42 protein-coding genes and 1 rRNA gene are annotated in these 49351 nt (G+C 45.9%); 22 read left to right on the top strand and 21 right to left on the bottom strand.

Going from position 1 to position 49351, the window contains the following annotated elements:
* Together rrf and ACE3T3_RS13725 are read left to right on the top strand one after the other, a co-directional pair.
* A 5S ribosomal RNA gene (gene rrf / locus ACE3T3_RS13730) occupies nt 1-109 on the top strand; the annotation flags it as partial.
* A gap of 536 nt (nt 110-645) precedes the next feature.
* Nucleotides 646-2010, top strand: coding sequence for an MFS transporter (locus tag ACE3T3_RS13725; protein WP_374667856.1), 1365 nt, complete (start codon nt 646-648; stop codon nt 2008-2010).
* Nucleotides 2011-2347: 337 nt separating this feature from the next.
* Here the strand turns inward: ACE3T3_RS13725 and ACE3T3_RS13720 are convergent, their stop codons facing one another.
* The gene (locus ACE3T3_RS13720) at nt 2348-3040 is read right to left on the bottom strand and encodes a TIGR04219 family outer membrane beta-barrel protein (protein ID WP_374667854.1); all 693 of its coding nucleotides are present in this window, start codon (nt 3038-3040) and stop codon (nt 2348-2350) included.
* A 695-nt stretch (nt 3041-3735) separates the two neighbouring features.
* On the opposite strand from ACE3T3_RS13720, the gene ACE3T3_RS13715 reads away from it, so the two are divergent.
* Together ACE3T3_RS13715 and ACE3T3_RS13710 are read left to right on the top strand one after the other, a co-directional pair.
* Nucleotides 3736-5223 (top strand): sodium-dependent transporter, encoded by a 1488-nt coding sequence (locus ACE3T3_RS13715; RefSeq protein ID WP_374667852.1) that lies wholly within the window; start codon nt 3736-3738, stop codon nt 5221-5223.
* A gap of 1 nt (nt 5224) precedes the next feature.
* Nucleotides 5225-5335, top strand: coding sequence for a methionine/alanine import family NSS transporter small subunit (locus ACE3T3_RS13710; protein WP_374667850.1), 111 nt, complete (start codon nt 5225-5227; stop codon nt 5333-5335).
* Nucleotides 5336-5425: 90 nt separating this feature from the next.
* Here ACE3T3_RS13710 and rsmB read toward each other — a convergent pair whose 3' ends face one another.
* Together rsmB and fmt are read right to left on the bottom strand one after the other, a co-directional pair.
* Nucleotides 5426-6733, bottom strand: coding sequence for a 16S rRNA (cytosine(967)-C(5))-methyltransferase RsmB (gene rsmB, locus ACE3T3_RS13705; RefSeq protein ID WP_374667848.1), 1308 nt, complete (start codon nt 6731-6733; stop codon nt 5426-5428).
* Nucleotides 6730-7692 carry a methionyl-tRNA formyltransferase gene (fmt, locus tag ACE3T3_RS13700; RefSeq protein ID WP_374667846.1) on the bottom strand — a complete coding sequence of 321 codons (963 nt, stop codon included), beginning with the start codon at nt 7690-7692 and terminating at the stop codon, nt 6730-6732. The genes rsmB and fmt overlap by 4 nt, the downstream gene beginning before the upstream one ends.
* Before the next feature lie 452 nt (nt 7693-8144).
* Here fmt and ilvD (ACE3T3_RS13695) point away from each other — a divergent pair, with 452 nt between their 5' ends.
* From ilvD (ACE3T3_RS13695) to ACE3T3_RS13665, 7 genes are all read left to right on the top strand, one after another.
* On the top strand, nt 8145-9974 hold the full coding sequence (ilvD, locus tag ACE3T3_RS13695; RefSeq protein ID WP_374667844.1) for a dihydroxy-acid dehydratase: 1830 nt from the start codon (nt 8145-8147) through the stop codon (nt 9972-9974).
* Between the two features lie 719 nt (nt 9975-10693).
* The gene (gene ilvD, locus ACE3T3_RS13690; protein ID WP_374667842.1) at nt 10694-12379 is read left to right on the top strand and encodes a dihydroxy-acid dehydratase; all 1686 of its coding nucleotides are present in this window, start codon (nt 10694-10696) and stop codon (nt 12377-12379) included.
* A 72-nt stretch (nt 12380-12451) separates the two neighbouring features.
* Complete coding sequence (locus ACE3T3_RS13685) at nt 12452-13774, top strand: hypothetical protein (protein ID WP_374667841.1); 1323 nt, start codon at nt 12452-12454, stop codon at nt 13772-13774.
* Nucleotides 13755-14042, top strand: coding sequence for a chorismate mutase (locus tag ACE3T3_RS13680; RefSeq protein ID WP_374667839.1), 288 nt, complete (start codon nt 13755-13757; stop codon nt 14040-14042). Before ACE3T3_RS13685 ends, ACE3T3_RS13680 begins: the two co-directional genes overlap by 20 nt.
* A gap of 63 nt (nt 14043-14105) precedes the next feature.
* The gene (locus tag ACE3T3_RS13675; RefSeq protein WP_374667837.1) at nt 14106-14441 is read left to right on the top strand and encodes a hypothetical protein; all 336 of its coding nucleotides are present in this window, start codon (nt 14106-14108) and stop codon (nt 14439-14441) included.
* Nucleotides 14442-14489: 48 nt separating this feature from the next.
* Nucleotides 14490-15134 carry a hypothetical protein gene (locus ACE3T3_RS13670; protein ID WP_374667835.1) on the top strand — a complete coding sequence of 215 codons (645 nt, stop codon included), beginning with the start codon at nt 14490-14492 and terminating at the stop codon, nt 15132-15134.
* Nucleotides 15135-15413: 279 nt separating this feature from the next.
* A complete protein-coding gene (locus tag ACE3T3_RS13665; protein WP_374667833.1) occupies nt 15414-16151 on the top strand; it encodes a sulfite exporter TauE/SafE family protein in 738 nt (245 codons plus the stop codon).
* Here ACE3T3_RS13665 and ACE3T3_RS13660 read toward each other — a convergent pair.
* From ACE3T3_RS13660 to ACE3T3_RS13645, 4 genes are all read right to left on the bottom strand, one after another.
* Nucleotides 16148-17062 (bottom strand): LysR family transcriptional regulator, encoded by a 915-nt coding sequence (locus ACE3T3_RS13660; protein WP_374667831.1) that lies wholly within the window; start codon nt 17060-17062, stop codon nt 16148-16150. The two genes, ACE3T3_RS13665 and ACE3T3_RS13660, sit on opposite strands and share 4 nt — an antisense overlap.
* A gap of 103 nt (nt 17063-17165) precedes the next feature.
* Nucleotides 17166-18470: a solute carrier family 23 protein gene (locus ACE3T3_RS13655; protein ID WP_374667829.1), complete on the bottom strand. Its 1305-nt coding sequence runs from the start codon at nt 18468-18470 to the stop codon at nt 17166-17168.
* A gap of 291 nt (nt 18471-18761) precedes the next feature.
* On the bottom strand, nt 18762-21446 hold the full coding sequence (ppc, locus tag ACE3T3_RS13650) for a phosphoenolpyruvate carboxylase (protein ID WP_374667827.1): 2685 nt from the start codon (nt 21444-21446) through the stop codon (nt 18762-18764).
* A 140-nt stretch (nt 21447-21586) separates the two neighbouring features.
* Complete coding sequence (locus ACE3T3_RS13645) at nt 21587-22258, bottom strand: TetR/AcrR family transcriptional regulator (RefSeq protein ID WP_374667825.1); 672 nt, start codon at nt 22256-22258, stop codon at nt 21587-21589.
* A 115-nt stretch (nt 22259-22373) separates the two neighbouring features.
* Between ACE3T3_RS13645 and ACE3T3_RS13640 the strand changes: the two genes are divergently transcribed.
* The 4 genes from ACE3T3_RS13640 to dnaJ all read left to right on the top strand — a co-directional run bounded on the left by ACE3T3_RS13640 (nt 22374) and on the right by dnaJ (nt 28336).
* Nucleotides 22374-23483 carry an efflux RND transporter periplasmic adaptor subunit gene (locus ACE3T3_RS13640; RefSeq protein WP_374667823.1) on the top strand — a complete coding sequence of 370 codons (1110 nt, stop codon included), beginning with the start codon at nt 22374-22376 and terminating at the stop codon, nt 23481-23483.
* Nucleotides 23480-26617 carry an efflux RND transporter permease subunit gene (locus ACE3T3_RS13635; protein ID WP_374667820.1) on the top strand — a complete coding sequence of 1046 codons (3138 nt, stop codon included), beginning with the start codon at nt 23480-23482 and terminating at the stop codon, nt 26615-26617. The genes ACE3T3_RS13640 and ACE3T3_RS13635 overlap by 4 nt, the downstream gene beginning before the upstream one ends.
* Nucleotides 26618-26738: 121 nt before the next feature.
* Nucleotides 26739-27116 carry a hypothetical protein gene (locus ACE3T3_RS13630; RefSeq protein ID WP_374667818.1) on the top strand — a complete coding sequence of 126 codons (378 nt, stop codon included), beginning with the start codon at nt 26739-26741 and terminating at the stop codon, nt 27114-27116.
* A gap of 104 nt (nt 27117-27220) precedes the next feature.
* Nucleotides 27221-28336 carry a molecular chaperone DnaJ gene (dnaJ, locus tag ACE3T3_RS13625; protein WP_374667816.1) on the top strand — a complete coding sequence of 372 codons (1116 nt, stop codon included), beginning with the start codon at nt 27221-27223 and terminating at the stop codon, nt 28334-28336.
* Nucleotides 28337-28450: 114 nt separating this feature from the next.
* Here dnaJ and ACE3T3_RS13620 read toward each other — a convergent pair whose 3' ends face one another.
* A complete protein-coding gene (locus tag ACE3T3_RS13620; protein WP_374667814.1) occupies nt 28451-30091 on the bottom strand; it encodes a Wzy polymerase domain-containing protein in 1641 nt (546 codons plus the stop codon).
* Between the two features lie 211 nt (nt 30092-30302).
* Between ACE3T3_RS13620 and dapB the strand changes: the two genes are divergently transcribed.
* Both dapB and ACE3T3_RS13610 read left to right on the top strand, forming a co-directional pair.
* Entirely contained in the window at nt 30303-31124 is an 822-nt protein-coding gene (dapB, locus tag ACE3T3_RS13615) for a 4-hydroxy-tetrahydrodipicolinate reductase (protein ID WP_374667812.1), read from the top strand.
* Nucleotides 31125-31183: 59 nt separating this feature from the next.
* Nucleotides 31184-31822 carry an START domain-containing protein gene (locus ACE3T3_RS13610; RefSeq protein WP_374667810.1) on the top strand — a complete coding sequence of 213 codons (639 nt, stop codon included), beginning with the start codon at nt 31184-31186 and terminating at the stop codon, nt 31820-31822.
* 16 nt (nt 31823-31838) lie between these two features.
* Here ACE3T3_RS13610 and ACE3T3_RS13605 read toward each other — a convergent pair whose 3' ends face one another.
* Nucleotides 31839-32276 carry a hypothetical protein gene (locus tag ACE3T3_RS13605; RefSeq protein ID WP_374667809.1) on the bottom strand — a complete coding sequence of 146 codons (438 nt, stop codon included), beginning with the start codon at nt 32274-32276 and terminating at the stop codon, nt 31839-31841.
* A gap of 97 nt (nt 32277-32373) precedes the next feature.
* Here ACE3T3_RS13605 and ACE3T3_RS13600 point away from each other — a divergent pair, with 97 nt between their 5' ends.
* Nucleotides 32374-33804 carry a PLP-dependent aminotransferase family protein gene (locus ACE3T3_RS13600; RefSeq protein ID WP_374667807.1) on the top strand — a complete coding sequence of 477 codons (1431 nt, stop codon included), beginning with the start codon at nt 32374-32376 and terminating at the stop codon, nt 33802-33804.
* Nucleotides 33805-33900: 96 nt separating this feature from the next.
* On the opposite strand, the gene ACE3T3_RS13595 is transcribed toward ACE3T3_RS13600, so the two are convergent.
* From ACE3T3_RS13595 to ACE3T3_RS13540, 12 genes are all read right to left on the bottom strand, one after another.
* Nucleotides 33901-34923 (bottom strand): NAD(P)-dependent alcohol dehydrogenase, encoded by a 1023-nt coding sequence (locus ACE3T3_RS13595; RefSeq protein WP_374667805.1) that lies wholly within the window; start codon nt 34921-34923, stop codon nt 33901-33903.
* 13 nt (nt 34924-34936) lie between these two features.
* Entirely contained in the window at nt 34937-35506 is a 570-nt protein-coding gene (locus ACE3T3_RS13590; protein ID WP_374667803.1) for a DNA-3-methyladenine glycosylase I, read from the bottom strand.
* A 24-nt stretch (nt 35507-35530) separates the two neighbouring features.
* On the bottom strand, nt 35531-35776 hold the full coding sequence (locus ACE3T3_RS13585) for a hypothetical protein (RefSeq protein ID WP_374667801.1): 246 nt from the start codon (nt 35774-35776) through the stop codon (nt 35531-35533).
* Between the two features lie 16 nt (nt 35777-35792).
* Nucleotides 35793-36350: a M23 family metallopeptidase gene (locus ACE3T3_RS13580; protein WP_374667799.1), complete on the bottom strand. Its 558-nt coding sequence runs from the start codon at nt 36348-36350 to the stop codon at nt 35793-35795.
* Between the two features lie 45 nt (nt 36351-36395).
* Entirely contained in the window at nt 36396-37424 is a 1029-nt protein-coding gene (mutY, locus tag ACE3T3_RS13575; protein WP_374667797.1) for an A/G-specific adenine glycosylase, read from the bottom strand.
* Nucleotides 37425-37561: 137 nt separating this feature from the next.
* Nucleotides 37562-37921 carry an HIT family protein gene (locus ACE3T3_RS13570; RefSeq protein WP_374667795.1) on the bottom strand — a complete coding sequence of 120 codons (360 nt, stop codon included), beginning with the start codon at nt 37919-37921 and terminating at the stop codon, nt 37562-37564.
* Nucleotides 37922-37975: 54 nt separating this feature from the next.
* The gene (locus ACE3T3_RS13565; RefSeq protein ID WP_374667793.1) at nt 37976-38713 is read right to left on the bottom strand and encodes a dienelactone hydrolase family protein; all 738 of its coding nucleotides are present in this window, start codon (nt 38711-38713) and stop codon (nt 37976-37978) included.
* A gap of 177 nt (nt 38714-38890) precedes the next feature.
* Nucleotides 38891-39583: an FKBP-type peptidyl-prolyl cis-trans isomerase gene (locus ACE3T3_RS13560; RefSeq protein ID WP_374667791.1), complete on the bottom strand. Its 693-nt coding sequence runs from the start codon at nt 39581-39583 to the stop codon at nt 38891-38893.
* 57 nt (nt 39584-39640) lie between these two features.
* A complete protein-coding gene (locus tag ACE3T3_RS13555) occupies nt 39641-40354 on the bottom strand; it encodes an FKBP-type peptidyl-prolyl cis-trans isomerase (protein WP_374667789.1) in 714 nt (237 codons plus the stop codon).
* A gap of 245 nt (nt 40355-40599) precedes the next feature.
* Nucleotides 40600-42792 (bottom strand): polysaccharide biosynthesis tyrosine autokinase, encoded by a 2193-nt coding sequence (locus ACE3T3_RS13550; protein WP_374667787.1) that lies wholly within the window; start codon nt 42790-42792, stop codon nt 40600-40602.
* A 19-nt stretch (nt 42793-42811) separates the two neighbouring features.
* On the bottom strand, nt 42812-43240 hold the full coding sequence (locus ACE3T3_RS13545) for a low molecular weight protein-tyrosine-phosphatase (RefSeq protein ID WP_374667785.1): 429 nt from the start codon (nt 43238-43240) through the stop codon (nt 42812-42814).
* Nucleotides 43240-44316 (bottom strand): polysaccharide biosynthesis/export family protein, encoded by a 1077-nt coding sequence (locus ACE3T3_RS13540; RefSeq protein ID WP_374667861.1) that lies wholly within the window; start codon nt 44314-44316, stop codon nt 43240-43242. Before ACE3T3_RS13540 ends, ACE3T3_RS13545 begins: the two co-directional genes overlap by 1 nt.
* 431 nt (nt 44317-44747) lie before the next feature.
* Between ACE3T3_RS13540 and tviB the strand changes: the two genes are divergently transcribed.
* The 4 genes from tviB to ACE3T3_RS13520 all read left to right on the top strand — a co-directional run.
* Nucleotides 44748-46025: a Vi polysaccharide biosynthesis UDP-N-acetylglucosamine C-6 dehydrogenase TviB gene (tviB, locus tag ACE3T3_RS13535; protein WP_374667782.1), complete on the top strand. Its 1278-nt coding sequence runs from the start codon at nt 44748-44750 to the stop codon at nt 46023-46025.
* 27 nt (nt 46026-46052) lie between these two features.
* On the top strand, nt 46053-47075 hold the full coding sequence (locus ACE3T3_RS13530) for an NAD-dependent epimerase/dehydratase family protein (RefSeq protein WP_374667859.1): 1023 nt from the start codon (nt 46053-46055) through the stop codon (nt 47073-47075).
* Nucleotides 47051-48304: an oligosaccharide flippase family protein gene (locus tag ACE3T3_RS13525; protein ID WP_374667780.1), complete on the top strand. Its 1254-nt coding sequence runs from the start codon at nt 47051-47053 to the stop codon at nt 48302-48304. Before ACE3T3_RS13530 ends, ACE3T3_RS13525 begins: the two co-directional genes overlap by 25 nt.
* A partial coding sequence (locus tag ACE3T3_RS13520; RefSeq protein ID WP_374667778.1) for a glycosyltransferase family 1 protein occupies nt 48297-49351 on the top strand: 1055 nt, incomplete at its 3' end. The genes ACE3T3_RS13525 and ACE3T3_RS13520, both read left to right, overlap by 8 nt.

Raw genomic sequence — 49351 nt, 5'->3', positions numbered from 1 at the left:
GACAATAGCAAGAGTGAACCACCTGATCCCTTCCCGAACTCAGAAGTGAAACCTCTTAGCGCTGATGGTAGTGTGGGGTTACCCATGTGAGAGTAAGTCATCGCCAGCTCATTATTCAAATCCCCCTGACTCAAAAGAGCAGGGGGATTTTTTTATGCGCGATAGAAAAGAAAAAAATAAAAAAGAAGATTCAGGCCGTGCGCTGTGCTGAAAAAACAGCGGAATACCGTGAATCAGCAGTTTTAAAAGCAGGAAATGCTGGAATTGTGCCGGAAAGCATAGGGTTTTAGTCGAATAGAATTGCTGCGAGTGCTGATTTTTTAGACGGAAATTGGATGCATTTCAAATTTTGCGCTAAAAGGATGGTGAAAGCTGACAATCTTTATATCAAATCATCTATTGTCTGATTGCTCATGGCTGATTTTTAATCCATTGATATGTATATAAAATAAAACTGGACCGCAGGTTCATCATTTAATTATTAAGCAAATATTTCTCTTTTCTATAGCTTTTTCTGACATTTTATTACCAATTAATATTCTGATATTTCAAAGGTATAGGTTGATACCTTTGAAATTTTGGACAAAAACCATCCCAAACCGCATTGTAATCCAAAATTAATCTCACAATTGGAGGTGAGTTCTAATGCCGGCAAACACAATGAATGTGAATGATGTCGTTGACCATGCAAAATTTTCAAAATCACACTTAAGCATCATGCTGTGGTGCCTGATTTTAATTTTATTCGATGGCTATGATTTGGCGATTAACGGGGTGGCTTTGCCTTTGCTGATGAAGGATTGGGGACTGACCACCGTTCAGGCGGGAATGCTGGCCAGTACGGCATTGGCGGGCATGATGTTCGGCGCCATGCTGTTTGGTACTTTGGCGGATAAAATTGGACGTAAAAAAGTCATTATGATCTGTGTATTTTTATTTAGCGGCTTTACCTTTGCTGGCGGATTTGCATCCAATCCGACAGAGTTTGGCGCATTGCGCTTTTTGGCCGGTCTTGGCATTGGCGGCGTATTGCCCAATCTTGTGGCTTTAACCTCGGAATATGCGCCTAAAAAGCTGCGCAGCACGCTGGTGACAACGATGTTCAGCGGCTATGCCATGGGCGGCATTATGGCGGCGCTGTTCGGCGCTTGGTTTACCCCAAGTTTCGGCTGGCAGATCATGTTTTTTATTGCAGGGGTTCCGCTGCTGCTGCTGCCATTTGTTTGGAAATTCTTGCCTGAATCTTTGACGTTCTTGGTTAAAGTGAAGCGTGATGATGAAGCGCGTCAAATGCTGAAAAAAATATCTCCAGAACAATCCATCTCTGATCATACTCAACTGGAGTTGTCTGAGATTGCGGTGCCAGGCGGCACAACAGTCAAAGCGCTGTATCAGCAGGGACGCGGTGTAGGGACTGCATTATTTTGGCTATGTTTTTTCATGTGCTTATTAACGCTGTACGCTTTGGGCAGCTGGCTGCCAAAATTGATGATGGCGGCAGGCTATTCTATGGGCAGCAGCTTGATGTTCTTGATGGCAATGAATATCGGCGCTGTGATCGGCACAGTGGGCGGCGGCATTTTGGCGGATAAGTTCCATTTGAAGCCGGTGATCATTATTTTATGTTTAGCGGGCGCAGTTGCGCTGTCATTGCTGGGCTTTAAGTCACCGCAGCCGGTAATATACTTCCTGGTTGCCGTGGCCGGCGCCTCTGCCATTGGTTCGCAAATTTTGCTGTATAGCTATGTAGCGCAGTACTATCCGCTTTCTGTGCGCTCGACAGGCATTGGCTGGGCGTCTGCGGTTGGCCGTACTGGCGCGATTGTGGGGCCTATTTTAATCGGCATGCTGTTGGCGAAAGAATTGCCGCATCAAATCAACTTTATGGCAGTGGGCATTCCGGTCATTATTGCAGCCATTGCGGTTTTCTTTATCCGCAAGAGTGAAGCTGAAGTGCAGGAAGCAGCGCCTGCTGAGAAAGCGTTAAAAGCGCAGCGTTCCTACAGCTGATTTTCAGCGTATGTTTTAAAAGGCTCATCCTGTATGGGCCTTTTTTATTTTCTAAGCAGAAATGCCTTGGCTGCTCTTATGGACTCAATGCTATTTTGATGAATGAGGCGCATAGAAAAAAGCCCCTAACATCCTGTTAAGGGCTTTTTCGTATCAGTTTTCGACTGGATTCCGATCCGGTCTAAGCGTCCTGCTTTCTTTAATTTTATTCTTTTAATTTTGCTCTTTAGAAACATCCTGTCTCTGTATGGTTTAACTATAGTTTGATCTTATCCTGCTGAATAGCACTGATTTCCGTCAGACTCTGTAAGTTTAAGCGTACAAAGGAACCGGCAGATTAAAAATGCGCATCAATGCCGAGGTAGGGCCCTTTAAATTTAAATTTGGTTTCGGTATCTGCATCTCTATCAATTTGCATCTCTAAAATGCGGTAACCGGCTTTTGCGCCAATATCCACCAGTGCCGTCTCTACAAAATTGTATTTTAAATCGATTTGCGCATCTGTGATTCGATCATCAGATAAGGCAGCTACACTGACTTCAGCATTGGCGCTTAAGCCCGTAAATGGCAATTTTACTCCGCCTTGCGCATAGAACATTGGCAGATTTCCGCTTAAATCCTGCACGGCCATATAGTTTCTACGGATATTGCCATCCAGGCGCTTAAGTCCAAATCCGGCATCCAAATTGACAAGATTGTCCAAAATTTCGTAATACAAAATAAAGTCAGTGTAATCCAGATCAAGCTGATTTCTGTGTATACCATCACTGCTTTCCTGACTGTCTGCTTTCAGGTTCGTGTGCTTGATTTTAGCGTTGGGTAAAAATGGAATAGGATGCTCGAAGGCGGCTGAAAAGGCCAAACTGTGATCATCATCTAATTCTGAATTTGTTGGAATCTGCTGAGGATGGTTCATATCCGCATTGTATTGCCAATAATCAATATTTGCTTTTAAAGCAATGACATCTGCATGTCCTTGATTCAAAGCCGCTAAACCTAAAACAGCCCCAATCAGCGTGATTTTTTTCATTTTTTCGTTCCATCGATAGCATTTTTTTTGCATAAAACTTCTTCAGCTTGCTTAAAATATCAGCAGCATCGCGCGCATGATAGCTTGAAAGTGAGCTGATGCAAAACGTTTTTGACTGAGGGAATAGGCGGATATTTCAGACGGTTTTAAACCGCTTGATCATCGTTCAAAAAATCAAATCAAAAGAGGATAAGCATTGGCCTATCGATGTCCGCAGCTGTTTCAGGCAAGACTGCTATCGCCATGTCCAGCGTAAATGAAGTGCCATCAGTGGGGCAGCGGCTGGATTGATCTTTGGACGGCCAGCGCTCAGCATTTTGATTGATAAAACCCAAGGGATTGGCAGTTTAAAAACATTCCTAAAAGTTTGTTAATTTATAAAAAATAATGTATAAAAAATAAGCTGATAATTTGTGCAATTGAATAGAAATATATTATGAATCGTGAATATTTCAGCCATAAATTACAGAAAAATGAATTAAAAAACGGTATTGTTGAACTCATATAAGGGCGAATATCTGGCTAAAACTTTAAGCAAGAATTAGCAGAATTTTCCTGTTTGCAATTGGCCGATATTGCTCAAAAGGCAGTGTGCTCGTTCCAGACATTCAGAATTATTTTTAAGGGTACTTTTTTTGACTGCGAGATAACCCAATAAAAAGCAGCATCTAAAGATGCCTATATCTAGGTGTTCTATGTCAGATAATCGTGAAAGCTGGTCGGCGCGATCAGGATTTATTATTGCAGCTGTTGGTTCAGCTGTAGGTCTCGGAAACATTTGGCGTTTCCCCTATGTTGCCTATGAAAATGGCGGCGGCGCATTTTTAGTGCCGTATTTAATCGCTATTTTTGCTGCCGGTTTACCATTGCTGTATTTAGATTATGCTGTGGGCCATAAGTTCCGTAAGGCGCCGCCTACGGCCTATAAACGGCTCATGAACTCTGAAGCCTTAGGCTGGTGGCAAGTGATGGTGACCTTGGTCATCGGGATCTATTATGCCAGCGTCTTGTCCTGGGCTGGCAGCTACATGTTCTACTCGATTGGCCAGCAATGGGGCACAGATACGCAAAGCTTCTTTTTTTCCACCTATTTGCAAAATGGTGAAGGCTTAGCGCTTGGTTTTGTTCCAACCTTATTTTTTGGATTGGTGATCGTCTGGGCCGTGGTGATGTTCATTTTATATGGCGGCGTACGCCGCGGTGTTGAACTGGCCAATAAAATCTTTATGCCATTGCTGGTGGTGCTGTTTACCATTTTGGTGATTCAGGCCTTGCGTTTGCCTGGCGCATCAGCCGGCTTGAATGCCTTCTTTACCCCAAACTGGGAAGCGATGACCAACTATAAAGTGTGGTTAGCGGCCTTTGGACATATTTTCTTCTCACTGTCGGTGGGCTTCGGGATTATGTTGACCTACGCTTCTTATTTGAAGAAAAAAACCAATTTAACCGGTTCAGGCTTGGTGGTGGCATTGGCCAACTCATCTTTTGAAATCTTGGCGGGGATCGGGGTGTTTGCTGCGCTTGGCTTTATGGCTTACAGCTCAGGTTCTTCAGTACAAGAGGTGGTTTCAGGCGGGATTGGCTTGGCCTTTATTGCTTTCCCTAAAATTATTTCCAGTATGGGAACGGGCGGTGATCTTTTTGGCTTCTTATTCTTTGCGTCATTAACTGTTGCCGGGATCACCTCAATGGTGAGCATCCTGCAGGTGCCGATCGCCGCGTTCCAAGATAAATTGAACTGGTCGCGCAAGAAAGCCGTGACGCTGATTGCAGGCAGTTCAGCAGTGGTTTCGACTCTTATTTTCTCAACTCATAGCGCGATTACCTTTGTCGATATTATTGATTACTTTGCTAATAATATTGGGATTGTCGGCGGCGGCTTGCTGTCGATTATTTTGGTGTCTTGGTTCCGCCGTCCGCTGATGAAGCAGCTGCAAGCGCATGTGAATCAATATTCAAGCTTGAAATTAGGCAAGGGCTGGAACTTCCTGCTCACGGTGATTACGCCTTTATCTTTATCGATTGCTCTGGGTTTAACCATCAAATCGATTATTGCAGAAGGCTACGGCGGTTACGCTGCGCAAATTTTATGGATCGTGGGCGGCAGTACGGTGGCGCTGTTTATTTTGGGCGCAATTGTATTTAGCTGTTTAAAAGACAGCAGCACTGGGGAGGACAACTAAGATGAACACTTCCGCAATGATTATGATGGCGATTTCGATTATTCTGCTCTGGGGCGGCCTGATTTTAGCCATGCTGCATTTGGCGAAACACCCGGATGAGGAAGAAGATTAATCATCAAAAATGAAATAAAAAAGGAACCTTATCGGTTCCTTTTTTATGCGTGATTCTTTAAAGAATCACTGACTAAAAATAAACAATGTTTTAAGCCGTTTTTTCAATACGGCAGTAATAGAAGCCATCGCCAAAATGCGTTTCAGGCAACAGCTGGCGGCCATGAACTTGTTTCAGGCCCCATTTTTCTTCAATGTTAATTTCTTTCGCATCGGTATGATCCGCAAAGAATTGCATCATTTGCTGCTCATTTTCCGCTTTCAGAATCGAGCAGGTGATATACAGCAGCGTGCCGCCCACTTTAAGCTGCTGCCACATGTTGTCCAGAATCTGTTTTTGCAGTTCGACGGTTTGCTGAATGTCGGAAGACTGGCGCAGCAGTCGGATATCCGGATGGCGGCGCATCACGCCAATCGCTGAACAAGGCGCATCCAGCACGATGCAGTCTACAGGCTCATTGGCAGTCCATGACGTGGCGTCTGCAGTAATGATTTCTACATCTGCATGCGCATTGAGTTCAAGCCGCTCTAAATTTTCCGACACCCGCAGCAAACGTTTTGCGTCATGATCCAGCGCAATCAGCTTTTTAGGATCAAAGCGCTCTAGAATATGCGCAGTCTTACCGCCCGGCGCCGCGCAAGCATCCAGCACGACTTTGCCGTTTAAATTCGGCAGCAGCAGGGCGCAGAGCTGCGCATGTTCATCCTGAACCGAAAAACCGCCTTCTTCAAAACCTGGCAGCTGGGTAATATTGGCGGTCTGTTCCAGCACGATGCCAGCCGCAGAAAGATCGCATGGGCGGGCATCAATCTGTTCTTCATCTAAAATTTCAAGATATTCATCGCGGCTGATTTGGCGTTCGTTGACACGCAGCGTCAGCGGAGCGGTCTGCTTCAGATTTTGGCAAAGCTCCGCCAGCTGTTCCGGCCAATCTTTTTTCAGGCGCTTGAACAGCCAGCTTGGCAGGCCATGGCTGGCGTTTAATGCCGCTTGAAATTCTTCAGTTTCACGTGAAACACGGCGCAGGATCGCATTGACCAATCCGCTCATCGGCTCAAAGCCCATTTGCTTCACCGCATTCACTGTTTCAGAAATGGCCGCGTGGGCCGGGATGCGCGTGCATAACAGCTGATACAAGCCCAAATACAGGCAGCTTTCCAGCGCCTCATTGTTCAAAGGCTTGGTCAGCAGCGGCAATGTAATGGCTTTTAATGAATACCACTGGCGCAGGCAGCCCAATGTCAGCTCATGATATAAAGCGCGGTCCCGCTCGGAAACGATGTTGATATGCTGGTTTAAAACCGAGGCCAGAGATTGGCCATTTTGCACCGCCAATAATGTTTTGACGACTTGCGCGCGCAAATTCAAATTTTTTGATGATGATTGAATTTGACTCATGCGAATGTATTTCCTGCTGCTAATTTTTGAGTTTGGTTAACTTGAACGGGGTTGAGGGCTTTGCCGCCTGGCCATTGCAAGCTGGTCAGGCAGATGGCTTTTTCATCGCCGCAAGCGACATGCACGCCGTGCTTATCCAGCAGCAAAATCGTGCCGGCGGCTTTGCCAAAGGCATCTTGTTCGGAAAGCTGTGAATTCCAAACGCGCAAATTATTTTGTTCATCGAGGGCAATAAATGCCACCGGCCATGGATTAAATGCACGAATATTGCGGTCAATCTGTGCCGCATCCAAAGTCCAGTCAATTTTTGCTTCCGCTTTGGACAATTTATGCGCATACACGGTGAAGGCTTCGTCTTGAACTTCACGGCCGTCTAAATAGTGTTTTAGGCTGTCTTCAGATTCGAGCACTTTGACGGTCGCTTCTGCACCTTGTACAGCCAGTTTGTCATGCAAGCTTGCTGAGGTATCTGTGGCTTCAATCGGGCAGATGGTTTTATACATCATGTCGCCTGTATCCAAACCGGCCGCCATTTTCATGATGGTGACACCAGTCTCGGCATCACCGCTAGCAATCGCGCGTTGAATCGGCGCTGCACCACGCCAGCGCGGCAGCAATGAACCATGAATATTCAGACAGCCATATTTCGGGGTGTCGAGCACGGCTTGCGGCAAGATTAAACCATAGGCTGCAACCACCATTACATCGGCATTGAATGCTGCCAGTTCAGCTTGCGCCGCCAAACCTTCTTCAGTTGAAGATTTGAAATGCAGCGGCTGATACACCGGAATGCCGTGTTCTAAGGCCAATTGCTTTACAGCAGAGGCAGTGAGTTTTTGTCCACGTCCAGCTTTGCGGTCAGGTTGAGTATATACCGCAACGATGTCATGTTGAGTGTTCAGCAAGGCAGCGAGTGCTGTTGCGGCAAATTCTGGTGTACCGGCAAAGATGATTTTCAATTCGTAACGCCCGTTTGGTTCAATTCTGTGAGCATTATAACAAAGGATGAAAAAGGAATTTGAGGCATTGGAGAATTGATTTTAAAAATGGATCTTTCCTCTGAATAAATAGCATAAACAGCACTATTTCATAACCCAATTTTGTAAATTTTTAAATTTTAAATAAATTATATTTATATAAAATTTAAAAATTATTCATGAAAGTTTTGTATTGTCCGCTTGGCGATGGCGGTATAGTAGCTTCAGTTCAAAGATTCTTGTCGTCAAATCGTCGCATTTAATCTATCGCCTGATCAGTCCACTGCAAAGAGCAAAAAGCCAGCTTTAAAAACAATGGCTTGGTGTATGATAAGGTTGAAAATTCGACTGATTTCACTGACATGGTCAGTATGATTTAGCCAGAGTGAATCTTCAGGATTCATTTCAAGCTCAAACTTTGTTGGAAATAAAAAATGCCTGACTATCGTTCAAAAACATCGACACACGGAAGAAATATGGCGGGTGCGCGCGGCTTATGGCGTGCAACCGGGATGAAAGATGAAGACTTCGGCAAGCCGATTATTGCGGTTGTGAACTCTTTTACCCAATTTGTCCCGGGTCACGTACATCTCAAAGACTTAGGTCAACTGGTGGCGCGTCAAATTGAACAAGCAGGCGGTGTAGCCAAAGAATTCAATACCATTGCGGTCGATGACGGGATTGCGATGGGGCATGACGGCATGCTGTATTCATTGCCATCACGTGACTTGATTGCGGACTCGGTGGAATACATGGTGAATGCGCACTGCGCTGATGCGATGGTGTGTATTTCCAACTGTGACAAAATCACCCCGGGAATGCTGATGGCGGCAATGCGCTTGAACATTCCAGTGGTGTTTGTATCTGGCGGCCCGATGGAAGCAGGTAAAGTCAAAATCCGCGGCAACGACAAAGCCATCGACTTAATTGATGCGATGATTGTTGCGGCAGATGACAATTTTACCGATGAAGAAGTGGCAGAATACGAACGCTCGGCTTGTCCAACTTGTGGTTCATGTTCAGGCATGTTCACAGCCAACTCCATGAACTGTTTAACCGAAGCTTTAGGGCTGTCACTGCCGGGCAATGGTTCAACCTTGGCAACCCATGCCAACCGTAAAAAATTATTTGAAAAAGCAGGTCAATTGATCGTAGAGATTACCAAGCGTCACTACGAACAAGATGATTACAGCGTATTGCCGCGCTCAATGGTGACCAAAGCATCGTATGAAAATGCCATGACTTTGGACATCGCGATGGGCGGTTCAACCAATACAGTATTGCATTTATTAGCTTCTGCCAATGAAGCAGGCGTTGATTTCACTATGGATGATATCGACCGTTTGTCTCGTAAAGTGCCTGTGCTGTGTAAAGTTGCACCTGCGAAAAATGACGTACATATGGAAGACGTACATCGTGCCGGTGGCATCATGTCAATTTTGGGTGAACTTGATCGTGCAGGCTTGCTCGATACCTCAGTCGGCACTGTACATGAAACCACTTTAAAAGATGCCTTAGACAAATGGGACATCATCCGCACTGAAAGTGAAGAGGTCTATCAATTCTTCCGTTCAGCACCGGGCGGTGTGCCGACGCAAACCGCATTCTCACAAGACCGTTATTATTCACGTTTAGACGGTGACCGTGAAAATGGCGTGATCCGCAATGCTGAACATGCCTTCTCGAAAGACGGCGGTTTGGCGGTGCTTTACGGCAACATAGCATTGGATGGCTGTATTGTTAAAACAGCAGGTGTGGATGATTCCATCCTGAAATTTAACGGGACTGCACGCGTTTTTGAAAGCCAAGATTCTGCGGTAGATTCGATTTTAGGCAACGAAATCAAAGCCGGTGACGTGGTGGTAATTCGCTACGAAGGCCCACGCGGCGGTCCGGGCATGCAAGAAATGCTGTATCCAACCAGCTACCTTAAATCGAAAGGTTTAGGCAAGGAGTGTGCCTTGTTGACTGATGGCCGTTTCTCTGGCGGTTCATCAGGTCTTTCAATCGGTCACGTGTCTCCAGAAGCAGCGGAAGGCGGTGCGATTGGTTTGGTGGAGGATGGCGATTTAATCGAAATCGATATTCCTAACCGTACTATCAACTTGGCTGTTGATGAAGCGACGATGGCAGCGCGCCGTGCAGCACAGGAAGCCAAAGGCTGGCACCCAGTGGAAGAGCGTCCACGTAAGATTTCGAAAGCGCTGAAAGCTTATGCGATGCATACGACCAGTGCGGCGAAAGGTGCGGTACGTGAAATCTAAACTTTAGATTTTTAAATAAAAAGCACTCTAAATAGGGTGCTTTTTTAATTTACATCTACATAAATTGCATTTGATACGTGGAAACGTCATCCGCAACTGTTTGAGGCAACCAGTAATTTAAAAGTGAATGTTTCTGCGATTATTCTTCTAGTTGAAAACAGTTGCCGAGTTTTGTCGGTGAGGTGCATTGCACCGCAAGATGGTTTCCTTGCGAAGCTTCGCATCTCATTTTGCCAAAACAAAAGTAACATACGAGCTCCGAAAATTAGCTTTTATAGAGGTAAGACTCCGTTGTAATCAGCTTTTAAATGAAATAATGGGACAATAATTCTAAGTTATAGAATTCTTCATCTGATTAAAAATAATGTTTCTTGAAGCAACTAAATAAAATTTAATAATTCGTTGATGTCATTAAAATTCTAAAAAAATACAGCCTCGAATAGTAGCTATAATTTATATGCCTTTGTGTAGGCAATTCCTTACTTTTGAAAGATCAAAAGTAACAAAAATCTTTTGTTCTCCTGATATGGCATCCCTGCCATACAGGAAAACAGCGACATCCATGTCGCTTTGTCATGTGATCGAAAAGTGTTGAATACACTAAAATCTCTTTTGTTAGGATGTAATTTCTTTTACATACCGAGCGCTTTCTATACAATCAAATGAAAAGAATCCGCTAAAAGCTGAAGCTTAAAATCAGCCACCGCCAAGGAAAAACAATGAGCAAAGATAATTTAAGAGAACATTCAGCACCTGTTTATGAAGGGATTGAAAATGCACCCGCACGTTCCATGATGCGCGCGACGGGCTTTCAAGATGAAGATTTTACCCGTCCATTTATTGGCATTGCCTCGACTTGGGCCAATGTCACACCATGCAATATGCATATTGATGGCTTAGCGCGTGAAGCAGAAAATGGCGTCAATGCAGCAGGCGGTAAAGGGATTATTTTCAATACCATTACGATTTCTGATGGGATTTCCAACGGCACCGAAGGCATGAAATATTCACTGCTGTCGCGTGAAATCATTGCCGACTCGATTGAAACCGTGGTCGGCTGTCAGGCCTATGATGGCGTGATTGCCATTGGCGGCTGCGACAAAAACATGCCGGGCTGCATTATGGGCTTGGCGCGATTAAACCGTCCGGGGCTGTTTATTTATGGCGGCACCATCAAACCGGGTGCAGGGCATACCGACATGATTTCAGTATTTGAAGCCGTGGGCCAGTATGCCAAAGGTGAAATCAACGAAATTCAAGTCAAGCAAATCGAAGAAGTCTCGCTGCCGGGGCCGGGTTCTTGCGGCGGCATGTATACCGCGAACTCGATGGCTTCAGCGATTGAAGCACTGGGCATGAGCTTGCCGGGTTCTTCTGCGCAGGAAGCTGTTTCGGAAGATAAAATTGCCGACTGTCAGCGCGCGGGCGAAGCGGTGATGAATCTGCTGCGTCTGGACATTAAGCCACGGGATATTATGACCAAAGCGGCTTTTGAAAACTCAATTAAAGTGTTGATTGCTTTAGGCGGTTCGACCAATGGCGTGCTGCACCTGATTGCGATGGCGCATACCGCAGGGGTGGAACTGTCTTTGGATGATTTTGTCCGTATTGGCAAAGACATTCCTGTGGTGGCAGATGTACGCCCATCGGGTAAATATTTAATGTCGGAACTGATTGCGATTGGCGGGATTCAGCCGTTGATGAAGCGCATGCTGAATGCCGGCATGTTGGATGGTTCTTGCCTGACGGTGACTGGTAAAACTTTGGCGGAAAACTTGGCCGATGTTGAAGATTATCCAGAAGGTCAGCAGATTATTCTGCCGTTCGATGCACCGATCAAAAAAGATTCACATTTGGTAGTCCTCAAAGGCAACCTGTCACCGACAGGAGCAGTTGCGAAAATTACCGGTAAAGAAGGACTGTACTTTGAAGGGCTAGCACGGGTGTTTGAAGGCGAGCAGGGCGCGATGCGCGGTATTCTTGATGGCGAAGTGCAAGAAGGCGAAGTGGTGGTGATCCGCGGGGTAGGGCCGAAAGGCGGGCCGGGCATGCCGGAAATGCTGAAACCGACTTCTGCGATTATCGGTAAAGGTTTGGGCCAGTCTGTGGCGCTGTTGACCGATGGGCGTTTTTCAGGCGGCAGCCATGGCTTTGTGATCGGTCACGTGACGCCGGAAGCCTATGAGGGCGGGCCGATTGGTTTAGTGAAAGATGGCGATAAAATTTCCATTAATGCTGAAACCCGGGAAATGACCTGGCATGTATCGGAAGAAGAAATTGCCGCGCGCCGTGCAGTTTGGGTCAAGCCAAAGCCGAATTATACACATGGCGCCTTGGCTAAGTTCGCGAAATTGACTTCAGGGGCTGAGAAAGGAGCAGTTACCGATCTAAATTTAGATGTATAATTGATCATTCCCCAACAAATTGCTATAACCCCTTGTAGTCCCGCAAGGGTTTATTTTTTCGAGGCAAATCTCATGTCACTGTTGCGCCGTTGGTTTGATCCAATCCGATCGAGCTGGTTTTATCAGAAACCGTCTCGTCAAGCGGTGTTACCCACGGAACAAGGTTTAAGCATTTACCTGCGTTTAGATGATGTTTACAGTTACTTAACCGCCCAGCAGCTGCCTCAGCTGGAAGAAATCCTCAGTGATGAACTGAAACCCCTCAAAGTCTATATTTCCAATCAGAGCGGTGAACCGCCCAATCATATGTCTGCTGCAGAATGGCAGCAGTATTGCCTCAACGATGCGAAAATTCTCTCCAAACAGCACCGTTTCAGTTTCCATGACACGCCGGAGCAGCCGACGGCCGAAGCGCTGCATCAGGCGGAAATTATTCTGCGCAATACGCCGCTGCGCGGCCAGGACTTTTTATATTTGCTGGAAGATGTCTTCCACATGTTGTGGCAAAAGCAGTATGGGAAATTGCGCACGCTGTATGCCATGGCCAGCCGCCATCATAAAGCGCAAGATTTTCCGGAACGGATTTTTAATGAAACCCCCGTGCTGGCCAGCTATTTTGAACTTGGTGAACGCAAATATCATGCGGTGGATGATCTGCTGCGTCTAACCCGCCGCCTCAAACAGCAAAAACTGCTGACCGATAATCCGATTTTCTTGATTAATCATATTGAATGGCGCGAGCATTTAATCAGCGATGCAGAAGAGCTGAATGAGATTCAGGCTCTGGACCCTGAGCTGGATTTGTATATTGCGCTGGAAGATCCGATTTCATGGATGCTGCTGGCCTATATCCGTGAGGAACTGGCGGACTATTACAACATTCAGCTGAATGTCTATCCGCTCAGCTATCATGGCCGCGACTGGTTTGACTGGAGTTTGGCAACACGCTTATCCAAGCGTACTGAAGTTAAATTTACCCCGTTTTGCCGTCCGACTGAGGCGGCGACTAAACGGATGGCGCAGCTGTATTACAGCGTGCCGGAAGAGCAACGCATAGAAGCCATGCATCAAATTTTGCAGGCGGTGTGGACGCAGGGCAAAGATCTGTCGTTTAAAGCGCATTTTCAGCAGTTGCAGCAGGAACTGAACATTGAAGCGCTGACCGAAGATGATGTTGAAACGCTGCTGAAAGAAAATGATATGCACTGCGAGATGAAATCTCAGCCGGATTTTCCTGTGCTGGAGCTGCGTATAGAGGGTCAAAGCTATGTATTTAACAGCCTGTACCGCGTTTGGATGATTGAAAGTATTTTCAGTAATGTGTTAGAAGAGAAGTATAAAAGTGAAAATACTGCTGAAAGTGAATCCAGAGAAGATGAAGAAAGAAAAAGTTGAATCCTTAGAACAAGCTCGTGCCCAAATTGATTTGATTGATCAGGGTATTATTGAATTGATTGCAGCGCGTCAATTTTATGTCGATCAAGCTGTGCGCTTTAAGCGTTCCGTACAAGATGTCCAGTCTCCGGAGCGGGTTGAAGCGGTGATTGGTAAAATTCGTCAACAAGCAGACGAACATGGGGTTAATGCGGATATTGTGGAGCGCTTATACCGCGATATGATTCAGCATTTTATTCAGCGTGAATTGAAAGAAATTCGGCCTTAAATTTAAAACTGGTTTACCTCCATATGATGATGATAAAAAAGTTTAATTGGAGTAGTAATACAAGTGGTTTCAGGAGGATGTGATTTTATCGTCCACTATATTTTAAAAGATAGAAATCTTTTTATAACCGTTTCATATATTCCTCCAGTTGCAGCAAAGGATGCCAATAAAATTTTTCCTTTTGCTGATTTACACCTATATAAAGAAAATAATAATCAGTTTGAGTTATTAAGCAAACAAAGATTAAAAACTGATGGTGGTGTATGGGATACAGAACGAGGAAAAGAGCCAGTCGGCTTTTGCAGTATTACGTTGCCTAAACCTGATTTGTCTTTATTGAAGGTTAAATTAAATCTCGGTTATTCATTAGAGTTTGACGGTGGGGGGCTCAATACCTAGTTTTACAAGCCATACATTTACATTGAATTCAGCGGCACGAGAGGTCAAATGATTAGATCAGTTATTCTAGTAAGCATAATCACTTTTTCTAGTGTCGCATGTTCTCAAAATGAAATTCCTGCAAAGGAAAAAGATCAACAGAATTTAAAAGAGGCTTCAAGTGTAGAATTATCTGCTTATGATAAGAAAATCATTGAAAAATATGAGCAGCTTCAAAAAAGTTTCAGAACTCTTGTTCAAGAAGATTTTGTGATTAAACAAAAAGAATTCCTACCCGAAGTTTTGAAAATAAAGGACAAAAAAACACGTGAAAAGTTACAAATGCAAATTTATACAGCTACAGGAATGTATAAAGAAGCTTATGATTTAAATGAAAAATTATTGAAAGAGTCTTTTAGTACAGCACGTTTAGTGACAAAGTGTGAATTAAGCTATTACGCTCAAATACCAAAGCAAGAAATTGAAGCGTGTTATACCGAATTAGCTGCGATTGTACAAAAAAAATTAAAGACTACTCCCAAAAATGACCCTCAATATATTTATGGTGAATGGGGTTATTTATTATTTATGTATAAATCTGGCCATGATGAATATAAACAAAAAATGGAAAATTTTATTCGTTCTACTAAAGATGAAACTGATAAGTACCAATTCCAGAATTCTTATGAAATGGCCATTGAAACCCATAATTGACAGAATATAACTTATAAGAAATTATCAAATTTTCAACTCAGTATCAAAATCTTAATTAAATCTGTTCCAGTGTTTAGCGCATTGGAACAGCTTTTAAATAAATTTGCATACTAAACGCTAATTCTTGGATTAATTTTCCATAATTTTATACAGATTTATGAAAATTTATTTTCTTTCTCTAAAGCCTCAACCTTTCATTGAGACCCCATTCCAAAAACAGTGATTTGTCAAAACAGCTTAATTCAATAGCATAGGGCCAGTTCTTCCACGAGATACACCATGATTGGGTTTGTGATTAGCGTCTTTGCGCTTGCTGGTTTAATTAAAGGCACTATTGGACTGGGTTTGCCTGCGGTATCTATGGGCCTGCTGACGATGGTAATTAGCCCATTTCAAGCGGCAACCTTATTGATCATTCCGTCTATGGTGACCAATTTTTGGCAGCTGTTTGCCGAAGGGCAAGTGCTGCGTTTAATCAAACGCTTTTGGCCTTTGTTGCTGGGTATTATTGTGGGTTCAGTTTGGAGTATTTTCCCCACTTTAGGGCAAAGTGAATTTAACAGTGAAGCCTTGCTTGGCGGCATGCTGGCGCTGTATGGCCTGTATGGATTATTCGCCAAAAGCCTGCCAAATTTTGCGCCGCATGAAAAATGGCTATCGCCGATTATCGGCTATCTCGGCGGGGCGCTCACCGTGGCAACAGGCGTAGTAGTCATTCCCGTTGTGCCCTATTTGCAGGGTTTACAGCTAAAACGTGATGATCTGGTGCAGTCACTCGGATTGGCATTTACCATTTCGACGCTTTGCCTCGCGGTATTCCTCCAGCAAAATCCTGTAGAAGATACCCCAATCGATTATGCCATGTCGGCAATGGCGCTCATTCCTGCATTGATCGGCATGTGGGCAGGGAAAAAAATCCGTTACCGCATTCCTGAACAAAAATTCCGTCAAGTATTTTTTGTCGGACTGATCGCTTTAGGCAGCTATATGATGCTGCATCAATTTCATTTGCTTTAATCTGGATGAACATCCAGCAAGGCCGATTTTTGTGACATCAAAAATTGACTCAAATGCTGATAACTCGTCGGTAAATCATCAAAATTTCGCGCCGTGAGCAGCAATTTACGATTGGCCCATTCGCCCAACAGTTCAACTTGAGCGAAGGCATACAGCGCTTTAAATCGCTGTGCCGCACGTTTCGGCATAATCGCGATGCCGACGCCATTTGCCACCACTTGGGCAATTGCAGCAAAGTTGGGCAGCCGCAGCCGATACTGAATGTCACAGCCAAAATTTTTGGCTTGAGTTTCAATGGACTGCTGCAATGAATGGTATTGCATCAGGCCGACAAAGGGATAATTCAAAATATCAGCGGGCTGTACGGCCATCTGCTGGGCCAGTGGATGCGTAGCAGGGCAGATCAGCACCAAAGGATCATCAGCAAAATCTAAGGTCTGTAAATGTGCGGATTTGAAAAAACCTGAAATTAAGCCCAATTGCGCAGCGCCTTGCTCGATGGCCGCGACAATATCTTTCGACTCAGCTTCAAACAGTTCAATTTGCGTATTGGGATTTTCAACTAAATATTGTGGCAGTAAGAAGGGCAGATATTCACTTTGCGCAGAGGAATTGCACCACAACGTCATGCTGGAACTTAAGCCTTCGGCAAAGGGCTGCATGGCATATTCAAGCTGCTTTCCCTGCTTGAGCATATTTTGCGCATGTTCAACAAAAGTTTGACCGGCCAATGTCAGCTTGACCCCGGTGGCTTGGCGGGTAAACAGGCGTGTGCGGTAGTGCTGTTCAAGTTTTTTAATCCGCTCGCTGGCGGCTTGTAAGGAAATCGCCGAACGTGCCGCGCCTTTGGTCAAGCTACCCGTTTCTACGATATACAGCATCAGTTGGAGGTCAAATAAATCCAGACGCATTCTACAATTTCCTTAAATCATGCCTTATCTTACCGAATTCTGGTGAATAAAAAAAAGCAGCCTTAAGGCTGCTTAAAAGTTCAAAGACATTTGTGAATTCAAATTATTCTGATTTATCGCCGAAGCTGAAGAACCAGTTTAGAATCAATGCTGCGAAGGTTGCAGTACCAATACCGCCGAGGTTGAAGTTGCCAAATTGAAGCGCAAAGTCACCTGTCCCTAAAATAATCGTGACCGCAGCCACCATCAGGTTTTTATTTTTCGAGAAATCGACTTTGTTTTCAATCCAGATTTTCGCACCGGCAATGGTAATCAAACCAAAGACCACAATTGATGCACCAGTTAAAATGGCTTGCGGAATGGTGTGAATAATCGCACCAAACTTCGGTGAAAGACCGAGGAAAATTGCAAAGACCCCAGCAAAGACGAACACGATGGTTGAGTACACGCGAGTCACGGCCATCACGCCAATGTTTTCACCATAAGTAGTCATCCCCGGACCGCCAACACCGCCGGAAAGCGTGGTTGCAACGCCATCGGCTACAAAGGCTTTACCAATGTGCGGATCTAGATTTTCACCAGTCATCGCGCCCACGGCTTTAATGTGGCCTAGGTTTTCCGCAACCAAAATCAAGGCAATCGGTGCAATGATGAGGATGGCATTAAAGTCAAAAACAGGAGAGTGGAACTGTGGAATACCGAACCAAGCGGCTTGTTGTACTGGGACAAAGTTAATTGGTGTGCCATGTCCCATTACATTCGATACGATGTAATAGACTAAATAAGCCATTAATAGGCCGATTAACAGTAGTAAGCGCTGCAACAATCCTTTGGTGAATACTGCAATCGATCCCATGCACAGTACAGTGACCAAGGCCATCCACATATTAAAGTTATTGCCCGCAACACCTTTAATGGTAACTGGTGCAAGGTTTAGACCAATAATCATCACCACAGCGCCCGTGACGACAGGAGGCATCAGTTTTTCAATCCAGCGCGTGCCCGTTGCCATCACAATAAAACCGAAAATGGCATATAAAATACCGCAGGCCATAATCCCACCGGCGGCCATAGCAATATTGGCATTTGGCGCGCCAGTACCTGATGCAGCATAACCGGTTGCGGCAATCACCACCCCAATAAAGGCAAAACTTGAACCTAAATAACTCGGTACGCGGCCGCCTGTCATCAAGAAAAATAGGATGGTACAGATCCCGGACATGAGGATGGCCAGATTGGCATCAAAACCCATGAGGAAAGGCGCTAAAACAGTGGCACCAAACATCGCAAAGGCATGCTGTATCCCCAATACCACGCTTTGCACGGGAGGAAGGTATTCATTGGTACCGACAGGACGTGCATCAATATTGCCTTCATACGGGCGCCATTGGGGAAACCAGTTGGACATAAAATGAGCACTCAAAAGATAAATTGTGCACATCATACGCTTCTTTTTAGAAGATTTAATCGCTTTAAAAAATATTTAGGTTAAATTAATTGCATGAATTTACATATATTTTTACCAATTGGTAAAATTTTTAATCATAAAAATGATTGTTAAATCATGTAATTAATCTGGATGCTCATGCGCTAAAAACCACATAAGTTTTTCTTATTTTATATATTCCAAAAAATTAAAATGAGAAAGCAGCAGGCAAAAAAAGCACACCTAAAGGTGTGCTTTTCATCAGTTGGACATTTAGCCGGTATTACGCAAGCCTGCGGCAATCCCCGCGATACTGACCATTAAGGCATGGTCGACCGGAGTATTTTCTGCCTGACGTTCAGCCAAATAAGCGCGGCGGCGCTTCATTAACTCGGCTTGGAGTAAATGCAGCGGCAGTAAATACGGTTTCCGCACTTTCATCGATTGGTCCAGTACATCATTGCTGCTGAGCAGTTGTGATTCGCCTTTGAGCGCGAGCAAAGTTTGCACTGCATCACGCAGACGTTGACGCAATTCTTCGCCCAGCAGTTTCAGGTCCTCATCATCAGTGAGGTGTGATTCATAATACAGGGCAACATGGCCGTCGGCCTTCGACAGCACCATTTCCAGCATATCAATCAGGGTTTGGAAATATGGCCATTGCTGCAGCATTTCATCCAAAATCTGTTTTTGACCTTGATCAAGCACGTGGTTGATGGCTGCGCCTGTGCCGAGCCACGCTGGGAGCATCAAACGAATTTGCGTCCAAGCGAAGACCCAAGGAATAGCACGTAACGATTCAATCCCGCCACTGACTTTACGTTTGGCCGGACGTGAACCCAGCGGTAGCATTTGCAGTTCCAGTTCAGGTGTCACGGTACGTAAATATTTCACGAAATGTGGATTTTCACGGACGGTTTTTCGATACACCTGTACCGAGAGGTCGGTCATGCTGTGCATGAGCTGACGCCATTCTGGTTTCGGTTCAGGCGGCGGTAAAAGCGTTGCCTCTAACGTTGCTGCGGTATAAATTTCCAAGTTTTGCAGGGCGATGCCTTCCAAACCAAATTTAAAGCGGATCATTTCCCCTTGTTCAGTGACACGGATTGCACCGGAAATTGACCCCGGCGGCTGAGAGAACAGGGCTTGCTGGGTCGGCGCACCGCCACGGCTGATTGAGCCGCCACGGCCATGGAACAAGGTCAGTTGTACGCCATGCTGTTTCGCCACCGCGGTTAATTCTTCTTGCGCGCGGTACTGCGCCCAGTTGGCAGACATAAAGCCGGCATCTTTGGCAGAGTCGGAATAGCCAATCATTACTTCATGTTTGCCTTGAATATGCTGTTTGTACCAATGCATATTGAACAGGGTATTCATGGTGCGTGCTGCGCCATCCAAATCCTTTAAGGTTTCAAACAGCGGAACGACACGTAAAGGATGCTGAATACCAGCTTCTTTTTGCAGCAAAAGAACAGCCAAAACATCACTTGGATGTTCCGCCATGGAAATAATATAGGCGCCTAAGCTTTCAGGCGGCTGCGCTGCCAAAGTGCGCATCGTCGCAAAGACTTCTTGCACATCCGGATGTTCAATTAAACTCTGTTTCGGTTCATTCCAATGTTTTGGCAGCAATGGACGTTTGCTTTGCAGTTCCTGAATCAAGAAATTCTGGCGCGCCTGTTCCGTCCAAGTTTCGAAATTGCCTAGACCTAAATATTCAGTAATTGCAGAAATTGCTTGGCGGTGGCGAGTCGATTCTTGGCGGATATCCAGTTTCAGCAATTCAATACCGAAGCAATTCACGCGGTGAATAAAGTCGAGCAATTTGCCGTTGGCAATTTCCGGCAGACCGCTGTCGATCAATGAACGGTAGCAAACCATCAGCGGTTCAAGCAGTTCATGACGGCTTTTGATTACTTGGCTGTCATCACCATCATCTCCGCGCAGTTTCAGCGCCAGCCAGTTACGTGTCGCTTTAAGGCGTTCGCGGGTATCACGTAAATATTCACGGTACGGTTCTGGGTGGAATTGTCCCAGTGCATCACTCAGTTCTTTGCTGCATTGCTGAATAGACAGTTCCCAACGCAGGTCTTCCATATCACGCAAATATAAATCCGCAGCTTTCCAGCGCGATAACCACAACACTTCTTGGGTAATGTTATGGGTCACATTCGGGTTGCCGTCACGGTCACCACCCATCCACGAAGCAAAACGAACTGGTGCAACTGTCAACGGCAAGGCTTTGCCGCAATGATCCTGTACCATGCCGTCAAGTTCGCGCATGAATTTCGGTACTGCATTCCACAAAGTTTGCTCAATCGTGGTGAAGCCCCATTTCGCTTCATCAACTGGGGTTGGACGGTGCTGACGAATTTCATCGGTTTGCCAAGCTGAACAAATTAATTGTTTCAGGTCATCCAAAACCGTTTTGCGTTCGCGCGGCGTGAGTTTTTGCTGATCCATTTTAAACAGACAATCATTAATATCGTCATATTTTTGAATCAGGGTACGGCGGCTGACTTCAGTCGGATGCGCAGTCAGTACCAATTCAATTTTCAGTTCACAAATTTGTTGGAACAATTGTTCCGCATCAATATTTTGGGTTTTAAATTTTTCAAACAGATGATCCAGCACGTTTGGAGACGGTGCGTTTTCATCAAATTCACTTTTACGGCGACTGCGAACCACGTTGTATTGTTCGGCAATATTGGCAAAGTTCAAAAAGTGGGTAAATGCACGGGTTAGCGGCAGAATTTCTTCATCTTTTAAGTTTAAAAATAATTGTTCGAGCTGTTTTTCCGCTTCAACTTGTCCATCGCGTGCACCCTTCGATAAGGCACGAATTTGTTCTACCTGATTAAACAAATCTTGTCCTGCATGCTGCTTTAGGGTTTCACCCAATAAATTGCCCAGTAAGCGCACATCTTCACGTAATGGAGCATCAATTTGTTGAATCATGTTGTTCTTTCTCCGCTTGTTCCTGTCCCGACTATACCTCGAAAGCACTATGGCAAAAGAGGGTACAGACAAAAGTCGGATGACTTTTGCTTGAAAATTAGCACGTACTGTGCCTTTAGAGATAGATTAATCTGAAATTATTACCGTAAATCAGGTGCTGCCTCCGGTTGGCCATATTTCAGCATAAAGACTTCGATGGCAAAGGCAATGAGGTGCTGTTGTTCCTGTGCGTTGGGAATTTCACGCATGCCGAGCAAGACCTCTTGATGCCGCAGACCGGCCAGCAGCGATACAATCAGTTCAGTTTGAACGGCAGGATCAGCCGCTTGAATAAACTGAAATGCTGCGGCATCACGAAATAATTTTTCCCACACCTGACGTAATTTTAAATGTGAGGCGCGATAAAACTGATCGACTAAGGGGCTATGTTCAGCCGCCAATTCGAGCAGCAGCAAATCCAGTTTAATGGCTTCTGGCAAATTGATGATATCCATCGTCAATTCACACACTTCCTGCAAGGCATGGGGGAAATGACTTTCGGCATGCAAATGACGCGGACGGGTACTGAGGATGTGCTCGCAAGTCTGTTCAATTGCGCAGGTGAACAACGTGGCTTTGTCTTGAAAATGGTTATAGACCGTCAGTTTGGTGACACCGGCATTTTGCGCAATCTGGTTCATACTGGAACCGTGATAGCCCAATTCTAAAAATAATTGTTTTGCTGATTCTAAAATGCGTTGTCGTTTTTCTAGGTCTTTGGGGCGGCCGACGTTCATTTGCTGAAAATATTCCAAAAAAATTGAAAAGGTCATTGATTTTGGATAAATAATCTAATTAATGTACCGCATGGTTTATTAATTAAAAAATAACCAAACTAATGCAAGACTATTCTGCCCTAAAAAAAACGTTTAATTAAGAGCGAACTTCATGAGTACGATTCAGAGCACCGTTGTCAGCATGATCATTGTTTGCAGTGTGACCTTATGGGGATGCAGCAAGGAACAGGCGCAAAGCGAACAGGAAGTTCCTTTTGTGATGGTGACACAGCCGAGCGCAGCCCATTTTGAGCAAAAAAGTTATGCCGGCGATGTGCAGGCGCGTCAGCAAACGGCTTTGGCCTTTCGCGTTGGGGGGCAAATTACCGAACGCTATGTCGATGTCGGCGACCAAGTCCGTGTTGGGCAGGTCTTAGCCAAACTGGATGTGAAAGATGCGCAGCTGCAACTGAATGCCGCACAAGCGCAGTTAGACAGTGCGCGTTCTGCGGCACAAATTGCCGAAGATGAACTCAAACGCTTTAAACAATTACTGCCGCTGAATGCCGTCAGCCGTTCACAGTACGATGCGGTGGAAAATCAGTACAAAGCTGCATTGTCGAATCTCAAGCAAGCGCAATCGAATTATGAGGTGAGCAGCAATCAAACCGGATATAACCAGTTGATTGCCAATAAAAAGGGCGTGATTACTGAACGCAATATTGAAGTGGGTCAAGTGGTGGCAGCAGGGCAGGCTGCATATCAATTGGCGGTTGCCGGTGAGCGCGATGTGGTGATCGGTATTCCTGAACAAGCCATTGACGAGATCAAAATTGGACAGGATGCATGGGTCACTTTGTGGTCAAAACCCGAAGAAAAATTTGCTGGCTTTGTACGCGAAATCAGTCCAGCCGCGGATCAGTCACGCACCTATAGCGTCAAAGTGGCCCTGCGTGAAGGGAACAGTACGATTCAGCTTGGACAGAGTGCACGGGTATTTTTAACCCAAGCACAGCACAATGTGATTCATGTTCCGCTATCGAGCGTATCTGCCCAGGGTCAGCAGGCCTATGTGATGGTGGTCAATGCGGACAACAGCGTGCGTAAAGTGCCAGTGACTTTGGGCGAATATGGCCGTGACAGTGTGCCAGTGCTCAGCGGTCTCAACGCTCAGGATTATGTCGTGGTTGGTGGCGTACATTTGCTGCGGGAAAAGCAAAAAATTCATCCGATTGACCGTGATAACCGCGCTGTTCATATTCAGGCAGGAGCGAAAGAATGAATTTCAACCTGTCAGAGTGGGCGCTGAAAAATAAGGGCCTGATTCTTTATTTTATGATTCTGCTGGGCATTATTGGGATCGTGTCCTATTCCAAATTGTCCCAAAGTGAAGACCCGCCATTTACCTTTAAGGTCATGGTGATTCAAACCTATTGGCCGGGTGCAACAGCCAAAGAAGTGTCGATGCAGGTCACCGACCGCATTGAAAAAGAATTGATGACCACGGGGCAGTATGAACGCATCATGGCCTATTCACGGCCAGGTGAATCGATGGTGACTTTTGTCGCCAAGGACAGCCTGCGTTCGCAGCAAATTCCAGATGTTTGGTACACGGTGCGTAAAAAGATCAATGACATCAAACATCAGCTACCGTCTGGGGTGCAGGGGCCATTTTTTAATGATGAATTTGGCGATACCTTCGGCAACATTTATGTGCTGACCGGCAAAGACTTTGACTATGCCACCCTGAAGGAATATGCCGACCGTTTGCAGCTACAATTGCAGCGGGTCAAAGATGTGGCCAAAGTTGATTTGATTGGGCTGCAAGATCAAAAAATCTGGATTGAAATTTCCAACACCAAAGCCACACAAATGGGCATTCCGGTCACAGCGATTCAGCAGGCTCTGCAACAGCAAAATACCGTGGCGAGCGCAGGTTTCTTTGAAACCAACTCCGACCGTATTCAGGTTCGAGTCAGCGGCAATCTGCACAATATTGATGAACTGCGCCAAATGCCATTGCTGGTCAATGACCGCACCATTCAACTCGGTGATGTGGCGGAGGTGTATCGTGGCTTTAGTGATCCACCACAGCCGCGTATGCGCTTTATGGGGGAAAATGGTCTCGGCATTGCCGTGTCTATGCGTAAAGGCGGGGACATTCTCGCGCTCGGTAAAAACTTGGAAACCGAATTTGCCCGATTGCAAAAAACTTTGCCGCTCGGGATGGAACTGAAAAAAGTGTCCGATCAGCCGGTTGCCGTGAAGCGCAGCGTTAATGAGTTTATGAAAGTTTTGGCCGAAGCGGTGATTATCGTCCTGCTGGTCAGCTTTTTCTCCCTTGGTTTCCGGACTGGCCTCGTGGTGGCTTTTTCCATTCCCTTGGTGCTGGCGATGACCTTTGCCGGCATGCAGCTGTTTGATGTCGGCCTGCATAAAATTTCCCTCGGTGCGCTGATTCTGGCACTGGGCTTATTGGTCGATGACGCCATTATTGCCGTCGAAATGATGGCGATTAAAATGGAGCAGGGCTATAGCCGATTGCAAGCCGCCGGACATACTTGGCGGACCACGGCATTTCCAATGCTGACCGGAACGCTGATTACTGCAGCCGGTTTCTTGCCGATTGCGACTGCGGCGTCCAGTACCGGTGAATATACCCGTTCGATTTTCCAAGTGGTGACCATTGCCTTAATTGTCTCGTGGTTTGCCGCCGTGCTGTTTGTCCCGTATTTGGGTGACAAATTACTGCCGGATTTCAATCAAGAGCTGATTCAAAAAGCGCCGTGGTATCAACGCTTGTGGGCGCGACTACGCAAACAGCCAGCGCCGCAGCCGATCGTGGATCATGCCGGTGAGCATCACGATCCTTATCAAACCCGGTTTTATCAACGCTTCCGTGGTTGGGTAAATACCTGTGTGACCTATCGCAAAACTGTAATTGCCACCACGGTCGGTATTTTTATCCTGTCCATTTTGATGTTTAAAACCGTGCCGCAGCAGTTTTTCCCGCCGTCGAACCGCGCCGAAATTTTGGTGGATTTGAAGCTGGAAGAAGGGGCATCGCTAAAAGCCACCGAAGCGGCGGTGAAAAAAGTCGAAGCCTTTTTATCGAAAAAAGAGGGCATTGATAACTTTGTGGCTTATGTGGGTACCGGTTCGCCACGTTTTTATCTACCGCTCGATCAGCAATTGCCGCAAGCCAGTTTTGCTCAGTTTGTGGTATTGGCATCGTCTTTAGATGACCGTAATGAAATCCGTCAGGCTTTGTCAGAAGAAATCCGCAAACTGCTGCCTGAAGTGCGGACTCGTGTATCGCTGCTTGAAAATGGCCCACCTGTCGGTTATCCATTGCAGTTCCGGGTCTCAGGTGAAGACCTGACGCTGGTACGCGAATGGGCGCAGAAAGTCGCAGCCACAGTCAGTGAAAACCCAAACAGCACCAATGTGCATTTGGATTGGGGTGAGCCGAGCAAAGTCATCCAATTGGATATTGACCAAGACCGTGCGCGTCAAATGGGGGTCAGCAGTTTGGATCTGGCCAATTTCCTCAACAGCTCCATCAGTGGCGCGGTGATTAACCAGTACCGCGAAAAACGTGAGCTGATTGAAATCCGCATGCGGGGCGATCAAGCCGAACGTTTGGATGTCGGCTCACTCAGCAGTTTAGCCGTGCCAACTGCAAAAGGCGGCTCGGTGCCTTTGGCGCAAATTGCAAAAATTGAATATCGATTTGAAGAGGGCCTGATTTGGCATCGCAACCGTTTGCCGACCATTACCGTGCGCGCAGATATTCGCAGTCATTTACAGCCGGCGACGGTGGTGGGCGAGCTGCAAGCGCCGTTTGATCAGCTGCGTGCCGAAATGCCGAATGGCTATTTATTGCAAGTGGGCGGTACGGTGGAAGAATCAGCGCGCGGTCAGACGTCAGTCAATGCCGGTATGCCCTTATTTTTAGCCGTGGTGATGACCTTATTAATGATTCAGCTGCGCAGCATGTCGCGTGCAGTGATTGTATTTTTAACTGCGCCGCTCGGCATTATTGGTGTGGTCTTATTCCTGTTATTGTTCAATAAACCTTTTGGTTTTGTGGCGATGCTCGGCACGATTGCGCTGTCGGGCATGATTATGCGCAACTCGCTGATTTTGATTGATCAGATTGAACAGGATATTCGATCAGGGGAGTCGGCGTGGGATGCGATTATCAATGCCACCGTGCGCCGTTGCCGGCCAATTGTACTGACTGCATTGGCCGCTGTACTGGCGATGATACCGCTGTCACGCAGTATTTTCTTCGGTCCGATGGCGGTTGCAATTATGGGCGGATTAATCGTGGCGACACTGCTGACCTTATTTTTCCTGCCTGCATTGTATGCGCAGTGGTTTAAGGTAAAAAAAATTCAGCACAATCCATAAAAGTGGGTGCGAAATATTGTTTTTTTCAATATAGTAGCACTTAATCTTTATAGATAATTTTAATAAATAATTCACTGCGCGCATGCAAGGATTTTGGGGGCAGTATGAGGTTGAATCAGACATGACGACAGACAATATCATCAAGTATCGCCGCTATCTCGCGATTTCTTATGTCTTCATGTTTTTGGCGCTGTTTACCGTAATCAGCAGCCTGTTTGCCTATTGGTTTGCCCGCAAAGTGGCGCAGCTGGATTCAGCTGAAGTCTGGATGCAGGCGCAGGCGCTCTGGATCATGCGGACGGTGCTGATTTATATCATCATGGCCATTTTTGCAGCGCTGTGGTTTATCCCGCTGTTCTTCTATTACTGGGACACCTATTTATGGGTGACGGGCTGCACTGTGGCCGGCGTGGTATTTTCCGGCATCGCCTTCTTGTATTTACTGAATGCCTGGATTAAAGGCGTCACTAAATTTTTCAAAAATAAAGCGGTTTTCTAATCCTGCAGAAATTTTTCAAGCTATCCCCCTTGTAAAAGACGGTATGACCCCAATTTATACCGCAGTTGAGTATTAATTGAATTCCGTGAGGAGCATCGCCAGACATGGCTAAACGTGATTATTATGAGGTTTTGGGTGTCGCTAAAACCGCTAGTGATGATGAAATTAAAAAAGCCTACCGTAAGTTGGCGATGAAGTTCCATCCAGACCGCAACCCAGACAACCCGGAAGCTGAAGAAAAGTTTAAAGAAGCTGCAGAAGCCTATGAAGTGCTGTCTGATGGCGAAAAACGCAGCATGTACGACCGCATGGGCCATCAAGCTTTTGAAGGCGGCATGGGCGGTGCAGGCGGCGGTTTTGGCGGCTTCAGCGCAGAAGATATTTTCAGCCAGTTCGGCGACATTTTTGGCGGCGCATTTGGCGGCGGCGGCCGAGGCCAGCAGCGCGCGCGCCGCGGTTCGGACTTGCGCTATGTCATGGAACTCACCCTTGAAGAAGCGGTGAAGGGCGTGAAAAAAACCATTACTTTCACAGCGCCAGCGCCTTGCGATGCCTGTGACGGCAAAGGTTCAAAAAATCCAAATGATGTTGAAACCTGTAAAACCTGTCATGGCGCGGGTCAAGTGCGCATGCAGCAAGGCTTCTTCTCGGTGCAGCAAACCTGCAGCACCTGCCGCGGCCAAGGCAAAATCATCAAGAACCCATGCGGCAAATGTCATGGTTCTGGGGTGTCTGACCGTCAGCAAACTTTGGAAGTCACTATTCCAGCGGGTGTGGACAATGGCGACCGCGTACGCTTAAGCGGCAAAGGCGAAGCGATCCGTGACGGCCAGTCTGGTGATCTGTATGTAGAAGTGGTGGTGCGTGAGCACGAAATCTTCCAGCGTGACGGCGCCGACCTGTATATGGACGTGCCGATCAGCATTGCTGATGCGGCATTAGGCAAAGAAATTCAGATCCCGACTTTGGACGGCCGTGTCAGCCTGAAAATTCCTGAAGGTACGCAAACCGGCAAACTGTTCCGCTTGCGCGGCAAAGGCGTGAAGCCTGTGCGCACCAGCATGCAGGGTGATTTGCTCTGCCGCATTGTGGTGGAAACGCCTGTGCATTTGACTGCGCGTCAGCGTGAATTGCTGAAAGAGCTGCAGGACACCATGGATGGCGAAGGCAGCAAATCATCGCCGAAGAAAAAATCATTCTTCGACCGCTTATTTGATTAATCCGCTTAAACCGCTGCCCATAAAAAAAGAGCCTGCATCATGCAGGCTCTTTTTTTACGGGCAGCGGCCATCAGGCTGATGGCCGCTGCCCGCGCGGATTTCAAACTGCGCCGTTTATTTGGATGGCATTGCTTTGATTAAGTCTTCGTAGCTTAAATCTTTCTTTTGAATGATCTTGATGCGCAGCAGCTGATGTTTCGCTTCCGCTTCATAACCGTTGTACGCCAGCATTTTGGCATACTTGGTCAGGTTATAATTGGTTGGATAGCTGCGCACCAGTTTTTCAACATCATCCAATTGCGCTTTGCTCATGGCCTGATACGGGTTCATGCGGATAAAGTTAATCCGGTGATCAAACTCACTGAGCAGGTAAATGCGGTCATTGCGGGTGATTTTCTCCGGCGTTTTTTCAAAACGCGCTGACTGATCCATCTTCGGCACCGCTACATCATAATCGCGGTAAATCACCGCCAGGAGAATCAGCCCGCAGATCAAGGCGGCGCGCATAAAAATAGGCGGCAGGGTGATGGCGGCGGCATCGGTTTTTTGCGCCAGGATGGTGCCGATCACAAAGCCCATCGGCAGCAGGAAATACGCGTAGTTTTGTGGAAATTCCAGCAGCGCATGAATCACAAAAACGCCAACCATCAGCACGCCAATCACGGATGAAGCCGATTGCACGCGTTGATGCAGCTGCAGGCCCAAATAGCCGAAATAGGCCAAAAATGGCAGTCCGATCAGCACGCCATTCCACAGCAGGAAATCTAAAATGAAATTATGCGCGCTGCGCACCCACACCGGGCCTGGGAAGGTATCCGAAATGAATACGAAGGCGGTGCTGGTTTGATACCAGCCATAGCCAAACCACGGCTGCGCGGCTGCAGCATGCGTCATCTGCTGCCAGATCGCCAGACGCGACATATCGCCGCCGGCGCGCTGCGCCACATCACGGCTTTCAATCAGCTGCATGCCAGAGGTTTGAGCCAGCCATTGGCTGATTTCCGGCAGGCAGAAAATCAATCCAATAAAACCGAACAGCCAAAGCAGGTTATAGCGCCACGGCAGGCGGATGATATGGCGGTACTGCTGATAAGACAGATACAGCATGATGGCGATGCAGGCGACCCATGAGGTGCGTGACTGGCTCAGTGCGACCCCAATGAGCATCGGCAGTGCGGCCAGCACCAGCCATTTTGTCGCTGCCGCTTTCTTTTCATACAGATACAGGCAGGCCAGCAGCGCCATCAGCAGGAACGTGCCCATATTGTTGGGCTGGGCAAAATTGGCAAACGGACGGGTGCTGCCGCTGATGTTCATCATGATCCAGCCCAGCGACGCATCAAAATTCAGCCATTGGCAGATGGCGACCAGGCCAGTAGCAACCCCGCCGGCCAGAAAGGTATAGCTTAAATACTGAAAGGTTTTTTCACGGCTGGCCTGATCGCTGCAGAGGCTGTAGCCGATGGCGATGGCGATCCAGAATGAAAAGACATAAATAAAGCTCAGCAGCGCGATGCTGAAATAATAGACATGGCCGAAGGCGAATTGCAGCAGCGGGATCAGCGCCAGCCCGAAGATCGGCAGGGTGATTTTCGGCAGCCGAATCGGCTGTTTCCAGCAGGCTGCGGCTAAGGCAAACAGCGCAAAAAACGTGTACAGCTCACCCAGATACGTGGCCCAAGGGCGGTAATGAATCGGATGCAGCCATGCAATAAACATAAAAATTGCAGCGAGCGCAAACAGGAAATTTCTCATGCCTGATCATCGTGGAAAAAACCTGCATATGATACATCGAAACGCGCCTGATTTAAAAAACGCCGTGCCGTCCGCCTGAAGCATTGGCAGGCCGCGCGGAAAGCGCATGATCCGCGGGCAGAAATTTCAGGTTTTTTCTGCATGGAACTTAGCCAAGTTCAGGAGTTTTGCTATAGTAAGAGCAATTTCGAATCAGCATCAGGAAAATGTTATGTCAGCACATCCGCGCATTGGGGTCTTGGGAGCAGGCGGCCGTATGGGGCGCATCTTAATTCAAGCGGTACAGCAGGCCGGCTATCAATTGGCCGCGGCGGTTGAACGCCCGGAAAGCAGCCTGATTGGCGCAGATGCCGGCGAGCTGGCAGGCATTGGCGCGATTGGCGTCAAAGTGGCGGGCGGTTTAGAGGCTGTAATCAACGATTGTGATGTGGTGATTGACTTTACCGCGCCGGTAGCGACGGCGCATCATCTGGAATTGTGCCGCAAAGCGGGTGTCGCGATTGTGATCGGCACAACAGGCATGAGTGATGAGCAGAAAGCTTATTTAGAAGAAACTGCAACTGAAACACCTGTCGTGTATGCAGCCAACTATTCTGTCGGTGTCAACGTGTCAATCAAATTGCTTGAGTTGGCATCGAAAGTGTTTGGCGACACAGTGGATATTGAAATTGTGGAAGCGCATCACCGCCACAAAGTCGATGCGCCGTCAGGTACAGCGCTCATGTGGGGCGAGGCGATTGCTGATACTTTAGGCCGTGACCTGAAAGAAGATGCGGTGTATTGCCGTGAAGGCCATACAGGTCCGCGTGAGCGCAAAACTATCGGTTTCCAGACCATCCGCGGCGGCGATATTGTCGGCGAACATACCGCGATGTTTATTGCCGATGGCGAACGTGTGGAAATTACCCATAAAGCCACCAACCGCATGAACTTTGCATCAGGCGCGGTACGTGCTGCAGCATGGGTGGTGGGCCGTGATGCGCGTAAATATGATATGAAGGATGTGCTTGGATTTAATGATATTCAAGTATAAATCTCATTAAAAATCCGCTATAACAAGAATCTAAAACTAAAAAAAGACGTATCAGTGGAATGAAAAAAGTCATCTTGACGGCATGCGCTGCGGCATTGGCAGCGCATGCTGCGCCTGCAGAGAATGCAAAATTAACGATCAGCAAAAATAATATTAAAGTCTGGACTTATCAGGACAGTCAGAATCCCGTAATGATGTATAAGGCTGAAACCACGCTGAATGTACCGATTGAGCAGGCTGTCGCGCTGGTTTTGAATGTCGAGCATGCAGTGGACTGGGTGCCGTTTTTAGGGCAGATGAAAATGCTGTCCCGTGACGATAAAAAAGGCGAATTCCTGCTGTATATGGTGCTGGATTTTCCATTTCCGCTGAAAGACCGCGATTTGGTGGTGCAGGGCAAAATGTTCAAAGATGCGCAAGGCGTCATCAGCATTCAAAATAAGGCGCTCAAAAAGGGCTATGCGCAGAACAGCAATTATGTGCGTTTGACACAGTATGAGGGCGATTGGGTTTTTCAAAAGCTCGGCCCGCAGAAGGTCAAAGTATCCACCTATGGCTATGCCAATCCTGAAGGCTCGATTCCGCTGCCGGTGGTGAATATGTTTGTGCAGCAGCAACCTTATCAGATGCTGCAGAAAATGAAAGCGGAACTGGCAAAACCGCAAGGGCCTGCTGAACTGCCGGCCATTTTGAAATAGCCCGCATGCACGCGGTTCAATCTTGTTTAGGCTGAGTCTTTTGTTGATCCGGTAGGCTGAAAGCGGTGATGGTTTTCAGCTGCAGAGGTTCAGGCAGTTCAATGCTTAACTGCGCGACAGTATTTCCCTGCTGAGGATCAGATAATTTCAGCTGAAACTGGCGCGCGGACAGTTGTTCACAGGCAAAGTGCAGTTTCTGCTGATACGGCAGTAAATTCATATTGTTTGAGCTTTGCGCTCTATAGATATATAAACGCTGGCTTGATGCACTGTAGAGCGTGGGCTGAACTTTCCACAACTGATAATGTGTCAGTTTTTGAGATTTTAAAAATCCATCAATGAGGGCGCTGCAGATAAAATTCTGCTGCTGTGCTATGGCATTCGGCTTTTGAGGCTGGCAGGCTAGAAGGCCAAGGCTTAAGCATAGCGTGAAAGTCATTGTTATTGTTTTCATAAATCTCTCCTGTATCTGATTGAAAAACTGTACAGCAAGCTTAGAACTGTTAATATTTTGGGTACAGATACAGTAAATATTAAAAAATGGGTACAGTATGGCTTTTCAGTACCAGCAGCTGGCGCAGCAGATCACACAGAAAATATATGCCGGGGAGCTCAGTGCAGATCAGCGCCTCAGTTCCTTGCGCCAGTTTGCAGAGCAGCAGCGGATCAGTTTGAATACAGCAAAGAGCTGCTATGAATTGCTGGAAGCCAACGGCTTGATTTATGTCAAAGCGAAGTCAGGCTACTTTGTGCAGAGTCAAACCTCTGGCCGTGAAATCGCAGTGCCTGAGCATTCGGACTTTCCGCCGAAAATGCGTGAAATTTCAAATTTGGAACTGCAAATCCAGATTCAGGAAGCAGCCATTAACAGCAAGCTGATTCATTTGGGTTCGATTCAGCTTTCTCCCAATCTGGTTCCTGCCAAGGCGCTGAGCCGTTCGATACAGCGTGCGCTGAAATGCTGCAGGCCCGAAGATTTTTTATACAGCAACCGGCAGGGGCATCTGCGGCTGCGCGAAGCGCTGTCTGCCCATTGGTCTGAAGATGGCTTTCATCTTGCCCCTGAGCAGATTTATATCAGCAATGGCTGTATGCCTGCGCTGTCAGTTATGATTCAGAGCTTGAGCGCAGAAGGGGACAGCATTATTGTCCCGACGCCAAATTATAATGGCCAGCTGCAGCTGTTGGCTTTACTGAAACGTAAAATTATTGAAATTCCTGCAGATACTGAAGGCTTTGATTTGGAGCGGCTAGAACAGGCGATGCGGCATTCGGGCGCGAAAGTCTGCCTGCTTACCGCGAATTTCCAAAATCCGCTGGGCTTTTGCCTCAGCAATGCCGCCAAGCAAAAGATTGCACAGCTGGCAGCTAAATATCAATGCTATATCATTGAAGATGATATTTATGCCGAGTGCAGTTTCAGCGCACAGCGGCCGCTGCCGATTCAATACTGGGATCAGCAGGGTTATGTAGTTTACTGTGGTTCGGTGTCCAAATCGTTATCGCCTTCTTACCGTTTAGGCTGGTTCTGCCTGCCGCCACGGCTGAAGTATTTGCATGCCAAACTGATTATTCAGAATGTTTCAGTCAATACGCCGCTGCAGCTGGGGTTGGCGGATCTGATTTACAGCCGGGCATACCGCCAGCATTTGGGCCAGCTGCGCCCCAAATTAATGAAGCAGGTAGAGCAGTACCGGCAATTTATCGCTCAGGCTTTTGCCGGCACGGCTTTGAGAATCAGCCATCCTCAAGGCAGCTATGCGTTATGGCTGCAGTTTCCTGCGCATCTGGATGGTCTGGCGCTGTACCAGCATGCGCTGCAGCAAGGCATCAATATTGTGCCCGGACTGCTGTTTGGAGAAGGTAGCCGCTATAACAACTGCATCCGCTTGAATGCCGGACATGAATTGTCCGCAGATGTTCAGCAGGCGATCGTGCAGCTGGCGCATTGGGTTAAGAATGCGCTTTCAGCCGCCGCATAAAGCGCCGTTTATGGCTTGGGGTGGATAAGGCCTGAATACGCAGGCCGAAAAAAGCCTGCTTGAGCAGCAGGCTTTTTCTGATTCGAGTGCAGCCGCTTAAAAATCGGCTTTCAGCACCACACGGTAGCGGACATGGCCGGCATGCAGCCGCTCAATGGCCTCATTAATCTGCGACATCGGGAACAGTTCAATCTGCGGCGCGATATTTTTGCGGGCTGCAAATTTCAGCAGCTGGCGCAGCGCTGCAGGCGAGCCTGTCGGTGAACCCGTGACTGATTTAGCGCCGCTGATCAGCGCGCCTGCAGGGATTTGCATCGGTTCCAGCGCTATGCCCAGCATATGAATGGTGCCGTTCGGCGCCAGGGCGGACAGGTAAGCCTGCCAGTTCAGCGTGACATTCACTGTGCTGAGCAGCAGGTCAAACTTGCCGCTTTGCGCTTTCAGTGCATCAGCATCCCGGCTGTTGACCACATGATCTGCTCCCATGGCTTTCAGTTCATCGGTTTTATCCAAGCTGGAGGTAAAGGCGGTAATTTCACAGCCCCATGCTTTCAGCAGCTTAATGGCCATATGGCCGAGCCCGCCAATGCCGATCACGCCCACATGGTGAATGGCCTGAATCTCGTGCTTTAAAATCGGGTCAAACACCGTAATGCCGCCGCAGAGCAAAGGCCCGGCAGATTCAGGATCTAAATCATCCGGCAGCGGAATGGCCCATTGCCAGCCGGCGCGGACTTTATCGGCAAAGCCGCCTGCATGGCCAACGATGGTGGCGGTTTTACCACCGGTGCATTGGACTTGGCGGCCCGATACGCAGGGATCGCAATGCTGGCAGCTTTCGGCCGTCCAGCCGATGCCGACGCGCTGTCCTAATTTTAAGCCTTTGGCTTCAGACCCGAGCTGTGAAATTGTGCCGATAATTTCATGGCCGGCAACCACAGGATAAACTGATGAGTTCCAGTCATTATTGATCACGGACAGGTCTGAATGGCAGAGGCCGCAGTATTCGACTTGGACTTCAATCTGGTGCGGAAGCAATTCTCCGGCATCAAACTGATAGGCTTGCAAAGCTTCACCCGCCTGCATGGCGGCATAGGCACGAATGGTATTGTCACTCATTTCAGAATTCCTTTTATACGGTGCTCGGGTGCTTAAATGCACAATGATTTTCATGATCATTGACCATGCCCACGGCCTGCATAAATGCATAGCAGATGGTTGGGCCAACAAATTTGAAGCCTTTCTTTTTCAGCGTTTTAGACATGTGCAGGCTTTCGGCGGTTTGCGCCGCCGCCATGCGGTAATCCGGCACATCATTGTCCAAAATCTGCTGCTGGGTAAAGGACCAGAGGAATTCAACAGGATCGATGCCGTCCTGCTTCAGCTGCAGCCACGCTATCGCATTGCTGCGGATAGCCTTGAGCTTGCCGATATGCCGGATGATGCCTGCATCCTGCACAATCTCCGCCAAGGCTTCGTCACTGAGCTGGGCAATGGCGCTGATGCTGTGCCGGAAAAAGTGCTGCCGGTAGGCTTCGCGCTTTTTTAAAACGGTAATCCAGGACAGCCCCGCCTGCTGGCCTTCCAAGCACAGCATTTCGAATACATGCGCTTCACTGCGTTCAGGGCGTCCCCATTCCTGATCATGATATGCGATATAGAGCGGGTCATCGGAGCACCAGCCGCAGCGTTGAATCGTCATGTCTCATGCTCCTGTAAAAAGGGCTTAAAGCTGGAATGCTGTCCATTGATCGGCTTGGTTATCCCAATACGACAGTTCCGCCTGCGGCAAATCAGTGAATTGAATCCAGACATCCTTGCCGGCTTTGTCGGCATAGCCCGTGCTGATCAGCAGGGCCTCTTCGGTAATTTCCATAATCCAGCCTTGATAGCTTTGCCCAGCTAAGACAATTTTTTGCTGATTGCCTGATTCCGCAAATTCGACTAGACGGTTGATCAATGCTTCTGACATGAATATTTCCTGATAATTAGCGTAAATAGGGGTATGGGTTGACTGCGCCTCGGCCTTTGCCATTCAGGTAAATGCCGTAATGCAGATGCGGCGCAGTGCGGCGCGCATTGCCTGTATTGCCGACATAGCCGATGAACTGGCCTTTTTTCACGCTGTCTCCGACATTCAGGCCGCGTTTATGGCTGTCTAAATGCGCATAGTAATGCCATGATCCGCCGGGCCCCATCACCCAGATCACTTTACCACCCAAATTGTTATTGCGTAAGTCAGCAATCAGGCCATCGGTTGCGCTGTACACTTTTGTTCCACGTGGAGCCATAATATCAATGCCTTCATGCGCGCGGCCCTGACTGCGCGATGCGCCCCAAGTATCGGTCAGCTTTTTGCGCTGAACACCGTCGACAGGAACAGGCAGGCTGTCAGAGAGGCGCATGTTTTTCAGCCTCAGCACCTGATCTGCCGGCAAGGCGGAAGAGGGCGGGCGTTTCGGCGCAGTGGTGCAGGCAGCCAGCAGGATGATTTGAAATCCAAGAAAGGCGAGAGCAATCTGGCGGAGCACGTCATTTTCCTTCATTCATTATTGTGTGGGGGATCGCCGTTGAGGCTTGCCCAGACTATGTCACAGATTGACGGCCGAGATCAATTTTTTCATGGCGGTCGGAATGCCCAGCGCAATGGCTTGATCCGGGCTGAGCCATTGCCCATTCAGCTCAATAGCGGCATGCTCTTTTTGCTCGGCAGGCAGTTCAAACACGGCCGCATCCAGCAGCCAGGTAAAGTGGGTAAAACTATGTGAAATCTGAGTGCGGGCATGGACCGGCTTTAAGCCCAAACTCTGCGCTTGCTGCAGCAATTCCTGCGGCTGATCAAAAATCGGCAGGCACCAGAGCCCGCCCCACAGGCCGCTGCTGGGGCGCTGGAGCCAGAGCCATTCATTGTCGCAGCGGATCAGCATGACGTCCGCCTGCTTAATGGGAACGGCTTTCTTGGGTTTTTTAACGGGCAATTCAGTTTCAATGCCTTGCTGATGCGCTTTGCACTGCTGCTGCATCGGGCAATACAGGCACAGCGGTTTTTTCGGGGTGCAGACGGTCGCGCCTAAATCCATAATGGCTTGAGTATAGTCATGATTGCGCTGTTCTGGGCAGAGCTGTTCCGCCAAGGCCCACATTTCACGTTCATGCTGCGGTTTGGACAGATCATCTTCAATGGCAAAAAAACGCGCCAGCACGCGCTTGACATTGCCGTCCATAATTACGCCGTATTGGCGCAGTCCCAGCGACATCAGCGCGCCAGCGGTAGAAGGGCCGATGCCGGGCAGTTCAATCCACTGTTCGAGCGTGTCTGGGAAATGGCCTTGCCGCGCAACTATGCCGGCAGCTTTATGCAGGTTGCGCGCGCGGGCGTAGTAGCCTAAGCCTGCCCAGTAGGGCGCCACATCATCCCACTGCGCTTGCCCAAGATCCTGCACCGTCGGGAAGCGCTGAATAAAGCGCTCAAAATACTGCAGCACCGTTTTGACTTGCGTCTGCTGCAGCATAATTTCAGATACCCAGACTTTATAAGGATCATCGGCAACCTGCCAAGGCAGATCATGGCGTCCATGCACATCAAACCAAGACAGCAGGGCATCTGAAAATACAAACATAGAATTGAACAGCGAACAGAAAAACTGCCTCAGTATACATGGAAATATTTACCCAGATTCCAGCAAAAGCGGAATATTGCAGGATGCCGGCGCAGAGACGAAAAAGGATCCGAAGATCCTTTTTTCATGGCTGGAAATCAGTTGCTGAAGCCCCAGCGTTCATCCAGCGCCAAAGTCTGATTTTCATAGCGCGGGATAATATGGATATGCAGATGTTCGCTGTTTTCGCCAAATACGGTGCCGTCATTGAAGCCGATATGGAAGCCGGTCGGATGATGGCGCAGCGTCAATTCATTTCTGGCCTGCTCCAGCAAAGACATCATGCTTTTACGCTCTTTATCGGTAATTTCAAAAAAAGAGCTGACATGGCGCAAGGGAATAATGACGCTATGCCCTTTTGACAGGCTGTGAGGTTCAGGCAAGATGACGCCAAATTCGTTCTGTGCAATGACATCATATTCATCATAATTGCAGTAAGGGCAGTTTTTGTCAGTCATTGTTCAATCCTCCAGATCATTATTCAAATTAGGTTCATGCAGCAAGGATGCTGATCATTTCAGCCGGCGGTCCAGCAGTTCATACATGGCTTCCAGGCTGGCTTTTTCAGCTGCAGCGTTATAGCCTAAATCAACACCGTTGGCTTTGGCGCGCTCGTCAGCTAAAGGGTTGCTGAAGCCGTGTTTGGCATCTTCAAAGATAATCACTTCATGCTCGACCTTGGCGGCATGCATTTCCTGACGGAATGCGGCGACATCATCAAAGCTGACCATGCTGTCCAGTTCGCCGTGCATGACTAAAATTTCCGCTTTCACTGCGCCTTCCTGCGCCGGCGCTTTGGGCGTTAAAATGGCATGGAAAGTGGCGACAGCCTGCAAGTCTGCGCCTGAGCGCGCTAAATCCAGAACCACTTTGCCGCCATAGCAAAAGCCGATGGCCGCCAGCTGATCGGCTTTGACTTCGCTTTGCTGCGCTAATGCGCTCAAGCCTGCAGATGCCCGATTGACAATGGTTTCCGGGTCTTCAAAGGTTTGCATCATCCATGCAGAAGCTTGTTTGGCATCGGCCGTGACTTTTTTGCCGCCATACATATCAATGGCTAAAGCCGCATAGCCATGCTCTGCCAATTCACGCGCGCGCTGTTCGGTATATTCATTGCGGCCCCACCATTCTGGCGCGACAATAACACCCGGCACAGCAGCATCGGTTTCCGGCGCAGCAAAATAGCCGGTCAGCTGGACGCCATCAGCCGCAGTATATTCAATTTCACGGGTTTTAATTTTCAGTGCCATGTATCTGTCCCTATTCAATGGAGTACATGATTAAAGCATAATCGGATAATTTTAATAATGATAAAAAATAATCTGTGTAAATTCAGCAGTCTAAAATTTAAAATAACAAAGGACAGATTGGATTATGCTCCAGCATACAGCGCATTGCCGCGCTGCCGCTGAAAAAAATGTAATGATTTATTTGGATGCGACTTCCAGCAGTTCAATATCAAAAATTAACGTGCTGTTTGGAGCAATAGCATCACCGGAACCGATTTGCCCATATGCTAAATTGGCGGGAATGAAAAAGCGGTATTTAGCGCCTTCTTTCATCAGCTGCAGGCCTTCGGTCCAGCCTTGAATCACTTGGCTGAGCTGGAAGCTGGCCGGCTGGTTGCGCGCAATAGAGCTGTCAAAGACAGTGCCGTCCAGCAAGCGCCCTTCATAATCCACTTTTACTGTTGAATTGGCTTTCGGCGATTTACCTTTGCCTTCTTTCAGCACCAGATACTGCAGGCCGGATTTATTGACTTTTACGCCATCTTTCTTGGCATTGTCCGCTAAAAATGCTGCACCGATTTTGGCATTTGCTTCGGCTGCCTGCTTCAGTTCAATCAGCTGCTTGGCTTCGGCCTGTTTTTTATACTGGGTCAGCACGCGGGTCATTTCTTCATCTGTGAGCGCGGAATCTTTGCCCTGAGATGCGGCTTTTAAACCGTCAATGAATGCATCGACATCCATATCCTTCATTGCATCAGCATTGCTGCGGCCCATCAGATAGCCAAAGCTGTAGCCGACTTGTTCTGCGACGCTGCTTTTATTGTTGATTTCTTTGGCGGACGCGCTGCCGGCGCAAAGGGCAAGGCAGAGCATGGTCATTTGAATTTTCATAAGAATCTCAAAAAAATAAAGAAAAGGAGAGCTGCGTTGCTCTCCTTTTCATTTTTGTTATTTGACTTTGATCAGTTCAACATCAAAAATTAAAGTGCTGTTCGGTGGAATCGTGCCCGGCACGCCTTGCTCTCCATAGCCCAGATTGGACGGGATATACAGCGTCGCTTTGCCGCCTTCCTTCATCAATTGCAGGCCTTCGGTCCAGCCCGGAATCACTTGATTCAGCGGGAATTCAATCGGCTCGCCGCGGTCAATCGAACTGTCAAACACTTTGCCGTCAACCAGCTCGCCTTTGTAGTGCACGGTCACGATAGAATTGGCCGTTGGCTGCTTGCCTGTGCCTTCTTGCGTGATTTTATACTGCAGGCCAGAAGCCGTAGTTTTCACGCCTGGTTTTTTCGCATTTTCTGCAAGGAACGAATCGCTGTTAGATTTTTCCTGTTTAGACTGATCCTGCTGTTTTTGCTGCATTTCCTGCTGGAACTGCATATAGGCTTTTTGCAGCTCTTCTTCCGTATAGGCAGGCTTAGCACGGGCATGGCCGGCACGCACACCCGTCACAAAACTGTCGATATTGAGTTCAGGCGGCGTTTGGTGCGCCACTTCATAGCCCAAAGCATAACTGATTTTCTCTACAGCAGAAGCATTGGCTGCAGGCTGTGTTGAGGTTGCTACCTGTACTGCAGGCTTTTGAGTTGCATAGTAAACTGGAACAAGTGCAGCACCGCCGAGAAGAACAGCGACAGCAATGGGTAGGGCCTTACTCATAAATTTTCCCAAAATTATTGTATATCTAAAAAGTTGCCAAAATTTTAGCAGACTTTCTCCGCCGCAGTTTTCTAAAGTTGCTGCCGCTTTGAAATTATCATAGTCATCTTTCGGCTATTATTCTATAAAACACTGAAAATATAAAACATTTTTTATACAATAAGAGGCCGGAAGCGTTTATTGAATTTATCCCTTAAACATGAAAAAAGCCAGTGTAAACACTGGCTTTTTTTAGGCAATCGAGCTTAATCCTGTTCTTTGGCCGCTTTATAGCCATAAGAATAATTATAGCCATAACCGTAGCCATAACCGCCAGAGGCGCGCTGAATATCGTTCAGAATAATGCCATTGACTTTAACGCCGACTTGCTCGAAACGGTTGACCGTCAGTTCAAGCTCTTTCATTTGCGTTTTCGCATAGCGGGCAATCACTAAGTTCACACCGGTATATTGTGAAATGATGATGCCGTCAGTCACAGCCAGCACAGGCGGCGTATCAATAATGATGTGGTCGTACATCGGTGAAAGCTGTTCCAGCAGCGCGGCGAATTTAGCAGAGCTGAGCAATTCGGATGGATTTGTAGGGTTTTTACCGCGGGTAATCACGCTCAGGCCGGAAATCTCAGTCGGCTTGATAATCGCGTTTAATTCTTGGAAACCATTCAGATAGTCCGCAAGGCCCGGCTGGTTGTCGCTGTTGAAATATTTATGCAGATAACCGCGGCGCATATCGGCATCGATAATCAGCACGCGTTTATCGCTTTGCGCCAAAATGGCAGCCAAGTTGGTTGAAATAAAGGACTTGCCGACTTCCGGCGCAGGCCCTGAAATCATGATGACATTATTTTTGGCTGCAGACATCGCAAAGTGAATAGCGGTGCGCATGCTGCGCAGGCTTTCAATGGCAATATCATCGCCGTTTTTAACTGCAAGAACAGGAATATGCTTTTTCTTTTTCAGCAGCTTAATGCGGCTTTCCTGAATAGAAGAACGCGGCACGGTCGCATAAACAGGCAAATCCAGTTCATTTTCAATTTGTGTAGAATCTTTGATGCCGGAACGCATCATATTGCGCAGCAGGGCCAGCAAGGTGCCTAAGAAGCCGCCTAAGAAGATCGACAAAATCAGAATTTGCAGTTTTTTAGGCGCAATAGGTTCAATCGGTTCAACAGCTGTATCGACTACACGGACATTGCCGATTTCACCAGCTTTGGCAATGCGCAACTGCTGATAAGAGTTCAGCAGGGCAGTATAGAGCTGGGTTTTTACTTCAACTTCGCGGTACAGCTGCAGATAGCGGCGCTGCAAATCTGGGAGCTGCTTTAAAGTACCTTCCAGCTCTGCAAGTTTTTTATTCAGCGCACTGAGCTGGGCATTCATTTGCTGCATCACAGGATGTTCGCTGGTATATTTGGCGCCAGCTTCAGCGACTTTTTGTTCCAGTTCCGCTTTTTGGGTTTCCAGCGTTACGCTTTGAGTTAAATACAGTTCAGATTCTTTGGTCACATCAACGGTATTATACTGCTGACGGAATTTGTTGAATTCACGTTCTGCAACATCCAGCTGTTTTTTGAGATCTGGCAGCTGTTCATCCAGGAATTTCAAGGTTTGCGCGCTTTCAGCCGAACGGCGCTCGATATTTTGATGGCTGTACGCCACGAGAATCGCGTTCAAAACTTGAGTGATGTGTTCTTTATCTTGGCCTTGATAATTCAGGCCCAGTACACCCGTCATTTTGCCTTTTTCAGCGACTGAATAGTTGACTAAAATACTGTCGACAGCCGCAGGCAGGGATTGTTTTTTAATCAGATAGGTGTCTTTGAATTGATCCTGGCTGAAAATCGAAACCTGCCACAGGCCATCATGGCTCTGCAGCTGATTGTCTGCGTTGATGCTGCCGCTGAATACAGTTTGTTCTGTTTTAGGATCCGTTAAGCTGATTTTGCTGCCTTGAAAGCGCAATTCCAGTGTTTTGTTGCGATAGGCAGCGGGAACGATGAATTTGCGGATATCAAAAGATTTTTCGTCATCTTTAAATAAAACCGACTTAGCCCGGTATTCAGTAGTGTAATCATGCGGCGCAAATAAACGGTCTGAAAATGAATTTTGAGTGCCGGAAATTTTTAAATCCAGATTCAGATTTTGAATGACGCTGCCAAGAACCAAGCGTGATTTTAGAATTTCAATTTCTGCTTGCGCCGGCTGTTTTTGGTCGATCATATTGGATAGATCACCCAATAAAGCTGCTGATGCACCTTTGCTTTCTTCGACTTGCACCATGGCATTTACTGAATAGGTGTCAGGGGTTGCCCGCAAATACAGCAGTGCGCAAACTAAACTTAAAATGACGCAAAGCGCAATCAGCTTCCATTGTGCAATTAAAGAAAAGAACAGTTCTTTTAAATCAATGGTATCTTCAGTATTGGTATTTTGGCTCATAATTGTCTTTCAAATTCAGTTAAATATGTTTTTTCCAGTCTGCAGCATACTGCTGAATCAGCTGACAGGTCTCATCAAAGACAGATTGATCATGGCGGTACGGGTCGGCGACATTTTTGCCTTGCCAATGTCCAAGGCGGAAAGTTTTGCCTTTGGCAAAAGGCCAAGTCTGTTCAATATGCTTTTGCTGGTTTTGGCTCATGACTAAAATTAAATCGGCCTGCTTAATTAAGTCTGCATTCAGCTTGCGCGCAACATGTCCAGACATGTCAATGCCTAAGCGTTGCATGCAGCGCTGCGCTTTATCATCAGCTGCATGGCCAATCAGTCCGGAAATGCCGGCAGAATGAATTTTTAAATGCGGATATTCCTGTTTTAAAAGATATTCCGCCATCGGGCTTCGGCAAATATTGCCGATGCAAACCACTAATATATTCTGAATCTGCATTATTGCCCCAAACGATCTACATTATAAATCATGTTGGAGAATGGAATAACTTGGTTGACGATACGCTGCCAGCGCGCCAAGCCTGAAGCATCGACATAAATAATGTCATTGCTACGTAGTTTAAATTGGTTGGCGAGGCCAAAATCACCAATACTGGTTAAATTCAGGTGATAAATTTCGGTCATCGGGTTGCTTGGGCTGCTGCGCACCACATAAATTTTACCGCGGCTGGCAGACAGCGGATTGAGGCCTAAACTTTCACCCAAAGCATCGCTCAAAGTCATACCTTGATCACGCATAGGCAAGGACTGGTTTTTTCCAGACTCGCCCATCACATAAATTTTCTGATTTTCGCGGGAGTTGACATAAATCGTGTCATTGGGCTGGATCAGTAAGTTATGTAAAGAATATCCTGCCTTTTCCAGCTCAATGCTGTTCAGATTATAAGTCTGCCCTTGGCGCACTAAAGTAATGGACGTGTTGTCGCCATATTGGGTATTGACGCCGCCCGCCATGCCTAAAGCGCTATAAATGCTGATCGGCTGATCACTCAATGAGAACTGTCCGCCCTTCATGACGTTGCCTTGTACAGAAAAACGCTGTCCTTGGTAAGAAAGCACACGCGCCACAACGTCAGGCGTTTTTAAGTAGCGCGCCAGCTGGTTGCGTAACTCTTGATTGACTTGATTCAATGTTTTTCCAGCAGCTTTATAACGGCCAATCACTGGGAACTGAATATAACCTTGCTGGTCAATCTGATAGCCATTGGATTTAATGGCTTCTTCATTGCTGATGGTATTGGTCGGCGGGGTGATTTCAGGATAAGCCCATAAATAAATGGAGAGGATATCGCCTGCACTTAAGCGGTAATTTTTATGGCCAGCCTGAAATAAACCGGCGTAGCTTTGCTGATTGATTTGCGCGGGCTGCACGGCAGCGAGCGTTTCTTGAGTGAGCTTAACTACATTGACTTGTGTCCCCAAATCAGTCTGATAAACACCTTCATCGGGCAAATCATAGGTTTGCAAGCCTGAAGTAATGGCGCAGCCCGTTATTCCTAAACTGAATGCTAACATAATGCTATAACGGTAGTAACTCACTCTGAATCCTGTTTTATAGAAATAATTAATGCTTAATTAGGTCGAATCATGCCTAAAATTTAATATAAAAGCGACGGTATTTTATACCAAGAAATGTTATCAGCCTAGCATTTCACGCATAAAACTGTTTAAACTTGTTAATATTTTGATATTAAATAAATATTTTTTAAACATGGGTATTTTTTTAAGCAGTTTTTTGGTTTTTGTTTGGAGTGTGGAATATTTTTCATATAAATAAACTGTGTTTAATTATGCAACCGTTTTCTAGTGCTTTAAAATGAGTTAATACTTTGTTTACGAAAAAATATATTTGGCAATATAAAATTAATAATTTTCTGTTATATTAAGCGCGTTTTAAATTTGTTCTTAATATAGACATATAAGATAACATAAAAGGCTTAAGTGGAATGTTACAGCTCTCGGATCTGAAAATTGCAGTTATTGGACTTGGTTATGTGGGGTTACCTCTAGCCGTTGAATTTGGTAAGAAAGTACCTGTGGTTGGTTTTGATATTCATCAAAAACGAATTGATGAATTAAAAAGCGGTCAAGATCATACCTTAGAGGTGTCACCAGAAGAATTATCACAATCAAAATATTTGCAGTACTCGGCAAATTTAGAAGATCTTAAAGACTGCAACTTTTTTATTGTGACTGTACCGACCCCAATTGATGAATACAAACAGCCTGATTTAACCCCGTTAGTTAAAGCATCGACTAGTATTGGTCAAGTGCTTTCTAAAGGCGATGTCGTGGTGTATGAATCAACGGTTTACCCAGGGGCAACAGAAGAAACCTGTATTCCTGTATTGGAAAAAGTTTCTGGCTTGAAATTCAATCAGGATTTTTTTGCAGGTTATAGCCCTGAACGTATTAACCCAGGCGATAAACTGCATCGTGTGACTAATATTCTAAAAATTACTTCAGGTTCAACCCCAGAAGTGGCTGATTATGTGGATCAAGTTTATAATCTGATTATTGAAGCAGGTACACATAAAGCTTCTAGCATTAAAGTTGCAGAAGCGGCGAAAGTGATTGAAAACACTCAGCGTGATGTCAATATTGCTTTGATCAATGAATTGGCCGTGATCTTTAATAAAATGGACATTGATACCGAAGCTGTACTTCAAGCAGCAGGAACCAAATGGAACTTCTTGCCGTTCCGTCCGGGTCTAGTGGGCGGTCATTGTATCGGTGTTGATCCATACTATTTAACCCATAAAGCCCAAGCAATCGGTTACCATCCTGAAATTATTCTGGCAGGCCGCCGTCTGAATGACAGTATGGGGGCTTATGTAGTAACTCAGCTTGTTAAGGGTATGATTAAAAAGAAAATTCAAGTTGAAGGTGCAAAAGTTCTGGTGCTCGGCTTGAGTTTTAAAGAAAACTGCCCAGATATTCGTAATACAAAGATTATTGATATTGTGCATGAGCTGCAAGAATATCATATACAGGCAGATGTTTATGATCCTTGGGTGGACAGTGCAGAAGCTGAACATGAATATGGTATTACACCCGTTTCTAGTCTAAAAAATGGGCAATATGATGCCGTGATTCTAGCTGTAGCACATGAGCAGTTTAAAGTTATGGGGGCAGATGCACTTCGCGCACTTGGCAAGTCTGCACATGTACTTTATGACTTGAAATATGTGCTTGACCAATCTGAATCTGATATCCGTCTTTAAGTAATAGAGTAATATAGAGTAATAATGATGAGCCAATATAAAAATGTTTGTGAACAACTTAAGAGTCAGCCGAAAACATGGCTGGTGACGGGAGTGGCTGGCTTTATTGGCTCAAACCTATTAGAAACTTTATTAAAACTTGATCAAAAGGTTGTGGGATTAGATAATTTTGCCACAGGTCATCAATATAATTTGGATGAAGTACAAAGTTTAGTTTCTGCTGAGCAATGGATGAATTTCCGTTTTATTGAAGGCGATATTCGTAAATTCGAGGATTGTCAAAACGCTTGCGCAGGCGTGGATTATGTTTTGCATCAAGCCGCTTTAGGTTCAGTACCTCGTTCAATTGCTGACCCGATTACGACTAATGAAACCAATATCAGCGGCTTCTTGAATATGCTCACTGCTGCGCGTGATGCTGATGTTTCAAGCTTTACTTATGCAGCCAGCAGTTCAACTTATGGTGATCACCCTGCGTTGCCAAAAGTCGAAGAAAATATTGGTAAGCCATTGTCACCTTATGCCGTGACCAAATATGTCAATGAACTATACGCCGATGTATTTGCAAAAACTTATGGTTTTAAAGCGATTGGTCTACGTTACTTCAACGTGTTTGGTCAACGCCAAGATCCAAATGGGGCGTATGCGGCGGTGATTCCGAAATGGACAGCAGCTATGATTGCGGGTGATGATGTGTTTATCAATGGTGATGGTGAAACCAGCCGTGATTTCTGCTTTATCGACAACACAGTACAAGCCAATATTTTGGCAGCAACAGCATCTGATGAAGCTAAAAATCAGGTTTATAATGTAGCAGTTGGAGATCGTACGACACTCAATGATTTGTTTAATGCCATTAAAACTGCGTTAAATGAAAATGGCGTGACTTATACCAAAGAGCCTGCATATCGTGATTTTCGTGCTGGGGATGTTCGACATTCGCAAGCAAGTATAGAGAAAATAAAAAAAATGCTAGGCTATGCTCCACAATTCCGTATTGATGATGGAATTGGTATTGCTATGTCATGGTATGTAAAAAGCTTAGCCTAAAAAATATGTGGAGTCTGTTAAATAAGGCAAAATGGTTGTTGAGTGGCAATATCTTATTTGCTTTTTCACAATGGCTGATGCTAATTATGTTTAGTCATTTTAGTAGCCCGACACAATTGGGCTATTACTCATATGCTTTAGCCATAACAGCTCCTATTTTCATGTTATTTAATTTGCAATTGAGACCATTAGTTGTAGCTGATCTAAATTTAGAAAAGAAATTTAGTTTTTCAGAGTATTTATCATTAAGGTTATTAACAACATTCTGCGCAATTATTGTTAGTTTGTTTTTTATAGACTGGAATAACAATCTTGCATTAAGTATTGTGCTTATTGTTGTGTTTATAAAGTCGAGTGAAGCTGTATCAGATATTGTTTATGCTTACTATAATGCAAATAAGAAAACAAAATTTATTAGTAAGTCGCTAACGATCAAGTCAATTTTAGTTACTGTATCTTCATTCTGTATTCTTTATATGATGCATAACATAGTATATGCGCTTATCGCTATGCTTATAGGTTATCTTTTAATTCTAGTTTTCTTAGACATTAGAAAGAATATTGAACACTTACAAGAAGTTAATGTTTTTAATAAAAATTTGAAGAAAATTGTACAGACTGGGTTGCCATTAGGTATTGCAGTGATGTTGGTTTCATTGCAGACAAATATTCCTCGGTATTTTTTAGAACATTATTCAAGTGTAGAGTTGGTTGGTGTTTACACCATTTTGTACTACTTTATTGTAATCGGTGGGATTGTGATAAATTCAGTATGTCAATATTTGAGTCCATACTTTTCAGAATTTTATAGAGATTTAAGAATAGAGGAATTAAAGAGAATAATAAAAAATGCATTTTTTATAGCATTATCTCTTGGTGTGGCTGGTTTAGTTATATCTTTATTCTTGAATGATTTTATTATAAAAACTATATATGGTAAGGATTATCTGGCATATGCTTATTTATTACCTTATATTATGATTGCTGGAATATTTACCTATCTTTCAGTAGTAAATGGTTATTTGCTTACAAGTCTAAAATTGTTAAAAATACAAATGCCTGTTTTTTTAATTTTAGTATGTTTGACAGTGATATATAGCTATTTATTGATCCCAGTTTATGGATTAACTGGAGCTATCTATACAACAATATTGTCTGCAGTTTCCCAATTTCTAATTAGCTCATTTATTATTTATACAAAAATTCAGGAATTGACTCGAGATGTCTAAGAAAGTTGTACATGTTTTAGGTGCAATGAATGCTGGTGGTGTAGAGGCATGGTTGATGACTTTGCTACGTAATACTGATAAAGGGTTGATTGATCATGAGTTTATTGTTCATCACAAAGAAAAAGCATTTTATGATGATGAGATTTATAGTTTAGGTAGTCAGATTCATTATTGTCAGTATTCTGCAAATCCATTTATATATGGAATAAATTTGTATCGAATTTTTAAGAAAACAAAGCCAGATGTCGTGCATAGTCATGTGCATGCTTTTAGTGGTTTAGTATTACTTATTGCCTTTTTAAGTGGGATAAATAATAGAATTAGTCATTCTCATAGCGATACTAGATTTAAAGAAAAAAATATTTCTTTTATTCGTAAGTTATATTTTTTATTAATGAAATTTTTAATATCTGTTTTTGCAACAACGAGAATCGCGGTGAGTAGTCTGGCAGCAGAAAATCTATACGGAATGAATTGGAAGACTAAGAAAAATTGTGTGGTCATTCCTTGTGGAATAGATATTAGTCGATATGATCCAAAATATAAAAATGCGAATATGCGCAACGATTTCGGTTTACCTGAAGATGCTTTGGTAGTTGGTCATGTTGGACGCTTTGAAGAGCCTAAAAATCATGGCTTTTTGATTGATGTTTTTTTTGAAATTCATAAACAAAATTCTAATGCCTATTTAGTACTGGTAGGAGATGGTGTACTGAGGACTCAAATTGAGGAAAAAGTGGCAGCTCTGGGGCTTTCCTCTAAAGTTGTATTTCTGGGCTTACGTAAAGATGTACCGTTGTTGATGTTAAGTGTATTTGATATCTTTGTGTTTCCTTCTTTATGGGAAGGACTAGGTTTAGTTGCTGTAGAAGCTCAAAGTGCGGGATTATTATGCATTGCTTCAAATAATGTACCTAAAGAAGCAGATGTTGGTTCTTGTGTATACTTAGATTTAAATAAAAGTTTATGGGTAGATAATATTTTAAATTATAAAAATAAAGATAAAAATTTAGAAAATGAAAGATATAGTATTGAAAAAAGTATTGA

This window comes from Acinetobacter sp. (genome assembly GCF_041919735.1).
GTDB lineage: Bacteria > Pseudomonadota > Gammaproteobacteria > Pseudomonadales > Moraxellaceae > Acinetobacter.
The sequence above is the reverse complement of the archived record's forward strand: the minus strand, read 5'-3'. Positions and strand labels throughout refer to the sequence as shown.

Coding starts and splice junctions, on each gene's coding strand:
- ACE3T3_RS13725 (WP_374667856.1), top strand. CDS start 646: ATGCCGGCAAACACAATGAATGTGAATGATGTCGTTGACCATGCAAAA.
- ACE3T3_RS13720 (WP_374667854.1), bottom strand. CDS start 3,040: ATGAAAAAAATCACGCTGATTGGGGCTGTTTTAGGTTTAGCGGCTTTG.
- ACE3T3_RS13715 (WP_374667852.1), top strand. CDS start 3,736: ATGTCAGATAATCGTGAAAGCTGGTCGGCGCGATCAGGATTTATTATT.
- ACE3T3_RS13710 (WP_374667850.1), top strand. CDS start 5,225: ATGAACACTTCCGCAATGATTATGATGGCGATTTCGATTATTCTGCTC.
- rsmB (WP_374667848.1), bottom strand. CDS start 6,733: ATGAGTCAAATTCAATCATCATCAAAAAATTTGAATTTGCGCGCGCAA.
- ilvD (WP_374667844.1), top strand. CDS start 8,145: ATGCCTGACTATCGTTCAAAAACATCGACACACGGAAGAAATATGGCG.
- ilvD (WP_374667842.1), top strand. CDS start 10,694: ATGAGCAAAGATAATTTAAGAGAACATTCAGCACCTGTTTATGAAGGG.
- ACE3T3_RS13685 (WP_374667841.1), top strand. CDS start 12,452: ATGTCACTGTTGCGCCGTTGGTTTGATCCAATCCGATCGAGCTGGTTT.
- ACE3T3_RS13680 (WP_374667839.1), top strand. CDS start 13,755: ATGAAGAAAGAAAAAGTTGAATCCTTAGAACAAGCTCGTGCCCAAATT.
- ACE3T3_RS13670 (WP_374667835.1), top strand. CDS start 14,490: ATGATTAGATCAGTTATTCTAGTAAGCATAATCACTTTTTCTAGTGTC.
- ACE3T3_RS13665 (WP_374667833.1), top strand. CDS start 15,414: ATGATTGGGTTTGTGATTAGCGTCTTTGCGCTTGCTGGTTTAATTAAA.
- ACE3T3_RS13660 (WP_374667831.1), bottom strand. CDS start 17,062: ATGCGTCTGGATTTATTTGACCTCCAACTGATGCTGTATATCGTAGAA.
- ACE3T3_RS13655 (WP_374667829.1), bottom strand. CDS start 18,470: ATGTCCAACTGGTTTCCCCAATGGCGCCCGTATGAAGGCAATATTGAT.
- ppc (WP_374667827.1), bottom strand. CDS start 21,446: ATGATTCAACAAATTGATGCTCCATTACGTGAAGATGTGCGCTTACTG.
- ACE3T3_RS13645 (WP_374667825.1), bottom strand. CDS start 22,258: ATGACCTTTTCAATTTTTTTGGAATATTTTCAGCAAATGAACGTCGGC.
- ACE3T3_RS13640 (WP_374667823.1), top strand. CDS start 22,374: ATGAGTACGATTCAGAGCACCGTTGTCAGCATGATCATTGTTTGCAGT.
- ACE3T3_RS13635 (WP_374667820.1), top strand. CDS start 23,480: ATGAATTTCAACCTGTCAGAGTGGGCGCTGAAAAATAAGGGCCTGATT.
- ACE3T3_RS13630 (WP_374667818.1), top strand. CDS start 26,739: ATGACGACAGACAATATCATCAAGTATCGCCGCTATCTCGCGATTTCT.
- dnaJ (WP_374667816.1), top strand. CDS start 27,221: ATGGCTAAACGTGATTATTATGAGGTTTTGGGTGTCGCTAAAACCGCT.
- ACE3T3_RS13620 (WP_374667814.1), bottom strand. CDS start 30,091: ATGAGAAATTTCCTGTTTGCGCTCGCTGCAATTTTTATGTTTATTGCA.
- dapB (WP_374667812.1), top strand. CDS start 30,303: ATGTCAGCACATCCGCGCATTGGGGTCTTGGGAGCAGGCGGCCGTATG.
- ACE3T3_RS13610 (WP_374667810.1), top strand. CDS start 31,184: ATGAAAAAAGTCATCTTGACGGCATGCGCTGCGGCATTGGCAGCGCAT.
- ACE3T3_RS13605 (WP_374667809.1), bottom strand. CDS start 32,276: ATGAAAACAATAACAATGACTTTCACGCTATGCTTAAGCCTTGGCCTT.
- ACE3T3_RS13600 (WP_374667807.1), top strand. CDS start 32,374: ATGGCTTTTCAGTACCAGCAGCTGGCGCAGCAGATCACACAGAAAATA.
- ACE3T3_RS13595 (WP_374667805.1), bottom strand. CDS start 34,923: ATGAGTGACAATACCATTCGTGCCTATGCCGCCATGCAGGCGGGTGAA.
- ACE3T3_RS13590 (WP_374667803.1), bottom strand. CDS start 35,506: ATGACGATTCAACGCTGCGGCTGGTGCTCCGATGACCCGCTCTATATC.
- ACE3T3_RS13585 (WP_374667801.1), bottom strand. CDS start 35,776: ATGTCAGAAGCATTGATCAACCGTCTAGTCGAATTTGCGGAATCAGGC.
- ACE3T3_RS13580 (WP_374667799.1), bottom strand. CDS start 36,350: ATGAAGGAAAATGACGTGCTCCGCCAGATTGCTCTCGCCTTTCTTGGA.
- mutY (WP_374667797.1), bottom strand. CDS start 37,424: ATGTTTGTATTTTCAGATGCCCTGCTGTCTTGGTTTGATGTGCATGGA.
- ACE3T3_RS13570 (WP_374667795.1), bottom strand. CDS start 37,921: ATGACTGACAAAAACTGCCCTTACTGCAATTATGATGAATATGATGTC.
- ACE3T3_RS13565 (WP_374667793.1), bottom strand. CDS start 38,713: ATGGCACTGAAAATTAAAACCCGTGAAATTGAATATACTGCGGCTGAT.
- ACE3T3_RS13560 (WP_374667791.1), bottom strand. CDS start 39,583: ATGAAAATTCAAATGACCATGCTCTGCCTTGCCCTTTGCGCCGGCAGC.
- ACE3T3_RS13555 (WP_374667789.1), bottom strand. CDS start 40,354: ATGAGTAAGGCCCTACCCATTGCTGTCGCTGTTCTTCTCGGCGGTGCT.
- ACE3T3_RS13550 (WP_374667787.1), bottom strand. CDS start 42,792: ATGAGCCAAAATACCAATACTGAAGATACCATTGATTTAAAAGAACTG.
- ACE3T3_RS13545 (WP_374667785.1), bottom strand. CDS start 43,240: ATGCAGATTCAGAATATATTAGTGGTTTGCATCGGCAATATTTGCCGA.
- ACE3T3_RS13540 (WP_374667861.1), bottom strand. CDS start 44,316: ATGTTAGCATTCAGTTTAGGAATAACGGGCTGCGCCATTACTTCAGGC.
- tviB (WP_374667782.1), top strand. CDS start 44,748: ATGTTACAGCTCTCGGATCTGAAAATTGCAGTTATTGGACTTGGTTAT.
- ACE3T3_RS13530 (WP_374667859.1), top strand. CDS start 46,053: ATGAGCCAATATAAAAATGTTTGTGAACAACTTAAGAGTCAGCCGAAA.
- ACE3T3_RS13525 (WP_374667780.1), top strand. CDS start 47,051: ATGGTATGTAAAAAGCTTAGCCTAAAAAATATGTGGAGTCTGTTAAAT.